41 protein-coding genes and 3 pseudogenes (2 of these 44 cut by a window edge) are annotated in these 57,671 nt (G+C 60.8%); 18 read left to right on the forward strand and 26 right to left on the reverse strand.

Annotated elements, in window-relative coordinates; all coding sequences use genetic code 11:
- Both JNK74_11640 and clpB read left to right on the forward strand, forming a co-directional pair.
- Positions 1-985, forward strand: the 3' end of a protein-coding gene (locus JNK74_11640; protein MBL7646832.1) for an ATP-binding protein. It extends 2,138 nt beyond the left edge of the window; 985 of the gene's 3,123 nt are visible here — the last part of the coding sequence; its start codon lies off the left edge, out of view; the stop codon is at positions 983-985.
- A gap of 533 nt (positions 986-1,518) precedes the next feature.
- On the forward strand, positions 1,519-4,116 hold the full coding sequence (gene clpB, locus JNK74_11645; protein ID MBL7646833.1) for an ATP-dependent chaperone ClpB: 2,598 nt from the start codon (positions 1,519-1,521) through the stop codon (positions 4,114-4,116).
- A gap of 93 nt (positions 4,117-4,209) precedes the next feature.
- Here clpB and JNK74_11650 read toward each other — a convergent pair whose 3' ends face one another.
- The 3 genes from JNK74_11650 to JNK74_11660 all read right to left on the reverse strand — a co-directional run bounded on the left by JNK74_11650 (position 4,210) and on the right by JNK74_11660 (position 7,629).
- The gene (locus JNK74_11650) at positions 4,210-5,358 is read right to left on the reverse strand and encodes a hypothetical protein (GenBank protein ID MBL7646834.1); all 1,149 of its coding nucleotides are present in this window, start codon (positions 5,356-5,358) and stop codon (positions 4,210-4,212) included.
- Positions 5,359-5,433: 75 nt separating this feature from the next.
- Complete coding sequence (locus JNK74_11655; GenBank protein ID MBL7646835.1) at positions 5,434-6,306, reverse strand: aldose 1-epimerase family protein; 873 nt, start codon at positions 6,304-6,306, stop codon at positions 5,434-5,436.
- Between the two features lie 117 nt (positions 6,307-6,423).
- Positions 6,424-7,629 carry a VCBS repeat-containing protein gene (locus tag JNK74_11660; GenBank protein MBL7646836.1) on the reverse strand — a complete coding sequence of 402 codons (1,206 nt, stop codon included), beginning with the start codon at positions 7,627-7,629 and terminating at the stop codon, positions 6,424-6,426.
- 451 nt (positions 7,630-8,080) lie between these two features.
- On the opposite strand from JNK74_11660, the gene JNK74_11665 reads away from it, so the two are divergent.
- Positions 8,081-13,498 carry a hypothetical protein gene (locus tag JNK74_11665; GenBank protein ID MBL7646837.1) on the forward strand — a complete coding sequence of 1,806 codons (5,418 nt, stop codon included), beginning with the start codon at positions 8,081-8,083 and terminating at the stop codon, positions 13,496-13,498.
- Positions 13,499-13,573: 75 nt separating this feature from the next.
- Here JNK74_11665 and JNK74_11670 read toward each other — a convergent pair whose 3' ends face one another.
- Entirely contained in the window at positions 13,574-13,792 is a 219-nt protein-coding gene (locus JNK74_11670) for a hypothetical protein (protein MBL7646838.1), read from the reverse strand.
- A 424-nt stretch (positions 13,793-14,216) separates the two neighbouring features.
- Here JNK74_11670 and JNK74_11675 point away from each other — a divergent pair, with 424 nt between their 5' ends.
- The 8 genes and pseudogenes from JNK74_11675 to JNK74_11710 all read left to right on the forward strand — a co-directional run bounded on the left by JNK74_11675 (position 14,217) and on the right by JNK74_11710 (position 22,041).
- Positions 14,217-16,340, forward strand: coding sequence for a hypothetical protein (locus JNK74_11675; GenBank protein ID MBL7646839.1), 2,124 nt, complete (start codon positions 14,217-14,219; stop codon positions 16,338-16,340).
- A gap of 50 nt (positions 16,341-16,390) precedes the next feature.
- Entirely contained in the window at positions 16,391-17,218 is an 828-nt protein-coding gene (locus JNK74_11680; protein MBL7646840.1) for a DNRLRE domain-containing protein, read from the forward strand.
- Between the two features lie 121 nt (positions 17,219-17,339).
- Positions 17,340-17,792, forward strand: a complete 453-nt coding sequence (locus JNK74_11685; protein MBL7646841.1) for a hypothetical protein — start codon at positions 17,340-17,342, stop codon at positions 17,790-17,792.
- Between the two features lie 50 nt (positions 17,793-17,842).
- Positions 17,843-18,889 carry a TPM domain-containing protein gene (locus JNK74_11690; GenBank protein ID MBL7646842.1) on the forward strand — a complete coding sequence of 349 codons (1,047 nt, stop codon included), beginning with the start codon at positions 17,843-17,845 and terminating at the stop codon, positions 18,887-18,889.
- A 43-nt stretch (positions 18,890-18,932) separates the two neighbouring features.
- Entirely contained in the window at positions 18,933-19,874 is a 942-nt protein-coding gene (locus JNK74_11695; GenBank protein ID MBL7646843.1) for a TPM domain-containing protein, read from the forward strand.
- 10 nt (positions 19,875-19,884) lie between these two features.
- Positions 19,885-20,559, forward strand: a complete 675-nt coding sequence (locus JNK74_11700) for a hypothetical protein (protein ID MBL7646844.1) — start codon at positions 19,885-19,887, stop codon at positions 20,557-20,559.
- Between the two features lie 360 nt (positions 20,560-20,919).
- A pseudogene (locus tag JNK74_11705) lies at positions 20,920-21,228 on the forward strand (type II secretion system protein).
- Positions 21,229-21,546: 318 nt separating this feature from the next.
- Positions 21,547-22,041 carry a hypothetical protein gene (locus JNK74_11710; GenBank protein MBL7646845.1) on the forward strand — a complete coding sequence of 165 codons (495 nt, stop codon included), beginning with the start codon at positions 21,547-21,549 and terminating at the stop codon, positions 22,039-22,041.
- Positions 22,042-22,149: 108 nt separating this feature from the next.
- Here the strand turns inward: JNK74_11710 and JNK74_11715 are convergent, their stop codons facing one another.
- Positions 22,150-23,844: a hypothetical protein gene (locus tag JNK74_11715; protein MBL7646846.1), complete on the reverse strand. Its 1,695-nt coding sequence runs from the start codon at positions 23,842-23,844 to the stop codon at positions 22,150-22,152.
- Positions 23,845-24,157: 313 nt separating this feature from the next.
- A complete protein-coding gene (locus tag JNK74_11720) occupies positions 24,158-26,314 on the reverse strand; it encodes a HAMP domain-containing protein (protein ID MBL7646847.1) in 2,157 nt (718 codons plus the stop codon).
- A 142-nt stretch (positions 26,315-26,456) separates the two neighbouring features.
- Between JNK74_11720 and cobA the strand changes: the two genes are divergently transcribed.
- Positions 26,457-27,968 (forward strand): uroporphyrinogen-III C-methyltransferase, encoded by a 1,512-nt coding sequence (gene cobA, locus JNK74_11725; protein MBL7646848.1) that lies wholly within the window; start codon positions 26,457-26,459, stop codon positions 27,966-27,968.
- 45 nt (positions 27,969-28,013) lie between these two features.
- Here the strand turns inward: cobA and JNK74_11730 are convergent, their stop codons facing one another.
- Positions 28,014-29,192, reverse strand: coding sequence for an exo-alpha-sialidase (locus JNK74_11730; GenBank protein ID MBL7646849.1), 1,179 nt, complete (start codon positions 29,190-29,192; stop codon positions 28,014-28,016).
- Between the two features lie 505 nt (positions 29,193-29,697).
- Between JNK74_11730 and JNK74_11735 the strand changes: the two genes are divergently transcribed.
- A complete protein-coding gene (locus JNK74_11735) occupies positions 29,698-31,464 on the forward strand; it encodes an NADPH-dependent assimilatory sulfite reductase hemoprotein subunit (GenBank protein MBL7646850.1) in 1,767 nt (588 codons plus the stop codon).
- 464 nt (positions 31,465-31,928) lie between these two features.
- On the forward strand, positions 31,929-32,666 hold the full coding sequence (locus tag JNK74_11740) for a phosphoadenylyl-sulfate reductase (GenBank protein MBL7646851.1): 738 nt from the start codon (positions 31,929-31,931) through the stop codon (positions 32,664-32,666).
- 87 nt (positions 32,667-32,753) lie between these two features.
- Here JNK74_11740 and JNK74_11745 read toward each other — a convergent pair whose 3' ends face one another.
- The 5 genes and pseudogenes from JNK74_11745 to JNK74_11765 all read right to left on the reverse strand — a co-directional run bounded on the left by JNK74_11745 (position 32,754) and on the right by JNK74_11765 (position 38,921).
- A complete protein-coding gene (locus tag JNK74_11745; protein ID MBL7646852.1) occupies positions 32,754-35,168 on the reverse strand; it encodes a tetratricopeptide repeat protein in 2,415 nt (804 codons plus the stop codon).
- Positions 35,169-35,461: 293 nt separating this feature from the next.
- The gene (locus tag JNK74_11750) at positions 35,462-35,845 is read right to left on the reverse strand and encodes an ankyrin repeat domain-containing protein (GenBank protein MBL7646853.1); all 384 of its coding nucleotides are present in this window, start codon (positions 35,843-35,845) and stop codon (positions 35,462-35,464) included.
- An 839-nt stretch (positions 35,846-36,684) separates the two neighbouring features.
- Positions 36,685-37,032: pseudogene (locus JNK74_11755) on the reverse strand (prepilin-type N-terminal cleavage/methylation domain-containing protein).
- 194 nt (positions 37,033-37,226) lie between these two features.
- A pseudogene (locus JNK74_11760) lies at positions 37,227-37,574 on the reverse strand (group II intron reverse transcriptase/maturase).
- 375 nt (positions 37,575-37,949) lie between these two features.
- Positions 37,950-38,921, reverse strand: a complete 972-nt coding sequence (locus tag JNK74_11765) for a DUF1559 domain-containing protein (protein MBL7646854.1) — start codon at positions 38,919-38,921, stop codon at positions 37,950-37,952.
- 448 nt (positions 38,922-39,369) lie between these two features.
- Between JNK74_11765 and JNK74_11770 the strand changes: the two genes are divergently transcribed.
- Positions 39,370-39,846, forward strand: a complete 477-nt coding sequence (locus tag JNK74_11770) for a hypothetical protein (protein ID MBL7646855.1) — start codon at positions 39,370-39,372, stop codon at positions 39,844-39,846.
- 89 nt (positions 39,847-39,935) lie between these two features.
- Here the strand turns inward: JNK74_11770 and slyD are convergent, their stop codons facing one another.
- The 8 genes from slyD to JNK74_11810 form a co-directional block, all read right to left on the reverse strand.
- The gene (slyD, locus tag JNK74_11775) at positions 39,936-40,451 is read right to left on the reverse strand and encodes a peptidylprolyl isomerase (protein ID MBL7646856.1); all 516 of its coding nucleotides are present in this window, start codon (positions 40,449-40,451) and stop codon (positions 39,936-39,938) included.
- Between the two features lie 493 nt (positions 40,452-40,944).
- Positions 40,945-42,579 (reverse strand): hypothetical protein, encoded by a 1,635-nt coding sequence (locus JNK74_11780; GenBank protein ID MBL7646857.1) that lies wholly within the window; start codon positions 42,577-42,579, stop codon positions 40,945-40,947.
- Positions 42,580-42,775: 196 nt separating this feature from the next.
- Positions 42,776-44,188: a hypothetical protein gene (locus JNK74_11785; GenBank protein MBL7646858.1), complete on the reverse strand. Its 1,413-nt coding sequence runs from the start codon at positions 44,186-44,188 to the stop codon at positions 42,776-42,778.
- A 45-nt stretch (positions 44,189-44,233) separates the two neighbouring features.
- Positions 44,234-44,872, reverse strand: coding sequence for a TetR/AcrR family transcriptional regulator (locus tag JNK74_11790; protein MBL7646859.1), 639 nt, complete (start codon positions 44,870-44,872; stop codon positions 44,234-44,236).
- Positions 44,873-44,966: 94 nt separating this feature from the next.
- Positions 44,967-45,560 (reverse strand): pyridoxamine 5'-phosphate oxidase, encoded by a 594-nt coding sequence (gene pdxH, locus JNK74_11795; GenBank protein ID MBL7646860.1) that lies wholly within the window; start codon positions 45,558-45,560, stop codon positions 44,967-44,969.
- A 158-nt stretch (positions 45,561-45,718) separates the two neighbouring features.
- Positions 45,719-46,531: a sugar phosphate isomerase/epimerase gene (locus JNK74_11800; protein ID MBL7646861.1), complete on the reverse strand. Its 813-nt coding sequence runs from the start codon at positions 46,529-46,531 to the stop codon at positions 45,719-45,721.
- 12 nt (positions 46,532-46,543) lie between these two features.
- On the reverse strand, positions 46,544-47,899 hold the full coding sequence (locus JNK74_11805; protein MBL7646862.1) for a diguanylate cyclase: 1,356 nt from the start codon (positions 47,897-47,899) through the stop codon (positions 46,544-46,546).
- A 79-nt stretch (positions 47,900-47,978) separates the two neighbouring features.
- On the reverse strand, positions 47,979-48,206 hold the full coding sequence (locus JNK74_11810) for a hypothetical protein (GenBank protein MBL7646863.1): 228 nt from the start codon (positions 48,204-48,206) through the stop codon (positions 47,979-47,981).
- A 199-nt stretch (positions 48,207-48,405) separates the two neighbouring features.
- Here JNK74_11810 and JNK74_11815 point away from each other — a divergent pair, with 199 nt between their 5' ends.
- The 3 genes from JNK74_11815 to JNK74_11825 all read left to right on the forward strand — a co-directional run bounded on the left by JNK74_11815 (position 48,406) and on the right by JNK74_11825 (position 50,868).
- On the forward strand, positions 48,406-48,789 hold the full coding sequence (locus JNK74_11815) for a helix-turn-helix domain-containing protein (protein ID MBL7646864.1): 384 nt from the start codon (positions 48,406-48,408) through the stop codon (positions 48,787-48,789).
- A 321-nt stretch (positions 48,790-49,110) separates the two neighbouring features.
- On the forward strand, positions 49,111-49,962 hold the full coding sequence (locus JNK74_11820) for a hypothetical protein (protein MBL7646865.1): 852 nt from the start codon (positions 49,111-49,113) through the stop codon (positions 49,960-49,962).
- Between the two features lie 366 nt (positions 49,963-50,328).
- Positions 50,329-50,868, forward strand: coding sequence for a hypothetical protein (locus JNK74_11825; GenBank protein ID MBL7646866.1), 540 nt, complete (start codon positions 50,329-50,331; stop codon positions 50,866-50,868).
- 87 nt (positions 50,869-50,955) lie between these two features.
- On the opposite strand, the gene JNK74_11830 is transcribed toward JNK74_11825, so the two are convergent.
- The 6 genes from JNK74_11830 to JNK74_11855 form a co-directional block, all read right to left on the reverse strand.
- A complete protein-coding gene (locus JNK74_11830) occupies positions 50,956-51,519 on the reverse strand; it encodes a hypothetical protein (GenBank protein MBL7646867.1) in 564 nt (187 codons plus the stop codon).
- Positions 51,516-53,258 (reverse strand): hypothetical protein, encoded by a 1,743-nt coding sequence (locus JNK74_11835; GenBank protein MBL7646868.1) that lies wholly within the window; start codon positions 53,256-53,258, stop codon positions 51,516-51,518. The genes JNK74_11830 and JNK74_11835 overlap by 4 nt, the downstream gene beginning before the upstream one ends.
- Before the next feature lie 2 nt (positions 53,259-53,260).
- Positions 53,261-53,887: a prepilin-type N-terminal cleavage/methylation domain-containing protein gene (locus tag JNK74_11840; GenBank protein MBL7646869.1), complete on the reverse strand. Its 627-nt coding sequence runs from the start codon at positions 53,885-53,887 to the stop codon at positions 53,261-53,263.
- Between the two features lies 1 nt (position 53,888).
- Positions 53,889-54,347, reverse strand: coding sequence for a hypothetical protein (locus JNK74_11845; GenBank protein MBL7646870.1), 459 nt, complete (start codon positions 54,345-54,347; stop codon positions 53,889-53,891).
- Between the two features lie 236 nt (positions 54,348-54,583).
- On the reverse strand, positions 54,584-56,278 hold the full coding sequence (locus tag JNK74_11850; protein ID MBL7646871.1) for an alkaline phosphatase family protein: 1,695 nt from the start codon (positions 56,276-56,278) through the stop codon (positions 54,584-54,586).
- Positions 56,279-56,586: 308 nt separating this feature from the next.
- A protein-coding gene (locus tag JNK74_11855; protein ID MBL7646872.1) for a hypothetical protein crosses the window boundary here: on the reverse strand, positions 56,587-57,671 show its 3' end. It continues 1,702 nt past the right edge of the window; the window shows 1,085 of its 2,787 coding nt (coding positions 1,703-2,787); its start codon lies beyond the right edge, outside the window; it ends in the stop codon at positions 56,587-56,589.

Consider the following 57,671-nt stretch of genomic DNA (forward strand, 5'->3'; position numbering starts at 1 on the left):
TGGGGACCCATATTTGGTCGACATTCGAGGCGACCTCAAACCAGTAATTACACCCTCCCGAACGCCTCCCGAAAGCTCTCTAGGATATAGAGAAGATCCCACTTGGGCCCGTGTCGGCGACATTCTTCGGCATTCGCATGCGAAAGCTTGGTGTCCCGTTCTAGAAGCGACCCAGCAGGGTCTCTTGCATCTCGACTTTTGGCGCTTGTCCCTAATACATCAGATACCTATTCATATAATGCCTGCAGACTTGCTTTGGAAGCATATCCAACTCCCAGCGATTGTTAGCGAGCTCGATAAAACGTCAGAATGGATTCCACTATCAGATATTGGCACCTTAGAAGATGGATCCTATGGAGAGAAGGACAAGCGGAGAATAGTGTTTTCCGTAAAGGACGGTAGACGGATCGAGTTTGGGGATGATGTGGAATCGTGGAACGTAGGGAGGTCCAGCAGCTTAGATTTGAAGCTTATGAGATTGCTCCTGCGCTTCACGCAAATAAGTCTCGAAGGGAATGAAGTATTCCTCTCAGTTTCAAAGCTGCAATCGCCGGGTTCGTCGGATGCGGAGTTGGTCCTTGCCGATGGGTTCAGGTCACATATATTCGCAATAGAGTATACGGGCGATGCAAGTAGCTTACTATCGGTGCAACGTGAGTTTTCAAATGTCAATCGGAATCATCCAATAGTTCGATACGTTCAGCAATTTCGACATATCCCGTATCGTGAACGCACAGACTTGCAGCAGTACTGTGCAAGCGTCTTGTGGGTACTTGCGAATGACGAGAACATGCCCGCCCTTGGAATGAGAAACGTGAATGAAGGTAGACAGTACAGACGGCTAGGAACGATCTTCAGGGCGATTGATAGCTCCCGATACCGCGATCTGGCTCCGCCATATAGTATTTGGACTAAGGATGGCGGAATCGTTGAAATTACCCACGATGATTTAATTCGTTGGTCCGAATTTCCCCCAGATGACTAAGCATATTGCCTGCATGCGTCATTATGTCCGTCCCAAAGCACCATATCGCGCTTTTTGAGTAGTTCTACAGACATCGATCTACAGATCGCACATCAAACGCCTATCAGTCTTGGAAATCGAGCGAATTCCTGAGGTACAGCGGCGTCCCAGACTTAGTGCGCGTGCCACACGATTCGGTACTCCAATTCGTGTGCCCTTTGGGAAGAGTTCCTGGTTCCCGCAAGACGTACCCGCGCGAGCGTTTTGAAGCAAAGTGCACGTCGCTCGCCGCAGGTAAACGTCATGGCCTACCATCCCCTTTCGTCCAGGCACACGAATGCCTCCTGCGTCGGCAATCGTGTGGCACGTTTGTTGGGTTGAGGCCACCCTGATCGTCCCTCCCGCTCCAATCCGAAACACCCCCGCTTCACCCTGCAACGCCCCTCCCCTCCCACGCATCCATAAGTCCTTTATTTCCAGTCCCGTAAACTTGGCACGACTCTTCCTCCATGTAAACGACAACACCCTATTATAGGGGGAGAGGAGTTACCACCATGAGACTCGACAAACTTACCATCAAAACCCAGGAAGCCCTGTCCGAAGCGGTTGGACTGGCTTCCGACGCGAAGCATACCGAAGTCGCACCTGCCCACCTGCTTCAGGCCTTTCTGGCGCAGGAACAGGGCGCTGTTGGCGCAATTTTGCAGCGGATCGGCGTGAATGCGGGACAACTGTCCGGATTGCTTGCTGAAATCACCGCGAAACTGCCCGCCGTGACCAGCGGCGTAGTGCAGCCCCATCTCGGCTCGGCGGCTCAGTCGGCCCTGGAGGCCGGTTGGAAGGCCGCGCAGCAACTGAAAGACGAATACCTCAGCACGGAGCACGTGCTGCTCGGCATCATCGAGCAGAAGCGCGATGCCGCCGCGCAAGCCTTGCTGCGTCTGGGCGTCACGGCGGATGCCGTCATGAAGGCCCTCAAGGACCTGCGCGGCAACCAGCGCGTGACGGATCCGAACGCGGAAGCGACCTATGACGCGCTGGAGAAGTACAGCCGCGATCTGACGCAACTCGCCCGCGCGGGCAAACTCGACCCGGTCATTGGGCGCGATGAAGAAGTGCGCCGGGTGATCCAGGTGCTGTCGCGCCGCACGAAGAATAACCCCGTGCTCATTGGCGAGCCCGGCGTGGGCAAGACCGCCATCGCAGAGGGTCTGGCCCAGCGCATCGTGGCGGGCGACGTGCCCGAGGGCCTGAAGCGCAAGCGCGTGGCCACGCTGGATATTGCCTCCATGATTGCGGGCGCGAAGTTTCGCGGTGAATTCGAGGAGCGCCTGAAGGCGGTGCTGGCGGAGGTGCAGAAAGCCGAGGGCGACATCATCCTCTTCATCGACGAAATGCACACCCTCGTGGGTGCGGGCAAGGCGGACGGCGCGATGGACGCGTCGAACATGCTGAAGCCCGCCCTGGCGCGGGGCGAACTGCACTGCATCGGCGCGACCACGCTGGACGAGTACAAGAAGCACATCGAGAAGGACCCGGCACTGGAGCGCCGCTTCCAGCCCGTCTTCGTGGGCGAGCCCGATGTGGAAAATACGATTGCGATTCTGCGCGGCTTGAAGGAGCGTTATGAACTCCACCACGGCGTGCGGATCCAGGACAGCGCCCTCGTGGCGGCGGCCACCTTGAGCCACCGCTATATCGCGGACCGCTTCCTGCCGGACAAGGCCATCGACCTGATGGACGAGGCGGCGTCTCGGCTACGCATCGAAATCGACAGCATGCCCTATGAAATCGACGTGCTCGACCGGAGCATTCGTCGGCTGGAGATCGAGCACCTGGCCCTCAAAAAGGAAAAGGACACGGGAAGCCGCGAACGCCGCGACGCCATCGGGCGCGAGATCGCCGAGCTGAAGGAATCGCTCAGCGGTAAAAAGGCCCAGTGGCAGGCGGAGAAAGATGTGATTGCCGCCATACGCGCCGTCAACGCGGAAATCGAGGCCGCACGTGTGGAAGAAGCAACGGCGGAGCGCAATGGCGATCTGGCCAAGGTGGCCAAGATTCGCTACGGCACGCTGAATGAATTGCAGCAGAAACTGGAGGCGGAAAATGCGCGTCTGGCCGAAGTACAGGCCAATGGCAGCTTCCTCAGCGAGGACGTGACCGAGGAGCACATCTCCAAGATTGTGTCGAACTGGACCGGCGTGCCGGTGGACAAGTTGCTGGAGACCGAAATGGGCCGCCTGCTCAAGCTCGAAGAGCACCTGGGCAAGCGCGTCATCGGCCAGGAGGAAGGCGTTCGCGCCGTGGCCGATGCGGTGCGCCGCGCCCGGGCGGGTTTGAAAGAACCAGAGCGGCCGATTGGCTCCTTCATCTTCCTGGGTCCCACGGGCGTAGGCAAGACGGAGCTGGCCAAGAGCCTGGCGGATTGTCTCTTCGACAGCGAAGAGGCCATGGTGCGGATCGACATGTCGGAATACATGGAGAAACACGCCGTGGCGCGGATGATCGGCGCCCCTCCGGGATACGTGGGTTACGAAGAAGGCGGCCAGTTGACCGAAGCGGTCCGGCGCCGGCCCTACAGCGTAATCCTGCTGGACGAGGTGGAGAAGGCGCATCCGGATGTCTTCAACATCCTGTTGCAGTTGCTGGATGACGGACGCCTGACCGACAGCCAGGGCCGCACGGTGGACTTCCGGAACACGGTGGTGATTATGACGTCGAACGTCGGCAGCGCGATTTTCAATGCGCCCGGCGGTAGCGAGACGGACAAGGAAGAAGCGGTGCTGGCGGCATTGCGCGGCCACTTCCGCCCCGAGTTCCTGAACCGCATCGACGACATCGTGGTCTTCCACCCACTGACGAAGGCGGAGATCAGAAAAGTGGTGGAGGTGCAGTTGGGCCGGCTGGCAAAGCGGCTGGCCGACCGGCATCTGAAGCTGGACCTGAGTCCGGCGGCGCTGGACCTGCTCGCGGAGCAGGGCTACGATCCGGCCTACGGCGCGCGGCCCCTGAAGCGGGCCATCCAGCGGATGATACTCGACCCCCTGGCCATAAGGCTGATCGAGGGAAAGATCCTCGACGGCGAGCTGGTTACCATAGATGTGGAAGGCGACGGACTCGTCTTCCGCCCGCAACACCCCGCCGCGGCATAACGCCTTGGCGGTTACCGCGGGGCCCGACCTTCGGGCCCCGCCCTACGAAAAAAGGCCCCCGGCACGCGCCGGGGGCCTCGAAATTTCAGTGGATTATTTCACCTGCTCCAGGATCGCGAAGTCGCCCGGATTCCACGCCTGCGCGATGATGTAGAACTTGTCCTCTTTTTCCACCATGACCGCATTGTGAATGTGGACAAACTTCTCCAGGCCCAAATCATCTTTGATCGTGATGGTCGAGATAACGGCGCCATCCTTCACGATGTAGATCGGCGCGCCCTTCGCCTTGTCCGGCCCTTCCAGACAACCCACGATGGTCAGGCCGCTCTGGTAGTCGATATCGCAGGGCAGCGAACCCTTGGGCAGGGGCAGCGCACCCAGGTGCTTGCCTTTATTTGTGAAGGATTCGATTTCGCTGTTGGGGCGGTCCGCCACGGTGATGGTCTTGCCATCGGGTGCGACCGTGATACCGTGGCCCGTGCCAAACTGGCCGGGGCCATCGCCCTTACCGCCAAAAGCGAAGGGATTCCAGGCGCTGCTGAATTCATCCTTGGACTTCACATCGGCCGTAAGCACGTAGTCGAGCTTCGAATAGCCGGTGGCCACATAGAAGCGATTGTCCAGCACTTCCACGTCGGTCGGCACGAACTTGTTCTCCGCCACGTCAAAGTACGCGGAAACGGTCGCGTCGTCAAAGGGCGTATCCGCCGTCGGGGCCTCCAGAATATTCACCAGCGCACCCTGATCCGTCGTGGTCCACACCCGGGCGGAATCGGTTCCGGGAAAGGTGAGGTAGGCCTGACCATTGTCGCCAACCCAGAACTTGGAATTGTGCATGTTCTTCGTGGCCATCTCGGCGTCCGTCGGAAGGATTTCGATGGTGTTCAGATCATTGGCGATGCGGATGATGCCGACCTGGGGCAGCGCAAAGTAGATTTCGCCCTTGCCCTCGCGCCGGTCCACGGCGAAACCGCCGTGGGCGGCGTTAAGCCCGTCCAGCGCCTTCGCAGGGAGCGAGGCCGACGTGTGGAGTAACTTGAACTGCAGATCGCCCTGGCCCGACACCTTGGTCAGATCGCTCGGAAGCGGCGTGGCAGGGACCGCCTCCGCCACCTTGACCGACTCATTGCCCGTGCTCCAGAGGTGGGTGTGGTGCCCGCCCGGGTGGGCCATCACCGGCCCGGCCGCCAACAGCGCGGCGCCCGCCGCCATCACGCCAAAGCCCAATTTCTTCTTCGTCATTGTAAATCTCCCATAAGGTTAATAAATGGACGGAGCGGCCCTGTCGGCCTCATTGTCCGGTTAATCCCACTGCACTCACGTAAAAGCCAGACCATACTCGCAACAGAAATTCAGCCCGGACTCAAGGCGCATGATACCTTCTTTCCGCGTCAATTCGCCATTGTGCCCCACATGGTCCGCAATCCCAAACCAGGGTTCCAGGCACATGAAGGGCGCGCCCCCGGGTTTGCTCCAGATACCCAGGTACGGCCACCCGTCGAAATCCAGCGTAACCGCGTGCTTGTTCTTGAAACTCCGTATGGAAACCTCGCTGGAAGCGAGCTTCTTGAAGATGAGCGCGTCCTCGCTGAAGCGATCCAGCGTGTACGGCACCACCGCCGTGTCCATCAGATAATTCTCTTCCGACCGCGCGATGTGACCATTCTCATTGGCGTACCAGCGGGCACAGGTCTCCTTCTTTTCAAACTCGATGTAGTAATCGCTGAACGACTCCCCTTCCAGCAGCGGACAGCAGAAGGCCGGGTGACCGCCGATAGAGAAATAAAGCGTCTCCGCGCCGGGATTCGTCACCGTATGGGCCACCCGCACCCGGTTGCCCCGCAGGGAATAGTCCAATTGAAGTTTGAAGGCAAAGGGGTAGTTCGCCCGCGTCTCGGGCGAGTCCGCCAATTCATACGAAACCGATGTGGAGGTCTCGCGCTTGAGCCGGAAGGTGCAATCCCGCGCAAAGCCATGTTGCGGCAGCGAGTACGACCGGCCGCGATACTGGTACGTGTTGTCCAGCAGTCGCCCCACGAAGGGAAACAGAACCGGCGCGTGCCGGTTCCATACCGCTGGATCCGCCTGCCACAGGCGCTCCAGATTGTTCGCCTTGTCAAAGATGCTGGTCAGCTCCGCCCCCTCAGGCTTGACCGTTACGCGCAGGAATTCATTTTCAAGCGTACTCATTTCTCCCACCCTTCTATGTTTCACCCCGAACGGTACCAGCATAAGAAAAGTGAACCCGGCATTGCGAATGAGACGTCGGGTGCCATCCGCCGCAGGAGGATGGCACCCGGGGACACTTTACGGTTTTCCAACGTTCTCATAGTATTTTATGTTGTGCGTCGCCCGGCCGAAGGCCACAATGTCCGGCCAGCCGTCGCTGTTCATGTCGTGAGCGCGGGCATCTTCCGTGGCCATGCCGCCGTCGTCGATGATGTACTTCTCGGCGGTGACTTTGTTCTCCGCATCGATGTGGAGATCGTAGATATTCAATCCGGGTAATTCCTTCGGACCGGCCTTCTCGCGAAAGCCGACCAGAAGTTCGCTCTCCCCATCGTGGTCGAAGTCGTCAAACCATAGGGCGTGCCCGGCTTTGAGTTGATCATCGAGGAGAAATCGCTGAAACTCGCCATGCTCCGTGGCGGGGCTGTATACCACGGCCTGGTGACCATGCCACGGTTCAATGGTAGCCATGAGCTGAACTTGCGTACCCGAGGGACCGCTCGATTTCGAAATGACTGACTTGATTTCTCCCGCGCCTTCGACCGTATTGGATCCGGAAACTCTCGCGATCTGGTAGTCATGTTTCCCCAAGACAAGACGTGAGATTCCTTCCATCGAAACCATAAGCAGTATCTGTCCCGCGTGCTCGGTGCTGGGCCAAGGCCACAGGTTGTGAAGCACATGCAAATTGGTATTCAAGATTCGAGAGCGCCACGGCGTCTCGAGCGGCGAGTCTCCCGGATACAATACGCGCAAAGTCACCCCCACATCCATGAAATCCGGTCCCGCGGAATTCGTGCCTTTGAGCGGCGCAACGACCAACTCCTTCTTGCCATCCCCATCCAGATCCGCCCATTGAATCCGGTGCAAGGTCGGCTCTTCCTCCACCAGCGTCGTCACTTTCCACGGCTGCTTCACGTCTTCTCCGTGACTTAACAGAAACAGTGCGCCGCCCGAGGTCGTGTTGTTTGGCTGCCAGTCCGCGCCCAGGGCGAACTCCGGGATGCCATCGCCGTCCAAATCTTCCGCGGCGATGCATACATTCGAGTTGCGAATCGTGCCCGCGATGAGGTGCCGCTCCCAGGTGGGATTCTCGTACCACGCCACATCATCGGCACTTACCCCCACAATATCAGGCTTGCCGTCCTTGTTCACGTCCGCCACGGTGATGGCGAGCCCCGTGCCCGCCTCCGCGTTGATGACGTGCTCCTTGAACTCGGGAAACTCGGCCATGGCCTGTGCCGCAATAACCGACGCCAGAATGGAAATTGCCTTGGTGAACATGGTGCTGCTCCTTTGCCTGTCTGGAGTATACGACGCTCAGGGACAGCGGCGCCACGTGGTGGCACGGATGGAAGTGCAGGTTGTTCGTTGCCATCAGGGCGCATACCCCCCTGGCCCCCCGCAAGCGGGGGAAACCCTTCATGTCAAAGTGAACCTCTTGGTCCCCCCCGCTTGCGGGGGGGTAGGGGGGGTTGGAATCTGCATCGACTTTCATCTTCTACCGGTGACGCGACGTGACTCCCGTAGAGGATAAAAAACTTGGTTGCCACGCAACCAAACACCGCCGAGACGGCTGTGCCACATTCGCTGCGAAAGTGACGTTCCGGGTCAACGGCAAGTGCGAGAGGCATGTTGCATTTTCCCCTTCCCATGGTATGGTAGAGGGATGTTTCCGCGAAACTGCGGGATCACGCTATTACCGGGCACTCAGACCATCTTGGAAGTGACTATAATGCGATTCTCACTCTATTCCAGGCCGCTTGCCATTGCCGTTCTCGTTGTTCTTCTCGGCGCGGTGTCGGTTCCGGCCCAGCCGAAGCAGGCGACCAGCGAAAATGCCCTGAGTGGTTCCTACTTTGCCCACGACCTCTTTGAGATCAACGACGACTCCCAGCACCTCGGACGGGGCTTTCGCGTGTTTACGGCCAATGGCGTCATGAGCCGCCTTTCCACGTACCCGAGTTCCACGTCGCTGGACTTCGAAATTAAGACCGACGCCACCTTCCGCCTTTTCACCACATCTTTCAACAGCGGCTTCAATGGCACCGTAGGCCTCGGTGGCGATCTGGCCGTATTCACCTATGAGGCCGCTCCCAACGCCGACGCGCAGGTGCGCGATGGCTACGCCAGTCTCCAGATCTCCGTGAAGCAGTCCTCGGGTCTGGACGACGACGTATTTGAGAGCCATTACAGTTATCACGCGCTCCTTCGCACAAGCAACGACGCCTACCGAACGAGTTTCGGCGGGGCCACTGCGGATGGCTCTGGCCAGGTGCTCGTCGTCCGGGAATCCGAAACGGCGCGCATTTTTAACTACAACGTAACCTCCGACGGCCGGGTCGCCCTGATGGGGCAGGACAGCGGCAATGCGGCAATTGTCGACAGCGGAGCGCTGATCGTGAATACGGCCGACGTTGCCGCCGGGGACGACGGGGAGATCAACGGCGGCTACACCGGGCTGGCCCTCTATGTGCGCCGTTTCCCCGCCAACGACGGCGCCACCACCGATGATTTTCGCGGCACGTATCGCGTTCACCGGATCCGCGCCAATGGCAGCGCCACCCCCGCCTCCGACGTGGGCACCGTGATCGCCGGGGGCAACGGAATCTTTATTGGCGAACTCGGCGGGCAGGACTACGGCGGCCAGATCGACCTGAACGCCAGCGGCACCTTCACTTTGGTGGGCAGCAACGCATTCCAGGGCACCCTCGGCGCCGGAGGCGACCTTGCGGTCATCACCACCATCGGCGGATCCAATCCCTTTCTGGAAATCTGGGTGCGCACGGCCGGCGGCGCGGGCAACGCCCTCGACAGCGACGGCGACGGCCTGACCGATGATGAAGAAGGTGAACTCGATACCGATCCGGATGACGCCGACAGCGACAACGACGGTCTCCTCGACAATGCCGATGAACGTCCGAACACGGCGGACAACGTGGTGGATGCGACCCTCAGCCGCAACAATATCATCGTCGACGAGGGCGCGTCGGCCATTACCAATGTGACCCTCACGCTGGATTCTGATGACTTCCCCTTCTTCGAGTGGGAGGTTTCCTCCGCCGCGGACTGGATCAGCTTCGACCCGGATTCCGGGATTGGCGACGAGACCATCAGTCTCGAAATAGACATCCCCGCACTGGAGGCTTCCCCGACGCCCTACGAAGCCTTGATCAATATCGATGCCCTCGAAATGCGCGACGTGCCACCCCTGACCCTCTCGGTCACGGTCAACGCTACCCAGGTCGATCTCGCCCTCAATCCCGAAGCCCTCAACTTCACCGTGGAGGAAGGAGGCGCCAAGGCTTCGGGCACGGTTCGACTTTCCAGTCCCGATGCCAATGTCTTCGCCTGGACCGCCGCGACGGAGTACCCCTGGATCACCGTCACCCCCCGTCTCGGCGGCGCCGCCACCGACGTCACGATCGAAGTAAACCCCGAGTCTCTCCTCGCCGAAAACTCTCCCTATATCGGGACGGTCATTTTCCGCCCCGGCGGCGCCGGCCCCAAGCAGAAGGCGCTCACCGTCACGGCGAATGTTGTCCCAGAGCGCGATATCGACGTGCCCTTCTATGTCGCCGAGTCCAACGTCGCCCAGTCGCGCCCAGCCGCCGCCTTTGATGAAAGCACGAGCATCTGGACCATCGCCTGGGTGGAAGACCAGCAGATCCATGCCGCCCTCTTCGACGAGAACCTCGTTCCCCTTACCCAGCCCGCCCAAGTTTCCCTGACGGCCTTTGGCATAGCAACCAACCCCACCGTGGTTGCGGTTTCTGAAGAGGGCGAGTCCTGGGTCATCTGGGAGCAATACGCCACAGGAAGCACCTCGGCGCTTCTCCAGGCCAAGGCCTACAATCTGGATTCGCGGAGTCCCGGCAATGTCTTTGGCTTCTCCGCGAGCCCCGGCAGCAAGACCATGCCACAGGCGGTCTACAACATCGCCGCCAACGAAGTTGCCATCGCCTTTGGCCAGGAAGTGGAAAACGATGCCTTCGCCGGCCTGATCCGCGTGAACGCCGCCTCCCGGGGCGTCCTTTCCAGCGGATTCGCCGCGCCCAGCAACGATCCCCAGAGTGTTCCCGCCATCGCGTGGCTCGAAGACGTAAACGAATATCTCATCGCCTGGCGTGAGGACATCCCGGTCGACGACACGACGAGCACCCAGGTGCGCGCGGCACGACTCGCGGGGAATACGGGTGCGGTGCTCGGTGAGGTCATCGTGATTGACGAGGACGCACCCAGCGCTGCCAATATCGCCGTGGCAGCGTCCACCGGGCTGAATCGCTGGATCGTGGCATGGGCGGAAGAGCCGTCCACGCTGAATACCGTGGCGGTAGACGCCGCCGGCACGGCATCTTCCCCCGCCCCTTTCGACGGAGTACAGCAGTCCGAAACACCCGTCGCGCTGGGTTACAATGGCAACTCGAAACAGGCCATTCTTCTCTGGAGCCGCGATCCGGCCGCAGGCGATCCTGTGGCCGTGTATCGGACCGCCGCGGGCAACGGCCGGGCCCTGGGCGAAATCGTTCCCCTGCCCGATGGCCCAGCGACAGTCAACAGCGTTGCCGCCAGCGCCAATGCCGCCGCCAACGAGTTCCTCCTGATCTGGGAGGACCCCGAAACAATCCCGCGCCAGCTTCGCGCCCTCCGCGTCGCAGGCGGCTCGGATGATGTGGATGAAGACGGCCTTCCGAATGACTGGGAACTGGAGTATGGCCTTGATCCGGCCAGCGCCGAGGGCGATGACGGCCCGGCGGGTGATCCCGATCGCGATGGGCTCAACAATCTGGCCGAATTTACCCTCGGCACCGACCCCACCAATCCAGATTCGGATGGGGACGGCCTCTTCGATGGCCAGGAAGATCGCGACAGCGATGGGACCATCGGCGACGGCGAGACCAGCCCGCTGAATACGGATTCCGACGGCGATGGCGCCACCGACGACGTGGAATGGTTCCTCGGCAGCGACGGCTCCGACGAATCAAGTCATCCCGACTCAGGCATCTATCGTGTAAGCTATGGCGCCTGGACTCCCGGACAGACGGGCGAATTGTCCGTCTCGTTTTACATCGCCGAGGCGGGCGATTACGCCCTGACGGCAAACGCGGAAGGCGGCGCACCGGACGGATGGACCGTGACTTCCGAAGTCGATGGCGAAGCCCACGCCTATGCCGTCGGCGCACACACCATCGTCTATGCGATCACTCCGGCCGCGGAACTCACCCCCGCAACGGCCTATGCCCCGTTCGCATTCCGATTGAGCGGCGACGGCGTGAGCAGCGAAAGAACCAGCGTGCTCGTGGCCGATTTGCTCGAGACCCTGCGGGAGACAACATCGGTTTCGGCTGAAACGCTGGCCCAGACTTACGCCCCCGTGCTGCGACTCCACCGTGACGCCATCTTCAGCCCCATGCCCGTCGAGGTCTCACTGGGCACGGCCACGCTGGATCTGGGCAACACCATGACCCTCGTCGCCCAGCCCCGCGACTTCGATCTGGGCCAATCGACCCACCGCGAGGCTTTCATCGATCTTCCCGGAACGAACACGGAGGCCCTCTTCGACGCCTATCCGCCGGCGGAATCGCTACCCGAGCCCCGGCTCTATTACACCGTAACTACGCTGGGAGACCGGTCCTCCGAAGCAGGCGCGGATCCGGATCACATTTCCATCCAGTACTACCTGCACTTCTTCGCCGACGTGTGGGGCCTCGATCAGCAAGGCGGGCACCGTCACGAGGGGGACTGGGAAGTCTTCCAGATCCTGCTTGATGAGGATCAGGTCCCTTACCGCGCCGCCACGACTCAACAATGGCAGCTCGCGAACCTCGACGAGACCGTGCCCGGCGGTGAAGGACGCGACTGGGCGGATGTGGAAGTCACGGAGGGCGCACGCCCCGTACTCTATGTGGGCCAGGGCGGCAACTCCCTGTATTTCGAACCCGGCGCCACGCGCTACGAGGCCGGTAGCGAGCTCCACGACGGCATGGGCCACTGGCTCCTCCCCGAGGGCTTGGAAGGCACCGACTACGGCTTGCAAATACCCCTAAACCTTTCCCCCCTGGGTCGTCTCCACGAAGCCGATACGCCCCGATGGCTCCCCTTTGCGGGCGCATGGGGCCAGCCCAATTTCCCCATACCCGACACAGACGACGGCGATCCGGCCATCAACGATGGTCCCCTGGGTCCGGTATTCCTCGGTACCACCCTCGACCCGAACAGCGAAAATGGTGTTGCCCGAATCTGGTCCGACCCCTTCGCCTTTGCAAACCGTATGCCCGCGCTGCCCCAGGGACTCACCACCCAGGTGCGGGGTACCGTCCCCGAGCCCTTCTGGGGCAAGACCCTGCTGCTCCTCGATTCCCGTGGCCGGGTATACTCGGGCGAAATTGTGATGGGCAATGGCGCCTTCGATATTACCGTACCGCTCCAGCCCTTGCTGCTCGCTGTGGTGGACTATGACGATTACCTACGCCCAACGCTCCTCGCGGCATCACGATTTACCGCGGGCAGCCGACAGACGCCCCTCTTCCCCACCGTACCCGATATCACGTCCATCGGTGCGCTGGCACTGACGGATGGTGTACTCACCGGCGAGGCCAATTATCCATTCGTCGATTCCGATGGCGATGGCACGCCCAATGCCGACGACCTCGATATGGATGAAGATGGAATCGACAACGGGAATGATCTGGACGTCCTGGGCGACGGCTGGGATGATGGCTTCCAGGCTCAGGACCCCGATGAGGACGGCATACCAAGCTATCTTGATGGCGACGATGACGGCGATGGTACCGCCGACGCCGAGGATGCCGATCGCGACGGCAGCGGCACGCCTGATGTGGATGAGGCCGCGGATGTGGATGGCGACGGGTTTGTGGATGCGTTGGATCTGGATATAGACAACGACGGCTTCGACAATGCCACCGAGGAGGCGGCCGGGAGCGATCCGCGGCATTATCTCGATACGCCCACGAGCCAGGTGGGCGACTTGGATGAGGACGGCGAAGTGGATGCCGCCGACGGCCAGCAGTTGATCAACCTGGGCCTCGGTCGTAGCGCTTATACGCCCAGAGCCGACTACAACCTTAACGGTTACATCGACGCGGTCGACCTCCAGTCGCTCATCAACGAGATCCTGGCGGGCGGCAAGTAGCGAATACGCTCCATACAAAACGGGCGCCCGATCATCTTCGATCAGGCGCCCGTCATCTTCGGGGTTAACGAGACCTCAGGGTCCCACCACCTCGGGCTCGGGAAGCTTCTTCACCTCGCCCTTGGCCAGTATCTGCTCGGAACGGTCGTACAACACATACTTTGTGCTGCCCTCTTCCCGGGCATCATCCTCCACCACCCCCACCATCGAATCACGCCAGCCCTGCATATCCTCCATCTCCCAACGCGCCTGCTGCTTCTCCGTCAAGGTGTACCGGTAAATTTTTCGTGACATTTCAACGCTCCTAAGCTGGCAGGGCTGACCACCTCGAGGAGACGGACTCAGACCACTGCAAAAAAAAGATGCACAAGTTCCAATGAAACTCGGACTACAAGAGTTACTGCAATCTCAGCGGACGGCAGGTGTGACCTGCCCGTGAGACCTCGCAAACGCCCCGCATACGCGAACTTAGTGGTTGCCCATACCGCAGGGCGATTATAGCAGAGGGGGCTTTTTTTTACAATACCATGCCGCCGCAACCGAAAAAGTTCCCGGTCCGGAAGCACGAAACAGGCGACTTGCACAGCTTTGACCGGGACCATCAACCGGCGGTTTCCATCCAGGAAGGGCTCCGAAGGCGCCGATGGCGAATTGCCGCCGCCGCACCTCCCAAGGTACTATGGACACCCCCTCAAACCACCCTACCCCGGAGGCCCGGATGAACACCTTTCCGATGAATAACCAGACGCTGCGCGGACCCCGTCCCCTGCTCCTGGCCATCGCCGCCACCCTGCTCCTGGTCAACGTCGCGAGCGCTCAGCTCTATCGCCCCGAACGAGCCCGGCGTACGATCAAGGCGGGCCCGTACGAACTCGTCATCCAGAAGAACAGCCAGATTGATCTCCTGACCCCGGAGGGACAGCCCCTCCTGGACAATGCTTTTCCCTCGTTGATTCTGGAAGGCGGCGAAGAGGTACCCCTGAAAATCGACTACCGGAACACCAATCGCTACAGCGTTGACAATCCCATCGGCAAGGGCAACGGCTTTCACTATGCCTCCGCGGAATGCGAATGGCGCATCGCCACCTACCCCTCGGAAAACTTCCTGACCTTTGACCTTACCTACACAAATAACTCAAAGAAGCCGGTCGCCGTTGCTGGACTTTCCCCGCTCGGCGTCGGGAGAAAAGAAAAAGGCGGCATTTATCCAGGTGGAAAACTAAGCCAAGTGCTTATCCTGAAGGCCCCTTCCGCAGGCCAACCCTTCGTGCGGATCGGGCACGAGGCCGGGGAAAGTCGGGGACACATCGCCGCCTGGTCGCCCGCGTCTGGACGGACGCTTGTGGCGGGATTTCTGACCCATCGCTTGAGTCTGGGCAAGATTGAACTGGGCCATAGTGCGCCAATGGGCGATCTGTCTTTTGATGTATTTTTATCGGTTTGTGTCTTTTCGTCGCCGGTTGTCGTCGAACCTGGTGGGCGACTCAACGCGGAAACCCTCTTCTTTTCAATGGGCCAGGAAAACCCAACCCGCAGCCTCGAAACTTTCGTTCGCGCTTCCCAGGCCCTCGAGCCCTTTCCCAGCCGGGCTCAACTCCACGGATGGTTGCCAGTCTCGGCCATCGAGTCCAACGCCGCATCCCTGCTCGACCAGGTGACGGCGGCGCGACCGATGATCCCACTCGGCTGGACCAACCTTAACCTTGGAAGCCACTGGTCGGTCTCGCCGGGAAGTGCGGATGCGGACCCCAGTCGCTTTCCTCAAGGCCTTTCGGCGGTCACTATTGCGGCCCATGCCGCCGACTTGAGCGTTTCGCTTGGCATGGAGCAGCACATTACCGACACTTCAACAATAGAAACCACCCTAAACAAACTAAAAACAACTGGGGCGGACACTATAGCGCTTATTCCGACGCCCGGCATCGGGACCTTTGATATACCCGCTCCTCATCCGCTCACCGTCTTACAGACCATTCATGCATCAACTATGGATCTGCCAAAAGTCGTCTATACCCACCCTGTGGCACAGGGACCCTTCACCTTGAAAGATTGGGCCCTCGATTCGCGAAGTTACTACCTCCCCAGCGTGGGTAATCCCCTGCTGGCCCCTGGAAAGCGGGAACTCGCCCAGGACACCACCCAATTCAACGACACGCAGTTTATCGCCGCCTGCACCCTCGCTGCGATTCAAGGAAAGCCCCTGCGCCCCACGTTGCCCTGGACGCAACTGAGCCCCCTCCGGCAACGCGTTCTCGCGTGCCTCTTGCCTGCTCCGGCCCATGCCGGTCACCCGCTGGACCTTTTTCAGGAAGGCCCGCCGCAACGCTGGTCCCTTCCTCTACGCACGAAGGTCGGCGAGTGGGCGATTGCCGCCCTCTTCAACTGGGAGCCCGGCGCGGGGGTGGAGTTGAACACGCCCCTGACGGATCTCGGCCTCAACAACGACAACCTCTATACCGTCTACGACTTCTGGGCGGGCCAATATCTCGGCTTGATTGAGAAGACCCTTCGGGTCGAGGTTCCCCCGGAAAGCGTCCGGTTGCTGGGACTCCGTCGTTATGAACGGCGGCCTATGTTGGTGGCCAGCAGCCGCCACTACACCCAGGGCGCCTCCGATCATACGGCCCTCGACTGGGCGCACGAGACCCGCACCCTGACGGGCACCTTTGCTGCCGTGCCCGGACAGCCCTGCACCCTGTCCATCCTGGTCCCGGAGCCTTACACCGTGGGGCAGTGCTCATCCACGGCTGAAATCGTCGGACAGAAGCAAACCGATAGCGTGCTGGAGTTGACCATTCGCGCATTGGCCGGGGGCGAGGTACAATGGAAGGTAACTTTCTAAGCGCGGGTATTTCGCCCCACCGAAGGGCCCCAGTCCGTCACAGGGAATTCATGCACTTGCTTTTGTATTCGACTTCGAGCCTCCAGAAGCTCCCCTTTCGAGTGGCGGCGCTCCTGCTTCTGTTCACCTCAGCCGCGCCGGCGGAAACCTATCGATTCGAACAGGGGGCCGATGGCTATGCCGGCTTTCGGGACACGACCCTGTTCCAGGACTTGCCCACCAATGCGGGTGGGGGCATTGACGGTATCTTCTCCGGCACCATCCGCACCAGTTTCCTGCGCCGGGCCCTGATTTCGGCCGATCTATCCTCGATTCCCGCCGATGCGGTGGTCACGTCGGCGCGCCTGGAGATGGTGGTGGAGCGGAGCGGCGGCAACTTCGGGGACATCGTGTATGGCCTGCACCGCGTGCTGCGAAGCTGGGGCGAAGGCGAGGCGGTCATTCCGAACGACCCCGGCGGCCTGGGCGCAACGGCGGCGACCGGCGACGCCACTTGGAACGACGCCTTCCTCACCCAGGAATCATGGTCTACACCCGGTGGCGATTTTGAGGCCACGGCCAGCGCCACCGCCAACGCGGGACAGCAGGGCGCCACGGTGACCTGGGAAAGTCCCGGCCTCACCGCCGACGTCCAGGCCTGGGTCAACAACCCCGCGTCCAACTTCGGGTGGATTATCATTACGCCCGAAGAAGGCATTATTCAGCGCGTAAAGAAGTTCTTTTCCTCCGAGGCGCAGGTAAATCGGCCCGTACTGGTGGTGGAGACCGAGGGTCCACCCTCGACGGAAGAACCGATTCCGCTCCATCTCGTTCTGCTGCTTTTCTTCGTCCTGCGTCTTTGGTGGCGCCATTTCCGCTTTCTCACGTTCCTGACGTAGACCGAGCGTACACTCCGAGGGGCCGTGAATAAGTTGGGCCACCGCGCTGTAGTTGTCGTGCCGGTCCACTTCGGGATAAGCTGATTGAATGGAACGGACATCGGGAAGGGAGCCTCTGTACATGTCAATCACCGCGTTTATCTTCGTTCTCCTGCCATTGGGCGGTTGCTTCATCGTCTTTGGCGCGCTGATCATGCTGCTTGTATTGAACGCGCGCCGCCGCGCAAACGGGCGTTCGGTATCCGTTACGCCGCGTTCACGGAGGATAGAAAGTGCAGCGAATCTGCACGCGGCAACAAAAATGGGCAGCGACCATTCCGGGTATGACGGCTTCACGCCGCTGGGTGTGGGGATGCTCGCTACCCAGATGATGGAGCAACCATCGTCGGCCAGTGGATTAGTACCCCCTTCAACGGAGACTGGCCCGGTGAACAGTGATACTGGCGCGCCCCCTGATTTCGATATGGGGGGCGCTACTCCAGATTCTGGAAACGCCGGATTCGATAGTGGCGGGGGAGGTTTCAGCGACGGAGGGGGTTTCAGCGACGGAGGCGGCGCCACCGGCTCGTGGTAGTACGCGAACTTCGTTCATTTCGGCAGAACCGTACCTGGGAGTTGACTCGATTGAAAGCACAACTACTCAAACTGAGCGTGGTATGCACGCTGCTCAACGTCCTGTGGACGATACCTTCCGTTGCGCGGGCGACCACGTTCGACATCGTGCCTCCCGAAGTCGGCACCCATATTCGGGACCTGGCGGATCTCATTACGGCAGACGATGAAGCAGTAATCAACGAATGGTGCGCGGCGCTGCGGTTGGAGCATACGGTGCCCTTCGCGGTGGTGACTATCGAATCGATGGCCCGTTACGGTGCTGACGACATGCATATAGAGACGTTTGCGCGCTGCCTTTATGAGCAGTGGGGCAACGACCCCGCGTTCAATGCCTCGGACGACTGGCGACGCGGCGTGTTGCTTTTGATTTCCAAAGGCGACCGGAAGGCCCGAATCGAACTGGGGGGCACGTGGCCGCCGGATTACATCGCTCGCTGCGTTGGAATCATGAATGCCGTGATCGTGCCCCAATTCAAGCAGGGCAATTCTTCTCGGGGCGCCGTTGCGGGGGTTGAAGCCCTGGTAAGAATGGTGCGCGGAGAAATGCCCGCGGCGCCGACCGACGATTCCCAAGCCGCAGAGGCAACCGGGGCTGCCGCAACGGAGGAGTCGACAGACAATGCGACGCCGGTCCCCGCCAGCACCACGACCACGCCCCCTTCTCAGGCCACGCAGATTCACGTGCCCTCGAACACCCCCACGCCGATTCGCACGATTCCCTATCCAACTCAACAGGTCTACTACGAACGACCGACATCCCGTCAGCCAATAGCGTTCGGCTGCGCGATCTTCTTCGTGGTCATACTGATGATCGTGAAGGCAATCGGCGGTGGGATGGGCGGGTCCGGCTATCCGGGTGGCTCAGGATATTTTTCCAATCGCCACCATCATCATCACCATTTTCACGGCGGAGGCTATTTGGAATCTCGCCATACGGTTGGCCATTCGACCGGCGGACATCACCATGGTGGAGTCAGTTCCGGGGGACACCATCACGGCGGTGGATCCAGTGGTATCAGCCACGGCGGCGGCGGCGGAGCAACGGGATCCTGGTAACCCGGGGAACACACGAATTCCCTGAAGAAAGGAGAAGCACACAGTGAACCTGAAAATGCGGCGACCTTGGATTTGCCTGGCCACTTCCATTCTCTGGCTGATACCCGGCATGTCAATCGCACAGAATCTCACCATCGACCCGCCGGGAGAACGCGCCTTCGTGCAGGATCTCGCACGGATGGTGCAACCGGACGATGTGATGGCCATCCGCGCCATCGGCGAGAAGCTCCTCACGGAGCAGGCGATTCCGATCATCGTGGTGACGATCGACTCCATGGCCCAACATGGCGGCGCGGGGTGGCGCATCGAAACCTTTGCCCGGGTGCTCTTCGACCAGTGGGGCATCGGCTATGAGACCATCGAAGGCCAGCCCTGGAACCGGGGCGTGCTCCTCCTTGTGTCGAAAGACGACCGCAAGGCGCGCATTGAGCTTGGCAACGACTGGGCGGGCGCCTATGACCCGATTTGCCGGAAGATCATGGACAACCAGATCATCCCCAACTTCAAAAAGGGCAAGTATTCCGAAGGCATCCTCGCGGGCGTGCGGGAGCTCGACAAGATGTGCCGGAGCATTCCCGTACCCGCCGAGATCGCAGGCGGCGGGACGCCGGCGGGCAGCTCGGGAAACAGCGCGCAAGGGCCATCCTCCGCGCACGGCTCCAATCTTAGCCTGGTGAATCGAGACCTCAAACTGTCCCCCCCGGTGCGGCCCGACTGGTACTGGCCTGCCGTGGGTGTGACGGTGTTTCTCGCTATCTTCACCGCCGTCTCCATGATTCGCAGCGGCACCAGTGGCTGGGCCTGGGCCCTGTGGACCGTGGTCTTTGGCGTGCTGGGCGTCATTCTTTTCGTGCTGGGGAGTTCCTCGCGTCGCCACTACGGAAGTAGAGGGGGCGGACTCTTCGGTGGTGGCGGCGGCGGGTTCTCGGGTGGAAGTTTTGGCGGCGGATTCGGTGGTGGCGGCGGCGCAACGGGATCGTGGTAACAAGGAGCACATGATGGTCACTGCAAGTGAGTTTTTGACAAAAGAAGAGCTGGAAAATGTCGGCCAGGCCGTTGCCGCCGCCGAGAAGAAGACGTCCGTGGAAATTGTGCCGGTTATCGCCACGGTTTCGGGCCGCTACGACCGCGCGGAGGACCTGGCGGGCCTGTGGCTCGGCATCGTGCTCATGGTGGCGCTGTGGCTCGCCTGGCCCGTAAAGCCCGTCGAGCCCGGCGACTGGGGCGCCGCCTTCCCCCTCAACTACGCGGGCTGGCTCACCGCGCTCATCGGCGGTTTCATCCTGGGCGCATTCATCTGCGCACGCATTCCCGTCCTGCGCCGCCTCATGACCAGCCGCAAGGAGCTGGCCGCCGAGGTACAGCGGCGGGCCCGGGAGGTCTTCTTCGACCAGCGTATCCACCACACCGGCGGCGGCACGGGTGTGCTGATCTATGTTTCGCTCTTCGAGCGCACCGTGTGCATCCTGGCGGATGAAAACGCGACCAAGGCCTTGCCCGAAGGCGAAGTTGCGCGCCTTTGCGCCGCCCTCACGAAGCAACTGGGCAGCACCCCGGCGCGGGGACTCACGGAATGCATCGGAGCGCTCGGCGATAAACTCGCCGCCCCACTCCCCCGCGACGCTCAAGATCGCGATGAGCTGGCCAATGCCGTGGTGTTGATTGACTAAAGCGGTGATGGGCCTCGTGGGGCCAAGGGGTCGCATCGGTATTATGATAACGACTCCTCTCCCATGAGGCCCATCAGATTTACTCGGCAACCGTCACATTTGCGAGCCGGGGCACTTTGTATCATGTTGCGCCGATCAGGCCATTGCGCGTGGCGACGGCGTAAGCGCATTGGTTTCAATCAGTTGACGGACTTTCGCAGGCACCCTTGTATCTGGCCACCAAACTGGCACGTCCCCTGCTCTCTTCAGCAAGTCTACTCACGCCTGCCGTACACTCGGTGGCCATCCCTCAACAGCAAGAACCCATAAGGAATCAACCGACCGGAACGCCGGAGGCCTCCAGGAATCAGGAGACCTGAAATGAAAAGAACCAACAGAAGAGGCTTCACGCTGATCGAACTGCTCGTCGTGATTGCCATCATCGGCATCCTTGCCGCCATCCTCCTTCCGGCTCTGGCCCGAGCCCGCGAAGCCGCCCGCCGCGCAAGCTGCCAGAACAATCTGAAACAGTTTGGCGTGATCTTCAAGATGTACGCCAACGAGTCCAAAGGCGAGACGTATCCCGCCGGGGCGGATACCTACGACACCGTGCATATCGCAGCAGGCTTTCGCGGACAGGACCTTTATCCGAACTACTTGACCGACCTGAACATTAAAATCTGCCCATCGGCCTCGCGCGCCGCGCAGCCCTCCGGATATAAGACGGATATCAACGAGCAATTCCGGCAGATCACCGATTGTCAGGCGGCCGCGGGCTATGGTGGCGACTTCGAGAGCAAGCAGATTCAATGGGCTTTTCTCTCCAAATCCAACACCTACGCCTACGTGCCCCATGCAACACGGACGGTTTCCCAATTGCTGGACGTGCTCCACATCAACGGTGCATGGTTCTACTATGGCGTGTGGGCCGGTCGTCCAAATGAGACGGACCGCACGCTGATCAACAATGCGGCGCTCTATGATCGTTGCGCCCCGGCGGAGTGGCCCATGGTGCGTCACTTCACGTATCCGGGCCACCGCAACGCGGATATCAACATACCGAATCGCGGTGCGGGCGCTTCCCGCCCCACCCAGGGCTTCTCGGGAGAAGTGCGCTTCGACACCTACTTCCTGGATGACGACGGTTCCCCGTTGCCCAGCACCTATCTTCGTCTGCGCGAGGGGGTGGAGCGTTTCCTGATCACGGACGTAAACAATGCCGGCGCCAGTGCCCTGGCCCAGAGTGACATCACGGTGCTCTTCGACGCCTGGAGTACCGGTAGCCAGGGCGCCGTGCGCGTGGGCCGGATCAATCCGCCCAGCACCTTGAACTTCAACCACCTCCCCGGTGGCTCGAACGTGCTCTATCTCGATGGCCACGTGAGCTTCGTGAAGTACGGCGCAGAGTACCCGGTGAAGTGGCTTCAGCCCGAGAGCAATTACCCGAACGTGATGGGCACCCAGGCCCACAACATCCTGCCCTACGTCGTGGGTATCGGCTGACGGGACGGCGGCCGGAGCGGCGGGTAATCCCGCTCCGGCCGTCGGCTCAGACGGATCAGATCAGTCCGATCAGTCCGATCCGTCCGATCCGTCCGATGGCCTGCGCGCTCAGGGTTCGGTCACAAACTCCACAAACACCGCCTCACCCGGCGGCACGATCACGTCCAGCGCCGGATCGATCTCCACGGATTCGCCAAGGGTCCACCGCCGGGCCTTTACAAAAGGGAACTTCGGCTGCAACCGCACCCCGGCGACCTTTTCCGGCTCCACGATGGCGGGCTGGTCCTTGGTCTTGATCACCCCGTCGTTGTTTATCAACTCGATGACCCATCCCGCGCCATTGCGGTTAATCTGGTACTGGATGGCGTCCCCTTCGACGGCGATCGGGCTGTGCGCGGTCACGAGCCCCGCCAGGCGTTCGTTGGCAACGGCGGCGGACTTGCCCGTGTCGGGGTTGGTCCAGGGCTCCAGTATTTCCACCGTTCCGGTGCCCTGGAGCCTGGCCAGATCCGCGCCCAGGGCCGCCGCGTGGCGCGGATGCAGCAGCAGTGTACCGCCCGCGCGCACCGCGTCGTAGAGCGACTTCACGAAAAGCCCGTCGAACTCGTGGTCACCCGCGAGAAGGATGACCGGATAGTCTGCAAGCGCTTCCGCGTCGGCGGTGGACAGGAGCACATCGAAAAGTTCCCCGTAGGGTGTCGGGCGGAGGAAAGACGCCTCCGGGTTCGCCTTGTCTGTGGGGAAGTGCCAATGGTTGGAGCCGGGGAAGAGCTGGTGCTCCAGCAGGTCGCGAATCTCACCATCGCCCTCGGTTGGCTCGAGGATTCCCCAGGGCTTGCCCATGAAACCGTTGTAACCCGAGAATTCATCGAGCACAATAGCGATGGGCGTGAAGGGTGTGCCCCGATCGTGGGCGCGCATGAATGCAAAGGTCTCCCGTGCCCGCACACCGTGGCTTGTCAAACGCCAGCGCGGTTCGCCGGGCTCAAAGAAGATGGCGAGGCTGTTCTCCGGCGTCACCATGGCCGCGCCCGCGAACCAGCCATACAGCCACATCCGCGTGTAAAAGCTCAGCGAGTGGCCCGCGTCCAGGCCGCGCGCGTCTTTACCCTCCAGGCGCAGGGGACCCGCCATCGTTACGGCCCCAAACATCCAGGGGCTCACCTGGGCCGACCAGGGAATACCCGACTGGCGGGAGGCGCCCCGCGCAAACGCGAACTTGGACTGGGCAAAGGCGATGTTCTCGCCGACCTCCAGACCGATGAGCCGCGCGCCCCAGTCGGCCACGTAGGCTTCATAGTGCGAGTGGCCGGTAACGCTGATGTTGCGTCCGCGCATCGCCCGATTCCGCGTGAGGAAATAGTTCCGGATGATGTCGTGGGCCTCGCGCTTGCTCCCGGGCTTCGCATCGTAGCCGAAGAGGCCTTGAGGCTTCATGCGGTGTTTGTGCGCGTCGAAGTCCGCGCCGTAGAGGCCCCGCCAGTAGCCTTCGTTCATCGACAGGTTGTGGAAGTAGTAGCCCCACTCGCCCAACTGGATTCCCATGAATTCGCCGTGTGCGTCAAAGCGCTTAAATACGGCTTCATCCTCGTCCTTAAGCACGTTGAGCCCGTCTATCACCTGCATGTCCGGTGCGGCCGGATAGGCGATGACGGGCCAGCCCTGCGCGGCAATGTAGTCGAAGGCGTCCGCCGCGGCGGCATAGGCGGGCGGGCCCGGATCGAATCCGTTGCCGAGGCCCTCGGCCTTCATGACATCCACCAGCTCCTTCAGCCCGGCGAGGTCTGGGGGGCAACTGTACATGGTGAAAACGACGCCCTCCTGGCCCGGAAGCAAGACTGGCGTCCACCGGGGAGGCATTTCGGGGGTGGGGGGGCCTGCGAAGGTCGCGAAAGGGCATAGCAGAAGAAGGGCAAGGGGTACTGCAAGTCTGATCATGATACTTCCCGCGGCGGAGCGGCGGAGACTCCGCCCGTTGAATCAGGTGGTGGGTCGCGCGCGGTACGTCATGCGCGCCGGACCCCGTGGAAAGGTGAAACCGCGCCCACATCATCCGCTGTCGGGGGGAGGAATCGCAACCACAAAGTTCGCGACCCGCCGTCTCCCACCCCCGCCATCAGGCGGGAACGGGAAGCCAGAGCAGGATCCGCGCGCCGCCCCCCTCGGCACTCAGGAATTCGATACCGCCCCAGTGCTCTTCCAGGATGGCGTTGGCCAGCGGGAGCCCCAGACCGATCCCCATGGGTTTCGTGCTGAAGAGGGGCTCCAGAATCTGAGAGAGCACTTCCGTTGTAATCCCCGGACCGGTATCGGAAATGCTAATCTCGGCCCGCGCCTTCGAACGGCGGGTCTCCACGGTGATGGTTCCGCCATCGGTCTGAGTTTCCTCAATGGCCTGAACCGCGTTGAGCAGTACGCAATCCACGGCCTGGCGCATGCGCTCGCGATCCACAAGGATCACGAGTTCCGACCGCAACAGCGCGACCACCCGAACCGACGCAGGGAACTCGAACTTCTCCAGGAGGCTCCCCATCCAGGAATCAAGCGGTGTTGGTTGCAGCACGGGAGCCTGGCGATCGGAAAAGGTGAAGAGTTCATTCACAATGCGATCACATCGTTTGATGCTTCGGTCCGCCCGGCTCAGTACCCCCTCGATGCGCTCATCGGTCTTTCCCCGCAATGATGTCCGCAGCACGTACAACGAGGCGGCCACCGTGCCCAGCGGGCTCCGAATTTCCTGGGCGATCTTCTCGGTAAGCTGGCCCAGCGTGGAGAGCTTCTCCTGCCGCATCAATTCGGCCTGGGCCTCTTCCAACTCACGTGTACGCTCGTCGATGCGCTCCTCCAACTGGTCGCGGTAGTGCCGCAACTCCTGCTCCGCGCGGATCCGGTCCCGGACTTCGCGCGTGAGCGATGCGTTGGTCTCGCTAATCTCTCGGGAACGGGCCTCCACCGAGGCAATGAGCTTCTGTAACCGTTCCGCCATGATGGCGAAGTTCTCGGTAAGATCACAGATCTCCCCGCCATAGGGCCGCGGCAGAGGGGTGTCGAGGTGTCCCTGACCCATGGCTTCGGCGGCGGCGCTCAGGCGCTTGAGCGGTGTGGTGACGACGCGCGCCGCCAGAAGGGCGATGCCTATGGAAGCGACCACGGCGATGCCCAGGGCGGTGCGGCCGGAGGCGGCGATGGCGCTGACCGTGGACAGGGCTTCTGCCCGTTCCTGTCGCACGATGGTGATCAACCCCAGGCCGGTAACGGCTTCGGCGACGGCGCCGTCGAGGGCGCTCAGGGCGCCAAAATCGAAATTCTCGCGCGCGAGGCGGGCATGGGCGATGATAGCTTCGGAATCCACATTGACGCCCGAGGGGGCGGAAAGGCCGGTGCTGAGGATGTCACTGACCCCCGACTCCGACTCGCTGCTGACGCCCGGACCGCCGAAGATATCCCCGGCATCGTCGGTCAGGTAGGCATAACCCGTCGTACCGATCTTCACGCTCGAAATGACGCTCAGCACGTCGGTCACATTCAATGTGGAGCGTATTATACCGGTGGGCTCTTTCCCGCCGTTAAACACGGGCACGGCGATCAGCATGGCCGTGATGCCCGCGCTTTCATCGTAGCGGGGCGGCGACATGTAGACGTGGCCCTTGCCGTCGTTCCAGGCCGACTTCCACCAGTCTTCGTCCGCCTGGTAGTAGTCCGTAAGTCGGCCCGTGGCGGCGATGGTCGCGCCCCGGCGATCCGTCAGAAGCAATTCGGTGTGCTCGTCAAAGGATTTCAGGAAGCGGGCCAACTGAAAGGCGGCCAGATTGCTTTCCCGGTCGGGTGTGATCGTCTTCTGAATCAAAGGCGTCATACCGGGCGCCTCCACCCAGGCGCGATCAAGCGCATCGATCTCCGCCTGAATCGCTTCTTCCGTCCCGGTGTACGATTCGCTCTTCGCCATCGCCGGCACGATGATATCGTCCGAAGTGGCCAGCACCCGCAGGTCGCTGATCTTGTCCAGGAGGAAAAAGGCCGTCAGGTTGTTCAGGCTCTGCGCCTGCGCCTGAAGCTGGCGCCCGATCTGGCCCGTAAGCTCGTGCCGCGCCCGCCCCATGCTCACGATCGTCAAGAGCGTCAAGGTCACCGCCGCAAGCCCCACCATGGTCAACGCCAGGTAGACCGCAAACGACCAACGCCGGGGCCGCAGATAGGAGAACTCCGCCGGCGTGCTCCCGGCCGCTGCCTGATTTTCCGCCACAATCCTCGCTCCGATCATGTCAAGCTGCAATTCGCTTCCTTAAAAGTATACACGAATTGGCGACGAAGCATAGCTATTGCAGCGACACAATTTGACGCCTGTCGAATCCCCTCCCGCGCCTGCGCTATGATAGCGCCGCAAAAAGCTCAGCCTCCCTCGGAATTTCCCATCTATGGCAACTGGAATCGTGTATCTGGTCGGCGCCGGCCCCGGCGACCCCGGCCTCCTCACTTTGCGCGGCCTGCGCTCCCTTCAGGCCGCGGGCGTGGTGGTCTATGATGCCCTGGTCAACCCCGCACTGCTGCGGCACGCCCCCCGGGCTGAACACGTCTTTGTGGGGAAGCAGTCCGACCGCCACAGCCTGCCCCAGGAGGAAATTCAGCAACTGCTGATTGCGTATGCCCGGCGCGGCCTGACCGTCGTGCGGCTTAAAGGCGGCGACCCCTTTGTTTTCGGTCGCGGCGGCGAAGAGGCGCTGGCGCTTGCGGAAGCGGGCATTTCCTTTGAGATCGTTCCCGGTGTCACGGCGGGCATCGCGGCCCCGGCCTATGCGGGCATCCCGGTGACCCAGCGCGGCCTGGCCACCAGCGTCACCTTTATCACCGGTCACTTCGCCGGCGAAAGCAAGACGCTCGACATCGACTTTGAGCACTTGAGCCCCCAGGGCACCCTCGTGTTTTACATGGGCCTCGCGGCCTTGCCCGAGATCTGCACGGCGCTGGTCCAGCACGGCTGGCCGGACGACACCCCCTGCGCGGTCGTCGAATGGGCGACCTATGCGCGGCAACGCACCGTCTCCGGCACCCTCCTCGATCTGCCCGAGGCCGTAAACGCGGCGGGTATTGGCGCGCCATCCATCATTGTGGTCGGCCCGGTGGCCGCGTTGCGCGATCAACTCGCCTGGTTCGAAAACCGGCCCCTATTCGGCCTCCGCATCGCCGTTACGCACGCGGAGCAGCGCAAGGGCCCCCTCGAAGAGCGGCTCGCCTCGCTGGGCGCGGGCGTTTTCTCCTTTCCCACCCTCGAAGTGGAGCCGGAAAGGACACCGGGCGTCCTGCTCGACGCCGGGCGACACGACTGGATCGTACTAACCAGCGCCAACGCCGCCGACATGCTCTTCGCCAGCCTGGACCATGAGGGAAAGGACGCGCGCGCCCTGGCGGGGGTCCGCCTCTGCGCCGTGGGCGCGTCCACGATGGACGCGCTGGCCGCGCGCTATCTGAAGGCCGATATCGTGCCCGAAAACTACACAAGTGAAGCCATCGTTACCGCCATGATGCGGGCCGGCAATCTGAAGGGCGCGTCCGTGCTCGTTCCCCGGGCCGATGTAGGGCGCGCTTCCCTCGCACAGGCCCTCGCCGAGGCGGGTGCGGTGGTGGATGAGGCCGTCGCCTATCACACGCGATTGCCCGCGACATCCGGCGCGCTGAAAGAGGAACTCCTGGCCTACCAGCCCCACCTGCTCGTTTTCACCAACGCGGCGGCTGTGCGAAACCTCTGCGAAATTCTCACGCCCGGAGAGCTCGCGACCTTGCGCGAGAGCGCGTCCGCCGCATCCATCGGCCCCGTCACCAGCCGGGCTTTGGACGGCGCGGGATTCCGCATCGCGGTCGAGCCCACACGGCACGATGTGGCGCACCTGGTGGAGGCGATTTGCGATTGGTGGGCAGAGCAGAAGGATTGACCCGCTGCTCCCTGTACCACGCCGGTGAAAGACGTCGCGAGTAACTTAAAATCCCAACTGTCGCTCGGTATCGCCGCTGGTAATTTCCTCGATCTTGTTCGGGTCCCAGATGGTCGCGCCGATGTAGCGTTCGGGTCCCGTCTCCGCTTCGTCGATGTAGTAGGTCGTCACCACCTTGCCATCGGGGCGCACGATGCTGCGCACATAGCCGATATCCCGGTCGGTGCCGTCGCTGCGCAGCAAGATGGTGGGTCCCCAGGTCTTGCCCTTGTCGTCGCTCAGTTTCGCGCGGATGCTGTACGGGTATGCCCGAAAGCCGTAAGTCAGGCAGAGGCGGCCGTCGGGCAGTTGATTCAGCATGGGCGGGTTGCCCTCGCCCAGGTAATCCACCGGGTTTGCTTCCTGCACCCATGTCTTCGCGCCGTCGGTGCTGCGCCACTGCTCCATCCAGCGAAAGGTTCCCTCGCGACAACGGAGCGTCGTCAGGAATTCATTTTCTGACAAGCGCAGCGTGGAGGGCATGATCGCAAAGCCCGCGGGCTCCGGGCCTATCCACGAGACGAAGTCCCACGTCACCCCGCCGTCCTGCGTCCGCGCCACCATGGGGCGCCCCTCCTTCTTGTTCGCCTTCGCCACCGTGATGAAGATGAACATGTCGTGCTTGCCGTTGATAATGTAGTCCGTCCGCGCCGCGGTGCCCACCGTGCCGAAATTCGGCAAAGCGAAGGGTCCCGTCCAGGTCTTACCGCGATCATAGGAATACTCATAGCGCGACAGGCCGCCGTGGTAGTCGTCCATGCGGAACGTCAGGGCGAAATCCGGGTTGGAAAAATCCATCGGCTCCGTCTGGTCAATGATCTCCGGCAGCGCCAGCCCCGGCGTCTCCGTGCCATGAAGCGCCTTTCCCCGAGGGATCAAGTGGCCCTGCTCAGCAGGATGCTCGTGCGTCCACGTCTTCCCGCCGTCCACACTCCGCGCCAGCCAGAACTCCTCCGGTTTCTCCCGGTCGATGTGGTGGGACGTCGGCCCGAGATCCTTATAGGTCCCGCGACTGTAGCCCACCAGGAGCTCGTTGTCCCAGTTCCACATCCCATAATTCGCCGGCCACCCCCCGAACATGCCTTTCTCGTAGTACACCTTCACATGCTCCGCGCCGACGGCTTGAAACATGGGCTCGCCCGGCAGACCGGCCAGGGCGGATATAGCGATTAATATGGACAGCATGGGGTTCTCTCTCTCCTTGACCGTAGTGCGCGGCGATATTGCCGCAGCGTGGTACCACTCTAAACACAGGAAACGCTACGGTTCAATAAACCCACCAAGCGAAAGCCGAACCCCCCAAGGCGTGCCACGCGCTCCGACAACGCCGGTTCGTGTGCCAGTCGAACTGAAAACTCGATACACCAAAGAGTGAACGAGCAAGCGGTTCGTCGAAGTCCCCGGATCGTTTGGTACGACTAGGCTGTTTGTTTGTGTTTATATTCAGATGACGTGCCAAGAGGTATACTCGCGCCCCGCACAAGTCTTTCTGTATAATACCCTTACGTTTAAAACCGCCCCATACTTGACTTAGTTGATAAAGTATGTAATAATTAAACCATGCCGTCTCGCTACGGATGTACCTCATCCACGCGGCCGGGTGCTTCACGACGTACGTGCGCATGCCCCGGAATCAGTAGATTGGCAACAGCACCGGGCCCGTTCCCGGCCACAAGGATTCACGAGCATCATGGTAAATTGGATTGAGAGCAACGGCGACCTGGAACAGCTTTCGGGCGTGGAAACCTTCAAGAATCGCTCGGGCGGCCTGTATGGGCCGGTGGGCGATGAACTGGCCCAGCCGACCGACCATTTCTCGGACGAGAGTGTTCAGATCCTCAAGTTTCACGGCTCTTACCAGCAGGACAACCGGGACACGCGCAAGGCGCGCCAGAAGGCGGGTCTGGACAAAGAGTATTCCATGATGCTCCGGACGAAGTTCCCCGGCGGCGACCTTACGGCGGAGCAGTTCCTTTTCTGCCTTGATATGGCGGCCAAGTATGGCCAGGACGATTTCCGCGTGACCTCGCGCCAGGACTTTCAGTTCCACGGCGTGATCAAGAAAAATTTCCGCCCGCTCATTTCCGATCTGAACAAGCTGGCGAAGATTACTTCCATCGGCGGTTGCGGCGACATTGTGCGCAACACGATGGCGAATCCCGTGGCCGATATTGATCTGCGGTACAAGGATTGCGGCGCGGACCTGGTCAAGATAGCCCACGACATCGCCACGGCGACGCTCCCGACCACGAAAGCCTATTACGACCTGTGGCTGAATGACGAGAAGGCCACGGTACACGAAGACGGCACGGTCTCCTTCGGCGAAGACCTGCGCGAAGAGACGGTGGACCCGCTCTACGGCACCCAGTATCTCCCCCGCAAGTTCAAGATCGGCGTGGCTATCGACTTTGACAACAGCACGGACGTGTACACGCAAGACGTGGGCATCGTCGGTGTAACGGAAAACGGCAAGATCGTCGGCTATGAAATTCTCGCGGGCGGCGGCCTCGGTTTCTCCCACGGGCGCAAGGACACCTACGCGCGCGCGGCCTCGCACCTGGCCTTCGTTCAAGAAGAAGATGTGCTGCCGATCACCCTCGCGATTGTGAAAGTCCAGCGCGACTACGGTGATCGCACGGACCGCAAGCTTGCGCGCCTGAAATACACCATCGACCGCCTGGGTCTGGAAGCCTTCAAGGCGAAGGTGGACGAGTATGCGGGCAAAGTCTTCGATGGACCACGCAATGTTAAGCCCACGGATCAGCCCGACTACCTCGGCTGGCACAAGCAAATCCAACCCGGCCTGAACTATGTGGGCGTGTGGGTGGAAAACGGCCGCGTGAAGGATTTCGAGGGCAGCCACCAGTTCAAGACCGGCCTCCGCGCCGTGGTGGATCGCTTCAAGATGAGCGTCCGCGTCACGGCCCACCACAACCTCGTTCTCGCCAATATCAAGGACGAAGACGTGGACGCGGTGCAGGCGATGCTGGACCAGTACAAGCTGCCCACGGACAAAGGCATCTCCACCATCCGCCGGCTGGAAATGGCCTGCCCGGCCCTCCCCCTCTGCGGCCTGGCCCAGTCGGAAGCCGAGCGTTACCTGCCCACGTTGATGGACGCCATCGAAGCGGGCGGCCACGGTGATTCGGATGTCATCATCCGCATGACGGGCTGCCCCAATGGCTGCGCGCGCTCGTCCAGCTCGGAAATCGGGTTGGTGGGCAAGGGCGTGGGCCGCTACACGCTGATGACGGGCGGCTGCTACAACGGCACCCGCCTCAATGAGCAGTTTATCGCCACCGTAAAGGAAGAAGATCTTGCGGGCATTATGTGCGGTCTGCTCAAGCTGTGGAAGACCCACCGCGCCGAGGGCGAGCGCTTCGGCGACTGGTCGAAAAAGGTCGGAGTTGAAAAGCTGCAGGAACTGCTCGACGCCGAGTTGGGCGCGCAGGTCTAAAGATAGTAGAAGTTTAATCCGACTTGAAGATTTTTTGCTGCGCCTGTCGTATTGACTGCCATGTGATGCGACGGATGAACGCGAGTTGGCTCACAAAAAATGCAGTGCTCTATTGAGCGTAAAAGTTGTAAATGCTTTTAGCCCCGGAGGGGCTGAGGAACTTAGCCCAGGGTGAAGCGAGGCACGAGCGAAACCCTGGGTAGACGCCCGTTGAAATTCGAATAAACCCGCGAAGCGGGTGACGGAAGACTTGGAAATTCAATCTCCGGTTTTCCGTCGCCCCCTTCGGGGCTGTTATCTATAGAACAATAATCCCAGGGTTCCGTTCGTACCTCACTCCACCCTGGGCTAAGTTCCGCGGCCCCTACGGGGCCAAGAGGCACGTTAGCAGCCGTGAAAACGTGTCGAAACTACACAAATCGCGCTCGCCCCTGATGAACTAGAAAGAAGCTGGAGGTCATTCCATGGCCGTTGCGGAAACAGAAGAATTGCTGCTTGATCGCTTGAATGCGATGGAGGCGGAAGAGATCCTCGCCTGGGCCCTGGAGACCCATGGGGATCGCGCCGCCATCATCACCAGCTTTCAGGACACGGGCTGCGTGATGATCGACCTGATGTCGAAGGTCGCGCCGGGCATGCGTGTGCTTACCGTGGACACGCTGCGGCTCCACCCGGAGACCTATGCCCACATGGACGCCATGGAAGCGCGCTACGGGAAAATCGAGCGATTCCAGCCGGACCCCGCGCGGCTCAGGAAGATGGTGAATCAGCACGGCGAGTACCTTTTCTTCGACAGCAAGGCGAAGCAGGAGTATTGCTGCAACATCCGCAAGACGGAGCCGAACCAACGCGCGCTGGACAGCGTGGATGTGTGGTTCACGGGGCTGCGCCGGGACCACTCCGAGTTCCGGGGTAAGACGCCGAAGGCCCAGTACGTGGATCGCGCGGGTCGGCCCCTGCTGAAGATCGCCCCGCTGGCGGATTGGGATCAGGCGCGGATCAATGCGTATCTGGAAGAGAACCAAGTGCCGAAAAACGCCCTCTACGAGCAGGGTTACACCAGCATCGGCTGCATGATCTGCTCCACCCCCACCCTGCCCCACGAGGACAAGCGCGCGGGTCGCTGGCGCTGGTTCAACGCGCTGCCCGACGGTGAAAACAACAAGGAATGCGGTATTCACATCGGCGGCAGCGGTATCTGACCGCCCGAAACACACCAACAACACGATGCCGGGCATCCCAATCGGGGTACCCGGCATTTTTTGTTGTGGTCGCTAAAGTATAGGCGCCTACTGAATTACCGTTCGCTGGATTCCGGTCGGCACGCTGCCCTGGCCCGCGCCCAACTTGTCACGGCGGGCCTTGATCTCTTCGGGAGTCGCGCCGCGCTTCTCCGCTTCGTCCAGTTGGCCCCGCGCACGGGCGAAATCCTCCGCCACGATATTCATGTCCGCCATCTGAAGCCAGGGCAGGGGGCTGTCCGGGTACGCCTTCTGGGCCGCCTCGAAATAGGCCACCGCGCGCTGGGGCTGCTTCACCTGGATAGCGACTTCCGCCAGCCTCAACTCCGGCATGGCGCCCGGCGTCCCCGAGAGTCCGTGGCGCAGGTAGAGTTCAGCCGCCTCCCAGGCGCCCGTCACGGCGCAACGCCCGGACAACTGCTCCCAGGCCGTGGCGTTGCCGGCGCGGCTGGCGCCCCATTCCGCAAGAAAGTTCTCGCTTCCTTTGATGCGCGCGCTGACCATACCCAGCGTCGCCCAGGCTGCATCGCTCGACGGGGCCTGCTCCATCACCACTTGCAGCAGATAGAAGGCGGACATCAGATGTCCCTCGGCCAGCAGCAGGTCGACGCGGGCCAGAAGCCCTTCGATGCCCGCCGGATTCTGGCTCACGGCCGTATCCACACGCTGGCGCATGGTCTGAACCTGTTCCGCCATCTTGGTAAACTGATCGAACGGCGCCTTCAGCGGAGACTCCGCATCATCGCCCATGGCCGCCTTTACGAGGGGCAGGCCGGTTTCAAATTCGCCGAAGCTGGCCGCCAGCATTCCATAGCGCGCTTGCGCATCCACCGGGAGCGCCCCCAGACGCGCGGCCCTGCGGAAAGCCCGCAGCGCCCCGATGAGGAGATCCCGCTCCCCCGAATTGCGACCCACCTGTTCGAGACTGTAGCCCAGGTAGAGCGCCAGCTCCTGATCCTCGGGCAGGCGCGTGCTGGCCGTCTCCAGGAGCGGGCGCGCTTCGTCAAACTTGCCGAGGTTCACGGCCATGATACCCAGATTCTTCTCCGCCTCCGGGTCGCCCGGAATACGCTCCAGAACGGTCTTCCAGGTATTCGAGGCCGCGGTGAAGAGCTTCTCCCGGACCTGAAGGTTGTCGAGGGGAGCGAGTTCGGCCGCCGCCGACTGGAAGCGTCCCAGGGCCTGGAGGGGTTCCACGGATTCCGGGTGGCGTTCCAGCTCCTCGCCCCATAGCACCTCGGGCTGCTTCCACGCTTCGGTGCGTTGAAAGGCGAGGAAACCCAGCGCCAGAATCAACACCGCGACAACGCCGCTGGCCACGCGAAACGCGGACGGCGCCTGGATACGCACCAGGATCCAGGGCAACAGAATGGCCAATCCCGCGAAGGGCAGGTAGAGGTAGCGTGTCGTCTCCACGACCTCGGCCGGCGCGTAGCAGGCCGCGCTGAAGAGCCCCAGCAGCGCGAGCGCGATTGCATGGACAACGGCCCATTGGCGTCCCAGAAGCCCGAAGCCCAGTGCGACAATCAGCAAGAGCAGTCCGGCAATCCCGGCGATGAGGCCCGGCGCGAGGGGCAGAACCGAACTGCGCAGTGGCCATAACGTGGAAAGCAGTAAATTGCCGCTCAAATCGAGGAAAGCGTCCAGTCGCGCGCCCATTCCGTGGCTGATGACCGCCGGAGCAAAAAGTCCACTGGCCTCGCCGACCACCCAAAGCGCTACCGTCGTCAACACCATCGCGGACGTTGACACACGAAGATACGCCTGACTTCCAGAACCCGGGGAGCGCATTTGCAGCAGGGCAATCCCGACAACCGGAAGGAGCAGCGCGGTGGTGTCACTGCCAAAGGCGAGCACAAACGCGACCACCGCCCCCGCGAGACTCGCCAGGCAGAAATTGGCCTGGGCCGCCCCGCGGAGCAGGAGATTAAGCGCGAGCAAACCAAAGAACGTGGACTGGAGCACCGGAAAAGCTACCAGGTAGTTCACTGTTCCGGTAAGCAACGGATGGGCGACGAAAAACATGCCCGCCACCATGGCCACCGCCTCCGGAGTACCCGCGGGCAGCATTCGGCGCGCAAGCAGAAAAACCAGAATCGCGCAGCACAGGTGCAGCAGGATACTGAGTCCGTGGAGACCATCCACATTCCCACCCGTCACCGCATAACCCATGGCGAGCCCAACCACCGAAAGAGGTGAAGTGGGCAACTGTTCCAAGGCGCCCGTGGACGTTACCACCCGGTGAAGGGACTGGGACTCGTGAAACAGCTCCAAGTCGTCGCCTTGAAAGGGAATGCTGAAACTCCCCAGGTAGACTATAAAGCCCAGGGCCGCGATCAGAAAAGCGCTGATCCATACCTGAGCCGTCTCCGTACCCGTGTCCCCCTTCAACACCCCAGTCGCCAGGCGCTTGTCCAGCGCGGCGTTGCCGGAGCTTTCTTCATCCTGTCCTGCGGACTCCATGAACGGGGATTCTAACTGTTTATCCAATGCGCTCTGCTCCATTCTGGTTACCAGACCTCATGCCGAGATTATAGGACAAAGGAGTGGCGCCATGGAAATACTCCGGCCACTCGAGGTTACCAGTCCTGCAAAAAGCAACTGCGCCTGCCCATGGTGGCAGGCGCACAAGTTGCTCCATCCTCTGAATCCGTGATGCTAAGTACATGCAGGGCGACCGGAGGCGACTAGTATACTCTCAGTCGGCCCCTTCTCGGAGGACGTCGGAAAGTGAACCGTCCACTAACCCGTCGTCATCACTCCGTGGCGCCAAGCTGGAGCAGAAGGTCCACGGCTTCCTGCTTGCCTGCATCCTTTGCATAGGCCAGGGGCTTCTTGCCGTGGCTGTCCGCATAATTCACGTCAGCCCCGGCCTGTACCATGAGCGTTATTACATCCACATTCCCGCCCTTTGCCGCGGCGCATAACGGTGTCAACCCTTCATGGCTGGGAACAATTGGATCCCATGAGTAGTCCGAGACATAGAACTGAATGGCCTCCACGTCGCCCGCCTCTGCCGCCTGGAATACATCGTAGGCGGGTTGGAACAGCGGGTCATCCTTAATCTCCGAACCGCAACCCGGCATCATGAACGCCGCAGCAAGACAAACCACCCAGCACAACCCAGAACGTCGTATCATTCTCCACCTTTCCTGTCCAGTCATTCAGGGGCCGTCCCCTTCAATGGCACAAATGCAACGTGTGCGCTTGTGGTTGGCACAAGCGCACACGACGAATCTTCTACCCGCCGCAGCCACCCGGTGACTGCGGCAGGCGTGGAGTGCTATCAGGTGGCGCGGCCGACAACTGCCGTGCGCGGATCGCCAAGCTCGCCCAGCGGAGCCGGGTACTTGACGAATTCTACGTGGCCGTCCATGTGAAGGAGGTTGATGCCGCCGGGAATGTGGGCGAAGCCATTCTTGCTGCGACCACTGACACCGAGACGGTCCCACATCACCGGAACATCGGTCTGGGCGCGGGCGCTCGCACCGGCATTGTTGATGTCCGTGATCAGGAAACGTTCCACACCTTCGCGAAGCACGAGAATGGTGTTGCTGTTCACGCCCGTGCTGCCCTGCGCGATGGACTTGGTCACACCCCAGGGGGTATATTCCGTCGCCTCGCGGGAATCAAAATTGGCCTGCAACTGCGCCTGCGTCGCCCCGGTAATGCTTTGTGAACCAAAGGACTTCCCGGAACCGAAAACGATATCGCCGTCCGAAAGCGCGAGCCAGAGGCCCTTTGTATCGGGCGTCACCGTGCCGGATCCGCCATTGACCTTCGACCTCCAGTCGGCCCAAACCCAGCGCATCGTATCAAGCACATGGGAGTTGGTCGCCATGTAGTTGATGTAGATGTAGTTGCGGTCGTCAAAAAGGGAGGCGTTCAACCCCGCACCCTGTGTGCCGTCCTGAGGGGAGCGGCACCAGCTACCCAACGGGCACAGGAAGCGCTCGGGCTGCTGGTCAGAGTCGGTACCGGACGGGCAGAAATAGATATTCAAGTCCGTAACATATTCCGGATAAACCAAGGTACCGTTCGGTGCGGTCAACATTTTGTGTGGTCCGCAGGCATTACCGACGCCCAGGCCCACATTCTGGCAAGGCAGACGCTCTGGACCGGTCGCCATGCGCGGAAACTTTTCACCCTTCGACTCATTGGAGTACATCTTGTAGACGAGACCCCACTGCTTCAGATTGTTCTGGCAGCTTGCGCGGCGCGCGGCTTCCCGGGCGCGTGCAAGTGCCGGCAGCAGAATCGCCGCCAGGATTCCGATGATGGCGATAACCACCAATAATTCAATAAGTGTAAAGCCCTTCTTTCTCATGCGTTCTCTCCTTGTTAGGATTGCGATTTCAGTCGTTTCACTGCAATAAATCACCGACACATAAGACCAAATCTTAAAGTTCGACCTGCACGGGCTTCTCACGCACTGCCTTAAGATTCGCTCCGAAACCCTAGCACTGTTAGATCCGGACTTATCTCCCTTGATTTCCAAACTAGCATGCCGTGCCTGTTTCGTCAAGACTTTTTTGATAAACCGGCCATCAATGGACCATTCGACGGAGGCCGACCCGGCCGAGGAGACCGTTGCCCCACCCTCTCAATACGGCGCACCCACCGGAAACTATTGCGAGGCAACGACTTTCGTAAACATGGAATACACAGAATACGAGTTCTGCCCTTCCGCGTTACAGGCGGCATCCGGATGTCGTGGTTCACCCGGTCAAAGAACTGCTCCAAGTTCATGTCCACGACCCAACAGCGCCCCGAAGCAACATGAGCGCGTGCAGCGCGCAGCCTGTCATGGGCGCTCCGGCCCGGTTGGAATCCATAGCTCGACTCGGAATAGTCCCGGTCAAAGAGCGGCTCATTGGGGAACCGACAGGAGAAGGCAGGTCGGCAGACCGCCCTGGGCCACCTTCACGATTATGACCGCCGCGTGTACGCCCACACTTTCCGTGCTGCTGCCGGACTTTGGGTATATTGGTCTTCTCATCCGGCGTGGAAGGCTCCTGCGCGATTTTTGTTCGTCGGGCCAGCGCTTGCCCCCGGCTTCCTTCAGATTCCACCTGGCCATGGACTCCCTTGCCGCCCGGCTGACAGTCCCCACTGCCGGGTCCGTAGAGGACTTGCAACTCCAGGTGATTGTGCCCCGCCGGGTAAACACAAAGAACCGCGCCTGCCGGGGAGGCAGGCGCGGCTCATTCAACAGGACCTTACATACTCCGTGTGATACTCAACTCAGGTCGCACGCCCCACGAAGGCGCTCAACTTGTCGACCGGATACTGTTCCGCCGGGTACTTCTTGAACTCGACATGGCCGTCCATGAAGAGAACATTGCAGCCTCCGGGAATGTGGGCGAAGCCGCGAAGCGACGATCCGCTCGTGCCAATACGATCCCACATGTAGGCTACCGTGCTCTGCGCCTTGGCCGACGCACCGGCATTGTTGATGTCGGTGATCAGGAAGCGTTCAACACCTTCACGCAAACGCTGAATGGAGGTGCCGGTTACGCCGCCGTTACCGTGCGCCACGGGAACGGGAAGTCCAATGCTCGTAAAGGAGGCGGCAACTGACGCGAAGTATGCGTTCAACCCGCCAATCTGGGTGCCGCTGAGCGTGATATCCGCATCGGCCAGTGCGGGAGTTGCACCGAGCGGCGTGTCACCAAAGCTGTTGTTTCGCCAGGCGCTCCACAGGGTGCTGGTCGTTATGAAGACCTCGCTGCTGTCGTTCAGCCACGCATTGTAGATGTACGTGCGATCATCGAACCAGGTCGGATTCAGATAGTAACCGCCGTTCGCCGGAAGGGAATATACCCCGCCAGCCTGGGTTCCACTGCACCAGAATCCTCCTGGACACTTGATGAAGTCATCCGCGCGGTTATCGGGCTGCGAAGGACAGAAGTACACATTCATATCGGTAAGATATTCCGGATAAATCTGAATGCCGCTCGGTGCGGAAAGAACCTTATTCGGACCCGGATTCGGATTGCGGTCTACGCCAAGCGCGTTCCGCGGGAACTTCTCCCCCTTGGATTCGCCTGCGTACATCTTGAACACCAAACCCCACTGTTTCAGATTATTCTGGCAACTTGCACGGCGGGCGGCTTCCCGCGCGCGAGACAGAGCCGGAAGCAGGATTGCCGCAAGTATGCCAATGATGGCAATTACAACCAGCAACTCAATCAACGTAAAGCCTTTTTTCCTCATTGCTTTTCTCTCCTTTAAATATTCCCGAAAATTTGACTATCAACACGACGGATTAACATTCACCTTGCTGAAGCTCGACCTTTTAGGACCCTTCCACTGCTCAATCGGTGGCGCTGCTCCTGCTCCACGTTAGGATGACTTGTTGCTCCAACGGCAGTCTAACACCAACGTCATGAATCGTCAACGACAATATTTCGGTCGCGAATGCACGGATTCGAGCTGAATCCCGGTCGATTCTTGCGCCCTATTCCAGCATTTACCTGCCTTGATTCCAAGCGCGCCACCGATGGCGGCTTTCTCAGGGGAGGAGGCTCTCATTCTGGCGCGTGGCGATGAATAATCGAGATTGCAATGGCTGCCAGTCTGCGGCTAGGATTGGGGGGTGGACCCTGAACTGGCTACTTCAGATGGTCAGTCACCTACCGGGAATGGACGGAGAGACCAGTAAATGAACGCACTGAAAACATTTTTGACCTGCCTGACGGTTTCAATACATCTGGCTGGCTGCGGGGGAATTGAAGGTGTTTCACAGAGCAAGGCTCTGGCCCTGTTAGACGACTTTGGCCGTGCGGTCGTCGCGCAGGACTGGGAAGGACTCGCGGCACTGCACGCATCGACGAGTGGTGTGACTGCAGAGGCCTTGGCTGCGGAGTTCGGCGGCTACTCGAATATGATCGGCAGCATCACGGACGTGACCAGTACTGGGATTGACGAGATTGAGGGGGCCGCTAAGTCTGAATTGGTTTCATCTCTGGGATTAGCCAGTTCTGCGGATTCTATTCGGTGCATCGGGCGCGTTATTGTAGGTAACGGTCCGGAATCGAAGTCTCCAGCCTTTGAGGGCGTTAGGGTAGAAGTGATTATTGGCGAGGAAAACGGTCGCTACGTTGTCTTAACCATCTCCAGCGCCTCCGTGATCGACTAGTCTGGCAGTATCGGGACGTATTCCAGCAAGGAGAGCCCGGACCCATCAGTCCAGGCTCTCCAGAAATCCTTTTGTCGACGCGCTTCGGATCAGTGCCCGTGTCCGCAGCCGCAGCCGTGGTCATGGCAATGATCGTCGTCGTCGCCATGGATGTGGCCGTGGGCCAACTCCTCGGCCGTGGCCTCGCGGATGCTGTCGATGGTGACGGAAAAGTGGAGGCGCTCTCCGGCCAGCTCGTGGTTTCCGTCCACCGTGATCACGTCGTCGGAAATTTCCATGACCGTGATGGGGACGATACCGTCTTCCGTGTCGGCGTGGAACTGCATGCCCACCTCCAGGGTGTCGATGCCCTCAAAGGCGCTGCGGGGCACTTCCTGAACAAGCTCGTCATCGTACTCGCCGTAACCGTCCGCCGGCTCGACCACCACCACCTTGGAGTCGCCCACCTTCAGCCCCGCAAGGGCGCTTTCCAGGCCGTGAATGATGTTGCCATGGCCCTGGATGAAGACGAGCGGTGTACCGCCCTCGGAGGAGTCGATGACCTCGCCATCGTCGTTCTTCAGGGTGTAGTGCATGCCCACGACGGCGTTGTGTTGGATTTCCATGGTGACTCCTCTCAGGGTTTGGCAATCGGGTGGGTGAAAAAGTATCCAAGTATAGCACGGGGAGCGGGATGACTGTGAATTGTTGCGCGGAGAGATGCGGCAGTCTGGGGTCTATGGTCTCCGAGTTTTCATTTCGACCTATAGTCCGATTCATCAGACTTCAGACTCTAGACTCGCGATTTAGACCCGCGTTTGTCACGCAATAGATGAGCGGGTAACGGTCAGAGAATCGATTGTTCGGCGCTTTTCGCATCGTCTGCCTTCTCCAGGTCCTCAATGTTGTGTCACAGGGCCGATGGTGTCGTTTCGGACGGATTGGACTGATCCGACTGATCTGACTGATCTGACTGATCTGACTGATCTGATCGGTCTGATCGGTCTGATCGGTCTGATCGGTCTGATCGGTCTGATCGGTCTGATCCGTCTGATCCGTCTGATCCGTCTGATCCGTCTGATCCGTCTGATCCGTCTGATCCGTCCGATTGGTCGCCCATCACTTTGCCGCCAGCGCCGCAATCTCGCCCGCGTCCAGCGCTCTGGCGTGGACCATCAAGTCCTTCATACGGCCATTGAAATAGTCGTGCTGGCCGAGGCCAATCTTGAGCGACGCTTCGTTGTCGATGTTCAGGTTTGCGTGGGACGCCTCGTTGACGTGCTTGCCGTTGACGTACAGGTTCAGCATGCCGCCCTTGCGCTGCGCCGCGAGGTGCACCCAGCCCGAGGGCAGCTCGTAGTCGCGGCTAATGCAGCGGCCCGTTTCGTAGCTCAGCACGCGCCCGGAAGGGAGCACGCCGCAAAACAGCTTGCCCTGAAACACGGCCATGCTCCAGGCCCGGCGATACTGCACGTCGGGCGTCAGGTCCAGGCGGCCCGTATCGGTCCAGGTGGTCCCGCCGTCATAGCGGTAGACGTTGGCCAGGGGCAGGGTACCGGCGTAGAGCTTGCCGTTGTACACCGCCATGCCCATGCTTTCCTTCTCCACGCCCAGCGCGCCCGTGTCGCGCCATTGGCCCGGGGCCTCCAGCACGAAGACATTGCCGATGGGCCAAGTCCCCACGAAGAGCTCCCCCTGATGCTGCATGAAGGAGTAGGTCTGGGTCGTTTCCCGTGGCGTGCCGCAGTCGGTCCAGCCGGGATTGTCGTAGCGATAGACACCAGAGTAGCCCAGATCGAAGCCCGTGCCGTAAAGGTGGCCATTGTGAACGCCGAGGGCCTCTACTCGGCCGCCGGGATTGCCCAGATCGGTCCAGGTGGTGCCGCCGTCGTAGCGGAAGAGGCCCGCCGGGGCATAGAGCGAGGAAGCGTAAAGTTCGCCTTTGAACGAAGCCAGCCCATAGATGGCCTCGATCTCGCCAAGCCGGCCGCAGTCCTCCCATTCCTTCCCCCCTTTGTAGCGATAGACGCGCCCACCGGGCACTTCATTGCCCGAGTCGCCCAGGGCGGAGCCACCGGAGCGGTAATGGGACGCGGCGGCGTAGAGCTGGCCTTTATGAACGGCCAGCGCCGAAATCGCGTTGCTGTTGAAGGGCGCACCGCAGTCTTCCCACTCGGCGCCACCGGCGTAGCGGTACACATGGCCCGTCTCGTCCTTGGCGAACTCAAAGGTGCCCGCATAGAGATTGCCCTCGAACACGCAAAGAGACATGGGATAAACGGCATTGCCCGGCTTGCCCGCGTCTTTCCACCCTTCCGATTCCGCGCCGTTGTCCAGGCCGAAAAACAAGTTGCGATAGTTCGACTGGGCGTTAACGACGCCGTGGTAATTCATAATGCCGAAGTTGAGTCCCTTGCGCGAGGCCGGGTCGTACTTGGTGACCAGATCGCCCAGGGTGTCATCAAGAACCGCTTCGGTGTGGATCCAGGCGCTTATCGTGAAATCGCCCTCCCCCAGATTCAGTCCATCCGCGTGGGGCACTTCGATGTACGACGTGCGGCCGTCGAACTGCGCCCCTTCTTTGGCGTCGAATGTGACGCCGCGCACCGCGCCGTCGTGACCATTGCCGGATGCGTCTCTTCCATCCACCGTGAGCGGCCAGTGGGCGATGGGCCCCTGCGCCTGGTCCTGGGCAAGTGCCGGGCAGGCCATGAGGCCCAGCGCAACAAGGCATTGAATGGGGGTGCGAAGCACGGGGAATCTCCTTCTTGTGGTTCCTTCCCGTCGAGCAACGCGATCGGGAATTTCGTCATGGTTGTCTTGCAAGTCCCCGCACCTCCCTCGATGGATACGCAGGGCAGGGAATATCACGAAATCTGCGCGGTCGGTTCGCAGGCGCCGCGCTCAACCAAATTGGATTGTAGCCGAGTCGCTTTATGCGAATACAACCTCAGGCCCTCGGCGCGAAGCGCGCCACGACCAGCCCGAAGCTGCCCAGCACGAAGAGCGAAATCCCAATCGTCTGGCTCCACCCGCCGGGACGCCGCACCACCGTCAAGGCCACCCCCTGGGGGGCGAAGGGATTCTCTGCCGACAGGGCAAGGACCCATGCGCCGACGCGGACTTCCCTGGTCCCTTCGAGGGCGAAGGTCTGGATCTCCGTCCCCCGTGCATCAATCGCGGCCAGATGATAGCGCGCTTCGGGCGGGACCGGTTCCATCTGATAACGGAGGCGGAAGTCACCCAGGGTCTCGCCCGAGCCTTCGCGTAATGCGATGGCGCCCTCACCCTGGCGCACACGGGCCGCGCGCACCGTATCACCCGGCACGGCGATGGCCTGGGCCATGACCTGCTTCAACACCACGGGAGCCTCAGTCGCCCCATCCCCCGTCATCTCAAATTCCCGGATGGCCCCGCCCCGCTGAAGGAGGCGACCAATGGCCCGGTTCTCACGCCAGGCGTGGAGGTAAAAGACGCGGCCCGTGGCCGCCGGATCTTCGTAGATGAACTGGTCCTCGGGCGTGGCGGCGTTCGCCAGCAACGGCCTGCGTTCGCGGCCGACACTGCGCTGAATCTCCAGTAAAATCCGCCCTTCCTCACGATTAACCTCACCGACGGTAACCTGCGTGCCGTCGCGCAATACAAGACCCGAGCCGGGAACCACGTTCTCAAACCACTGAATCGCCTTGTCCTCCCGGACGCCCCAGCGCACGCCGCGCACCTGGTCGAGGGAGGAGACGAAGGCTTGTCGCGCCTCCTGCTCGCTCCCGTGCCAGAGAAAGCAGAGGGCGAGATCGGGCCGGACGATGCTGATGCCGCCGGATTCGAGAAACACCAGGGGGCGTGACGCGCCGGTATCGGAATCGCCCGCCAACTCAACAGTCGCCATGGGCGCGCCCCGGGGATCGCGCATGAGTCCTTCCCAGGGCCCCACATCCAGAATTTCCAGCAGCTCACCTTCCAGTTCGACTCGCTGGCCGGGCACGATCACTTCCCGGCGGGGCTCCCCCGTACCCTCGATAAAAAGTATATCCTTCGGGGGATATTCCCGGACGATTTCTACGCGATCAAGCCGCAGTGAAAAGGGTAGAACGAGGCCGTCGTATCGTTGCTCGGCCCGCAAGGCCCGGGCGCTTCGCGGATTGTCGAAGAGCAATAGATCCGGCGCCACGGCCCGCTGGGCAACACCTGGACGAAAGGCGCCGCCGGCCGGACTGAAGGCCAGGCTCTCCGCCGCTCCGGGCAGTAGAAAGACGGAGCCGCTGAATCGCTGGACGTAGTGAAACACGCCGCCCGCAATGATAAAGAGCGCGCCCAGGTACAGCGTTGATAGAAGGAGCCGCTTTTTTCCTTTGGAAGCCATGGGACGGATTATGGCAGTGTCACAGGCGCGATGACAATTGCCCCCTCAGGTGGCGTAGGGACTGACCAGACTCACCTCGGGTTTGTCCCGGTACTTTGCGCCATATACAAAAAAGTCCACGAGGGAGGCCGCGAGCTCCGGGGAGAGGTGGGTGTCGAGCCGGTTGGACTTCGCCATCATGTGGAAGTCCATGATCCCCAGGAAAACCAGTGTCAGGCTCTGGCTGCTGCCGCCGGAAAGCTCCTTGTTCTTGAGGCCGTCGCGTATTACATACTCCACCACTTTGAAGCGCTGGCGGATCAGCTTGTCCCGATCCAGGGGCGGACCCTGCAGGGGGGGCGCAAAGAGCACCTGAAGGATCAGCCGCACCGCCTGTACATTTTCTTCGGCCAGAGCAAACGCCGCGCTGATGATGCCTTTGAGTCGGGGCACGCAGTGACCCTCCCCCTGGCTGCCCTGATCGATGCGCTGGATCAAATCGCTGAAGGTGGTCTCGAAAAGGCGGCGGAACAGATCTTCCTTGTTCTCGAAGTAGTAATACAGCACGGGCCGGGTGACCCCCGCGCCTTCGATGATTTCGCGAATACTGGTACCCTCGTACCCCTTTTCGCTGAACAGGGTGAGTGCGCTGCGAAGAAGTTTGGTCTCCGCCTCGTTTACTTGTTGTGCTTCGCCGACCGCCATGGAACCCTCCGCAAGCTACCTACCGTTCGTTACTGAATATGTGCGTATTCCGACGGTCGCACAACGCCTTCACGCCGCGATACCAGCCGGTTGGTCAGGGGTACAGGCGATCATGATGCCACGCACCCTCCACAAGAGTATAGCGCAGTCGGTCGTGAAGCCGGTAGGGTTGTTTCAGCCAGAATTCGATGTGGCTCGGCACCACGCGGAATCCCGACCAGAAGGGCGGGCGGGGCACCTTGCCGATGGCATACTTGGCGCTGTATTTGGCGATGCGCCGCTCAAACTCCAGGCGCTCGGTATAGGGCTGGGACTGCTTGGACGCCCAGGCGCCGATCTGGCTCTGTTTTGGTCGGCTGGCAAAGTATTCATCCGCCTCCGCCTCGGTGACGGGCTCCACCCGACCGCGCACGCGCACCTGTTTGTCCAGCGGCATCCAGTGAAAGTTCAACGCGGCCTTGGGAATCTCCTCCAGCTCTCGGGACTTCGCACTGGTGAGGTTGGTGAAGAAGACAAAGCCCCGGTCGGAGAAGTCTTTCAGCAGCACCACGCGGGAATCGGGCAACAGGTCGCGATCCACCGTGGAGAGGATCATGGCGTCGGGCTCGGTGATGGCGGCGCATTGCTTCGCCTCGTCAAACCAGGCGGCGAATAACGTATAGGGATTGGGTTCTTTGGGGATGGACATGAGAATCCTTGTTGTGGAAGCTTAATTCCGGGTCGCGCGACGATCACGGGCTCGTTCAAATGGTTCCGTTTGATGCACGAGGCGGAATCAAGAAGGGCTTCAGGAGCGCAACGGTTTCATCGTGACGACGCAACACTTGCGGCGCTGGTCCGTTTGCCTCAAACAAATTGCTTCATGTATTCGAGGCTCTTGCGTGCGATGGTCTCGGGGCCGGGATCGAAGTTGAATACTTCCACCGAAACGTACCCGCCGAAGTTTACGTCTTTCAAGGCCTGGAAGATGGGCGCAAAATCGACTTCGCCAAAGCCTGGACCATGGAGGTTCTCGTCGTTGGCGTGATAGTGCTTCATATGGTTCGCGTGGCGGCGGATGAGCGTTGCCCGGTCGTCCTTTTCAAAGGTCATGGCCTTCGTATCCAGGATCAATTGAAAATTGGGATGGCCGACCGCATCAATCAGCGTCACCGCCTCCGCCGCGCTCTGGAGAAAATTGGTCTCCATGTGGGTCAGCGGCTCGATGCAGATGGTCACATCGCGGGCTTCGCAGACCGGCATGGCCGCTTCGAATACCGAGCGGGCATAACCGAAGGCTTCGTCGTAGGTCACGCCTTCCTCAACGTTGCGCTGTTTGGGCGAACCGAAGATGATCACCTTGCCGCCGATGTCGCCGCAGAAATTGACCAGCGCCTTGAGGTAATCCGTGGTGAAGGCCCGCACGGCGGGATCGGGGTGGGTGAGGTGAACACCCTGAGGGCCCACGAAAACCCAATGGATTCCCAGAATATCCAGATCCGCCTCGGCGGCGCGCTTCACGATTTCCCCGCGTGTGGCCGTCGATATGTCCGTAACATATTCTGAAAAGGTAAAGGGAGCGATTTCCAGGCCATCATAACCCGTCTCTTTGACGAAATTAATGGTGCGGCCTATATCGTTCCAGTCTTTGAAAATTTCGCTGCAGATTCCGAACTTCACGTGAACTACTTTCTAATTGTCCGCCGCGACCGCTTCGCTGTCGGGCGCTTCTTCCGGTCGGTAGACGTATACCTGGTTGCCGCCCGACCGCTTCGCATCGTACATCATGGCATCCGCAAATCGGATGAAGGAGCGCAGGGTACTGCCGGGGCGGTACTCCATCAGGCCCACGCTCAGGGTCAGGCGATCAAAACGACGCGCCTCGAAAGAGGAACGGATACGTTCGGCGATCACATGGGCCTGTTTCTCGTCGGCTTCCGGCAGGATGACGGTAAACTCGTCGCCGCCATAGCGGAAACCAATATCCACGTGCTCGCGCGTGCACTCCATGACCACTTCACCCGCGGCCCGGAGCACGCGATCGCCCTCCAGATGGCCGTGGCCGTCGTTGTAGGGCTTGAACTTGTCCACATCGAAGAGCAAGAGCGACAGGGGGTGGCCCTGGCGGGTTGCGCGCTCTATTTCCGCGTCCAATCGATCATAAAAATAGCGCTGATTGTACAGGCAGGTCAGGCTGTCCTTGATGGACATTTCCTTCAGCTCGTTTTCCAGCCGTTTCTGCTGGGTAATGTCCTTGCAGATCGCCAGCGTGGATATGGTCGCGCCGTCCGGATCGTGAACTTGAGACAGCGACATATTAATCGGAATCAGGGAACCGCCCTTATGGGTGATCTCCGTCTCATAGTTCTGCAGGGGCTTGTCGTGGCCGAGCATGCGGAAGATATAAATAAGTTCATCCTGCCCGCCATTGAGCAACTGCTGGAGCGTCATTCCCAGCAGGGTCTCGCGGTCGTAGCCGAACATGTGCACCGCGCCCTGATTCGCGAAAGAAACACGGTAATCGGGGCCCACCGTGACAATGGCGTCCACGGTACTGTTGAAAAGACTTTCGAGGTACTCCTTGGTGGCCAGAAGCTCGCGATTCGTCCGCTCCAGATCCACCGTGGCCTCTTTCACCCGGGACTCGAGCTCGCGCTTGTAGTTCCGATTCTCAATCAGCAGACGGCGGCGATCAAGCGCCTTTTCCACGGCCAGCGAAATCTCAGAGAGATTGAAGGGCTTCAGGAGGTAGTCGTCCGCCCCCGCGCGCATGGCCTCAATCGCGTTGGTGACCTCGAGCAAGGCCGTCACCACGATGACGGCCATTTCCTCATCCGTACGCTTGGCTTGAATGACCACATCGATGCCGTGCAACTCGGGCATTTTCAGATCGGTGATCAACAGATCGAAGCGACGCGCTTTTACCGTTTCGAGTGCCGCCACCGCCGAGGTGAAGAGTTCACACTCATACCCCTCCTCGGTCAGATGCTGCCCCAGGAGCTCAAGAATGCTCGACTCGTCGTCGAGCACCAGAATACGCTGTTTCACGTGTTCGTGCTCCCGTTATTCGTGTGCCTGTTGACCGTTAACCGGGACCCATTCCGCCCGGGAATGTTGGCAGGCATGGTCAGGCATACTTCAGAACGGCGATCATCACGAAAATGGACCCGACCCCCAGACTCATTTCGAGTTTGCTGGGTAGCTTGTCCTTGTCGAACTCCTTGTTGCCCAACTCCCCATCCTTCTTCATCGCCATCTCCTGGCCCTGAGCGTGGACCTCCTCGGTGCACAGTCCCACCCCAAGGCAAGACCCCAGACACAACAACCCCGCAATCGCCAAATATTTCTTAGCCATAGTAGTTGGTCTCCTTGTTGAAGCTTCGCCTGCATTGTAAACAGTTGCGAATAAAAGTGCAATCTATTTGACGCGCCATTCTCCTTCCCGGGCCCCGAAAGGGGGCTCAACTTATTTGTTGTCTGTATTTGCCTGTTTTTGTATAATCACCCCACATGCTTTACACCGATTCGCTTAGCTTCACATAGGGCCCTCCTACATGGAAAAAATTCTCACTGTCAACGACGTTGCCAACGTGCTTCAGGTCAAGGCCATTACCGTCCGGGAAATGTTTCGCGAAAAGCGACTTCGCGGTTTCAAGGTTGGCAAGTCCTGGCGCACAACGGAGGTCATGTTGCAGGAGGATATCAACGCCCTCGCGCGCGGGGAAGCCCCCGCCGAACTTCCCGCCCCCGCTGAAGCACCCGAACGCCCGGCCTCAGCTCCCGTAAAGGTCACCAATACGACCGAAAAACCCGCACCGAAGCCCGCACCCGCCGCGCCAGAGGCTACACCGGCCCCGCGGACTCCCCGCAAGCCTCCCTCAAGCCCGGCAAAAGAGGGCGAAGACTCGGGCGAAGACACCCAGCAGTTGCTCTTTTAACCGACCGGCTCCGGGCTGGAGCCGATCCAGCCTTCGGTCCCAGCCGTTTGCACGTGGGACGGCCCGCTCCCGGTCCGCAGCGGCGGCACGCTACCTTGTCGGGCCACGCCATCTTTTTTCTCGCTCCCGATTGAGAATTGACAAAACTGCGCAAAGCATCTACTATGATGCCCGGTCAACAACGATTCCATCAGGGGTCGAGGCCGCGTTGCGCCCGGCACCAGCCCAGCGACGCCGGCCCTGGGGAGGTTCAAGTCGAGTGCTCCCCCACCGCTGCATTGGTGATTCTTCACCTGCACCACGAAAACGAAAGGGAGTGTAATGCGTATTCTGGAGTTCCTGAAAGATTCCAAGGGCGATGTGGAAGCCTCCGGCCTGATACACGAATGCGGGCTGTTCGCCATGTACCACCGGGTATTCACCCTGGAAGAGCAACAGCGCATTGAGTCCCGCCAGGCGGACTTCCCGTTCACCCGGGGAGAATACATTGCATCGCGCCTCGGCGAGATCGACATGATCAGCGATCTCGCCATTTTTTCCCAGCGTTTCAGCGGTTCCCTGGAAGATCGCTTCATTGCGGTCCGACTGAAATATGTCGGGGCTTGCTTTCTTATTGAGGCGGGCGACTGGTACGCCCTCCACCTCTTCATACAGGAGATTATCCGGGATGCGGACCATCTCCGGATGCAGTTGCCCGCCGCCCGCGCCTTCACCAAAGAGTGCTGCGAGCAGCACATCAAGTATTCGCAGCAGATCCTCCACAGCGTGCCCGCCGGCAACCTTCAGGGCGAGCACCTGGGTTACTGGGTCATGTCTCACCTGCTGGAAGAAGAAACGAACTATGACCGTGCGCTCCACTACGCCGAGCAGGGACTTCACCTCGGCTGGCAGGGCAACTGGGAGGCGCGGATCAAGCACCTTCAGAAACTTGCGCCACCCCGAAGCACCAAATCCACCATCATCAACACGAGCGGTGGTCGCGCGTCGTCGCTGCCAACTCCGCCCCCCCGTTCCCTCCATGGCGCGGCGCCCACGCCCCCGCCCCAGTCGAGCGAGCGGAATGTGATGTGTGGGCAGTGCGGCCAGAAGATGCGAATTCCGGCCACATTTACCAAGGCCTTCGGCGCGTGCGTCAAGTGCGGGAGCCGGGTCGACATTCCCGAGCTCTCGTAACCCGCTCTTTTCCATTGTTCCATTTCAGCGCATTGTTATCAGTATTTTTATCTTGCGCATAGCCATCTTTTCTGATAGTCTGAAATCGCAGCACGTATGATGGTAACCTCAGCGTGCTGGGTAGGGCCGCCGCGCGGTGTATTCACCCACGGCGGCTGAGCTTTTTCAGGGGGATCAATCTGGCCCTCGCCGACTTTCTCCCCGAAACTCGGTTCGACCTTTGCAGGTCCTACTGGCATCAAGGCAACTCGGGCATGCCGGGTAGCCCCTCGAATAAACGGGTACGGTCGACCCTGCGACGTCCCCATGGGGCACCTGCCTGGCATGGACCAAACCCCAACGTATTATCGAGAGGAAAGAGGAATCATGAAGTCTTCGTACACCCACATCGCCGTGGCGGTCGTGATGGCCGCCGGAGCCGTCTTTGCGGGCGGCGCACTGGTCAGCGCCCAGAATTCCGTAGACACGGAGCTGACTACCGCAATCACGAAGCTGAATCCGGAGCAGAAAGCGGCGCTCCTGGTGCTGGTCAACAGTATCGTTCAAGCCGCGACCCCACAGGAGTCCCCGGAAGAAGGGGCGATGAAGACGGTCAAGGCCTATGTGAAGGCCGCCGAAGACGCGGATGTGGAAGGCCTGATGGCCCAGATTTCCGATAACTTCAACCACTATGAAGTCGGCGACAAAGCGGCGCTGCGGGGCTTCGTGGACCAGGTAAAGACCGAAGGGATGCTGGAAGACATCACGGGCAACACCGAAGAAGCCACGACCAAAGTCGAAGGGGATATCGTTACCGTGTATCCCGTGGAGCTTGAGGGCATATTCGGCACGGTTACCTATGAATTCAAGCTGAAGAAAGAGGGCGACACCTGGAAAATTGTCGGTTTTGACATGACCGGGGTCTGACCCGACATCGGGGTTTATCGCCGGAGGGTGGCGCGCCGCCCTCCGGCGTTTTCACAGTCGCCCGGCGGGAGAGGAGACAGTGGGCGCTCATTGATCGAGCGCCTCCATTGCGACGCGATGGCCGTCGCTGCCCTCGGGGAAGACTTCAAGCATGTGGCGATAGAGCTGGCGGAGATCCTGGTGCCTTTCAAGCGCCTCATAACATGAAATCAGCTCGCGGTAGGCGCCAAGTATCCCCTCCCAGTCGGGATAGCGCTCGATCAGGATCTCATAGTAGCCTGCGGCTGCCCGATAGTCGCCCTTTTTCTGCCGGAGTAGATTGCCCAGCGCGCTGAGCCGCGCCGCGGCCTCGTCGGGCTCCAGTTCCTTATCGAGTTGGACCAGATGGTCGGCAATAACGGGATCGGCGTCCGGGGCGGGCGCGGCGACCCCAGGCCCGCGTTTCGCGGCCAGTGCGGCGTCGAGGGCGCTGCGGAGCGCGCGCTGATCACGTTCCTTCTGATCCGTAGCCGCTTCCCCCGCGTCGGTGGGGGTAATCGCGCTGGAAAGCTCGCCGCGCGGCCCCAGGACCAGGGCGATGATGATTGCGAGGGCCAACAGCGCTATCGCGCCGTTCCACGGGTTCCAGGCCCCCGCGAGCGTCCATTTCACAAGTCGCGCTCCCGCCAGGAGATCTGCTTGAGCGCGGTGACCGGAACGTCGCCGACCATGCCTTCGGGGAGGTTGTCTCCGAGCGTCGGAACCTGAAAAACGTCGGGAGCCGTGAGACCCAGATTGAACTGATTGGACACCAGCGTGCCCGCAACCTGGGCCTGCTTCAGGGAAACGACCTGCTTTTCGGCATAGAATGCGCCCATCAGCTTAAGTTTTGAATTAAAGACGAGATCGAGCAGCGACGAACCGATGGTGATGTTCTCCGTCGCCATGATGCCTAGAACATTCTTCACGGGAAAGCTCATGACGCTATCTGCGGGATTGCCCTTGTTGCAGGTCAACAGGTTCGCGTCGAGGCGCACGTTTCCGTCGACCAGGATCGCGCCCCGGCCCGTGTAGTTGATGGTTTTCTCGTTGCCCCGGCCGGTGATCGTCAGGTTGCCGTCGATGGCGATCTGACCGTTGATATCCAGCACGTCGCGCGTCTTGTCGAAGAGGATGTAGTCATCCGTCTTGGGTGGCGCGACCGTAGGCAAAGAACCCTGGCGCTGTTCGCCCGTGGTGGCGTTCCAGTAGAAATGATCGCCGCGCGCATCGATGGTGACGTTGCCCGTGTACTGGCCGTCGTCGGGATCGTCCGCCGCCCCCACAAGGACCTCTCGGAAATACTCACCGTGGGTGTAGGGCGCGCCGGTGTCGGGGTTTTGCTGGGGCTCGCCCCCAATCGGATTGCGCCAGGCCCCGCCCAACAGGGGGAAGACGACGCGGTCGGCCAGATCATACAGCGCGTCCCAGCCGTTGTCGCTGAACACATTCTGCGGATCGCCGCGATCACCGTCGGGCGTTACCGCGTCGCCGATCCAGCCCCCGGTCACGAAGACGCCGTCGAGGGTTTCCTTGACGCCGTTGCCGAAGGCCTGGGCATCGCCGAGCGTCGAACCACCCGCCAGCCCAATGACGCCGTTGCGCGCGCGGAACTCCGCACCCAGCGTCTCCACGGTTTCTCCCGCCACGACGGTCTCGGGCAGATTGGGAATCCGATTGCGCAATTCGTTTGGAATTCCCTGATAATAATTCCGGACCTGGTTTCCGCCGCCCAGTCCGAGGGAGGAGGTCAGGCCGAGCACGCCGCCGAGCAGATTGTCGCCCAGCAGGTGAACCGAGCCCCGGGCGTTAATGCTGCCGTTGATTAGCCCGCCCAACACGCCGGGGCCGGCGAATACGGCGTTTTCCCAGACCCCCACTTTCTTCGCCTGGCACACGACCTCCAGTTCGCGCGTGACGGCGCCGTTGCGCCCGATCGCGTAGACCGTGTACATCCGGGTCTCCGACGGATCGTCCACGGAACCATCGCCGTTGTTGTCGCGCTCGTCCGCCGCCCAATCCACGGAGTACGCGGCATACTCCACGTCTTCCTTGGAGGGCATGGTCCGGGGCGTAACCCCGTCGGCGTCCAGGTCGGGCATGAGGAAATTGTTGTCGTCGTCCCATTGGGGCTTCCACCCGTCCATCCCGATGATGCCATCGCCACCGGACTCCAACTCCACCCAGGCCGCGGCCAGCGCCGCGTCGGCTCCCAGTTGGGCCGCGCTCACGTCGCCATATTGCTCGACAACTTTTCGCTGCTGCATGGCCCGCGACGCGAGGAGCCCCGTGACCAGGAGCGCGATACCGATAAAAAACAACGCCATGAGGAGCGCCATCCCGCGCTCCCTCTTGTTTGTTGGATCCGCCATGCTCAGTTCCTCGGTGCGATGAGTTGGTTGAATTCCTGAAGAATCTCGTGGCCCCGGCGGGAGGTGCTCAGGGTCCGGATGGTCACCCGGATGCCGCCTTCTTCCTCCGCGACCCAGAATCCCGCCGTGTTTTCGGCGGACTGTGCCGTCCCTTTTGCCGATGCCGGAGAGGGTGTTGGTCCCGGGGCCGGTGAGAGGCCGTTGGCCAGTACGCGAATCGACTCGCCGCTGATCATGATCAACTGGGACTGGGACATCCCGTCCTTGTTCTGATCGTGCTTATCGCGCCGGATCTCTACTTCAGGGCCGAGCTCCAGGGCATTCGCGCCGTTCACCGCGAGGCCATTGCCGTCGAGATCCTCCGGCATGCGAAAAGTCAGTATGTCCGTCGGCATCTGCTCCAGATTGATGGTTTCCCGGACGGCCTGGCGGAGGCGGGGCGCGACGGCGAGGAGGCCCCGACGCGCCTCATCGTTTCCCCTGATTTTCAGGTCCTGGATGGCCGCCGTATCGCCAATGCCCAGGGATAGGGAGAAAAGCACCCCCATGAGCACCACAAGAATCGCCACGGCGACCGTGAGTTCGACCAGAGTGAAGCCATTTTCGCGGTCGATGTTGCTGGCCGCCATATCAGTGGGGCACCAGGGTCGTGGCGGTTGACTGAAATACGTGACCGTTTGGCGCGCTCCACAGCAATACCGCCTGCACTTCCAGGGGGTTGGGAAGGTCGGGTAATTCTGCGGCTTCGCCGTCTTCTTGCGGCAGCGGGAGGTTTACCGGGGCGCCCTCGCGATCAAAGCACACGAGCGATATGGCCCGTTTCACGCCCGGCCGCGCCGGGCTGGGTGGCTGATAGACCAGCAAAGTTTCCAAAGGCATGCGACCGACCTTTTCCATGACGCTGGAAAGCTCCGTGTCCGCAAGGGCCCGATCCTCGTTGATTCGCGCAACGAGGGTGATGCTGATGAGGGACCCGAACAGGAGTGAAAGGGCCATGGCGAGAATGCCGGATGCGAAGGTGACTTCCAGGAGGGTCATCCCGTCGTCTGGTCGCAGGAGCGCGCGAAAATGTTGAAAGACACACTTCATCTGCCCAATTCCTGTCAAGATCGTTCACTGTTGCCATTGCTATCGTACCACGCATTCGTAGAAACACCAAAGGCACCCGCAATATTCTCTATTTAGGCAAGAATTTTCTACAGTAATACGAGCGGACAAAAATGACCCAAATGTGACTGAAAGCAGAAGGGCTCCGGGAGGGCCGGAGCCGGAGGGTGAACGTTCTGATCCGAGACGGACCGCACGCCTCAAATGTAAACTTTACCTTACAGGTAGCCCAGGCCTTCGAGGCGCGCCCGCAATTCCTCTTCCTCGTCGTCGGTCAGACCGCCGCCCGTCGTGCTGCTGGAGCCGGTGGTGTCCAGCAGGGTAATGGGATTTGCCGTGAGCACGGCGGGATCGATGATTTCCTCGATCACGCGCCCGTCCATGTCGTCGGGAACGGGCAGACCGAGCAGATACAGGATCGTGGGGGCCATATCGATCAGACAGGCGTGGGTCTCGCCGCCGGGGCGGGCGCCGTTGCCGTTGGCCATGACGATACCCTCCATGAGGTGGTTGCCATAGAGGGTATTGTTCGGATAAACCGGCTCTTTAGACTGGAACCCGAAGAAACACACGGGCATGTGCTTCTTCTCCAGCGGAAGGGGCATGATGTCGGGACCCCAGGGGGTATAGGGGCCTTTGTACATGTCTTTTTTCAGGTGGATCGGATGGGCCACACACTCGCCGGTCACGGGATTCTTCAAGTGCTCCAGACGCGCCACAATGGCGTCGCGCACGGTTTCATATTCCGATTCCGGCACGGAGCCGTGGGGGCGGATGCCCTCCGAGTTAATGAAAATGCCGCTCCAACCAAAGGGCGCATAGGCCCGGGTCTTCGCCCAGTCGACATCGCGGTTCAAGTCGAGCATGCCGGGGATGCGCAGGGAGCCGGAAGACTTCTGTAGCGTGGCTTCGGGGGCGGTGGCCTTGAGCTTCATGGCGAATTTCAGGAAGGGGTAGACCAGGCGGGTGGCGTTCTGCGGCGTGACGCCCAGATCCCACAGCAGCTTCTTGAAGCGGACCTTCGGCGTGTTTTTCAGCACGATAAAGCCTTCTTTAAGCAGCCAACTGTTCAGATCGATGAAATAGTGGGTAGGACCGAATCCGTGATCGGAAATGACGAAGGTGAGGCCGTCCTCCCCCACTTTTTCGGCCAGACGGCCAATGTAGGTATCGCAGAGGGTGTAGTACGCATCAATCCGGGGGCCGAATTTGGCCGCCATGGCCGCGTCGTATTTCGGATGGGTCGGGTCAAACCAGTGCCAGAGCTCATGCTGGAGGCGGTCCGTGCCCCAGATGTGCAGCATGGTGAAGTCGGGCTGGTGCCGATCAAAAAGCTTTTCGCAGACCTCGAACTTGGTGCGGTCCATGAACTCGAGTTCGTCGAGGAACAGGGTGGCGTTTTTCTCCGAGTGCGCACATACAAAGGACATGGTCTCGAAGAAGTGGGGATAGCGGCCATATTCACCCACGAGCTCTTCCACCAGTTCGCGGGGGTGGGCCCAGTCCGTGGCACCGGCGGGCGTGAGGAATCCGCTGATCATGGCACCCTGGATGGGCTTCACGGGGTAGGACGTGGGCACGTTGAGCACCAGCGAGGTCTTACCCGCCTCGGTGAGGTAGTCCCAGATGGTTTTGCCGTCGCGGACCTTGGAATTCACGGGCCGTTCACGCTTCTTCTCGGGATCATAGACTAGGAAGTCGAAGACACCGTGCTTTCCCGGGTTCTTACCGGTCATGAACGAGGGCCAGGCCGCGGGGGTTTCAGGCGGAAAAATGGAATCCAACTCGCCCACGGCACCGCCTTCGCAGAGGCGCTTCAGGTTGGGCATTTGCCCGGCTTCCATGCGGGGGCGCAGGATGTTCCAGGTGGCCCCGTCGAGGCCAATACACATGATTTTTCGGGGAGCGGACACGGGGGAATTCCTCGCTCGTTTAAGAGATGAACGCCCGCGCGCGAAGCGAGGCGGATGACTCGGGTTGGGGCGGAAAGAATACTACATTTGAGGGGGCATGCGCGAATTGGGAACGAAATCAAGATGCAGAAGACGTCGGATCGACGGATTCAAGTGCGATCTGCAATAACCTACACGCGACAAGAAATTCTGTTGCTGCGGTGGTCTGGCAGTCCCGCTTCCGCACGCTGACGCACCAAAAAACACGGACGCGTCCGGTCTCATTGACCCGACGCGTCCTTGACGTCATTGTCACAATTAACCGCCGTCTACCGGCGAGAATTCACCCCACCCTGATTCAGCAACTGGTCCAGGCGGCTGGGTTCAGCCGTTGCGGGCTGCTCCGCGCGTATCGGCTCGCGACCGGCCAGTTCCGTGAGAACCTCCATGGCCTCCTCGGTCATGGGGAATTTGCCGGGATACTCGATCCACTCGATACTGCCGTCCAAGTACGTCACATGGCCGCCACGCAAGTTACCGTGGTTATCCGGCCATTCGATCAACACGGGAATATCCTGTTCGCCAAAAACGACGGGAAAAGGCTCCAGCGTGTCCGAATCATATTCATATGCAACGCCATAGCGAAGCCTGCGCACGGGCTGCCCGTTTGCCTCCAGATCCACCGTAAAGTCTCCGCCAGCCCCAAGCGCCGCGGGATAGGCCGTCGCGAAGCGCTCCAGCGAGGGCTGATCGAAGACCGCATAGCCGAGATACATGTAGCTGTGGTCCGTTGCCGAGGGCTGGTGATACGCCGCCCACGAGCCGGGGCAATTGGTGCGCCGCAAGTCGTCTAGATGATGGGTGATAAACGATTCATTGTCAAACATGAGGTTATTGGGCGTGCCCGACAGCGGTGTGTATCGATACGACGGCGACAAATAGGAATGCAGTCGCAGCATGTTGCTCACGGCATTCAAATTGTTCGAGCACAACACCTGGTTGTACGGGTCATTCTCCATAAAGTAATTCATCTGCTTCCACGAGGTGGTGGGCGTCCACCCGGCGATAGCGCCGAGGGTGGTGATCGTCGCCGTGGTCATCGGAAATTCGCCGGGATAGTCGTGCCATTCCACGTGGCCGTCCATGTAGTAAACGTGTCCGCCGGTACGCCCTTCGTGATTGCCCGGCCACTCGATCATCACCGGTACGTCGTACTCGGTAATCTGCTCCTGGAGAGGCGTACCCGGCGGTATTACAAAGGAATTTACCACGCCCTCGCGGAGGCGCAAGATGGCCTCACCGTAACTGGAAGGCGTTTCAATATCCGCACCGAACCCGATTCCATTCGCCAGCGCGGGATAGGCCGCTGCGAAGGCCTGCACGTCACTGTCGTTCATCAGCGCATAGCCCAGAT

The sequence above is a fragment of the Candidatus Hydrogenedentota bacterium genome (assembly GCA_016791475.1).
In the GTDB taxonomy this organism is placed as follows: Bacteria; Hydrogenedentota; Hydrogenedentia; order Hydrogenedentales; family JAEUWI01; genus JAEUWI01.

What these genes read in the sequence shown, in the direction of transcription:
- JNK74_11685 (MBL7646841.1), top strand. Translation starts at nt 17,340, where the DNA reads ATGTCAATCACCGCGTTTATCTTCGTTCTCCTGCCATTGGGCGGTTGC.
- cobA (MBL7646848.1), top strand. Translation starts at nt 26,457, where the DNA reads ATGGCAACTGGAATCGTGTATCTGGTCGGCGCCGGCCCCGGCGACCCC.
- slyD (MBL7646856.1), bottom strand. Translation starts at nt 40,451, where the DNA reads ATGGAAATCCAACACAACGCCGTCGTGGGCATGCACTACACCCTGAAG.
- JNK74_11815 (MBL7646864.1), top strand. Translation starts at nt 48,406, where the DNA reads ATGGAAAAAATTCTCACTGTCAACGACGTTGCCAACGTGCTTCAGGTC.
- JNK74_11665 (MBL7646837.1), top strand. Translation starts at nt 8,081, where the DNA reads ATGCGATTCTCACTCTATTCCAGGCCGCTTGCCATTGCCGTTCTCGTT.
- JNK74_11845 (MBL7646870.1), bottom strand. Translation starts at nt 54,347, where the DNA reads ATGAAGTGTGTCTTTCAACATTTTCGCGCGCTCCTGCGACCAGACGAC.
- JNK74_11835 (MBL7646868.1), bottom strand. Translation starts at nt 53,258, where the DNA reads ATGGCGGATCCAACAAACAAGAGGGAGCGCGGGATGGCGCTCCTCATG.
- JNK74_11785 (MBL7646858.1), bottom strand. Translation starts at nt 44,188, where the DNA reads ATGGCTTCCAAAGGAAAAAAGCGGCTCCTTCTATCAACGCTGTACCTG.
- JNK74_11770 (MBL7646855.1), top strand. Translation starts at nt 39,370, where the DNA reads ATGAACGCACTGAAAACATTTTTGACCTGCCTGACGGTTTCAATACAT.
- JNK74_11745 (MBL7646852.1), bottom strand. Translation starts at nt 35,168, where the DNA reads ATGGAGTCCGCAGGACAGGATGAAGAAAGCTCCGGCAACGCCGCGCTG.
- JNK74_11715 (MBL7646846.1), bottom strand. Translation starts at nt 23,844, where the DNA reads ATGTACAGTTGCCCCCCAGACCTCGCCGGGCTGAAGGAGCTGGTGGAT.
- JNK74_11675 (MBL7646839.1), top strand. Translation starts at nt 14,217, where the DNA reads ATGAACACCTTTCCGATGAATAACCAGACGCTGCGCGGACCCCGTCCC.
- JNK74_11680 (MBL7646840.1), top strand. Translation starts at nt 16,391, where the DNA reads ATGCACTTGCTTTTGTATTCGACTTCGAGCCTCCAGAAGCTCCCCTTT.
- JNK74_11740 (MBL7646851.1), top strand. Translation starts at nt 31,929, where the DNA reads ATGGCCGTTGCGGAAACAGAAGAATTGCTGCTTGATCGCTTGAATGCG.
- JNK74_11670 (MBL7646838.1), bottom strand. Translation starts at nt 13,792, where the DNA reads ATGTCACGAAAAATTTACCGGTACACCTTGACGGAGAAGCAGCAGGCG.
- JNK74_11765 (MBL7646854.1), bottom strand. Translation starts at nt 38,921, where the DNA reads ATGAGGAAAAAAGGCTTTACGTTGATTGAGTTGCTGGTTGTAATTGCC.
- JNK74_11655 (MBL7646835.1), bottom strand. Translation starts at nt 6,306, where the DNA reads ATGAGTACGCTTGAAAATGAATTCCTGCGCGTAACGGTCAAGCCTGAG.
- JNK74_11750 (MBL7646853.1), bottom strand. Translation starts at nt 35,845, where the DNA reads ATGATACGACGTTCTGGGTTGTGCTGGGTGGTTTGTCTTGCTGCGGCG.
- JNK74_11820 (MBL7646865.1), top strand. Translation starts at nt 49,111, where the DNA reads ATGCGTATTCTGGAGTTCCTGAAAGATTCCAAGGGCGATGTGGAAGCC.
- JNK74_11710 (MBL7646845.1), top strand. Translation starts at nt 21,547, where the DNA reads ATGGTGCGTCACTTCACGTATCCGGGCCACCGCAACGCGGATATCAAC.
- JNK74_11650 (MBL7646834.1), bottom strand. Translation starts at nt 5,358, where the DNA reads ATGACGAAGAAGAAATTGGGCTTTGGCGTGATGGCGGCGGGCGCCGCG.
- pdxH (MBL7646860.1), bottom strand. Translation starts at nt 45,560, where the DNA reads ATGTCCATCCCCAAAGAACCCAATCCCTATACGTTATTCGCCGCCTGG.
- JNK74_11730 (MBL7646849.1), bottom strand. Translation starts at nt 29,192, where the DNA reads ATGCTGTCCATATTAATCGCTATATCCGCCCTGGCCGGTCTGCCGGGC.
- JNK74_11810 (MBL7646863.1), bottom strand. Translation starts at nt 48,206, where the DNA reads ATGGCTAAGAAATATTTGGCGATTGCGGGGTTGTTGTGTCTGGGGTCT.
- JNK74_11660 (MBL7646836.1), bottom strand. Translation starts at nt 7,629, where the DNA reads ATGTTCACCAAGGCAATTTCCATTCTGGCGTCGGTTATTGCGGCACAG.
- clpB (MBL7646833.1), top strand. Translation starts at nt 1,519, where the DNA reads ATGAGACTCGACAAACTTACCATCAAAACCCAGGAAGCCCTGTCCGAA.
- JNK74_11700 (MBL7646844.1), top strand. Translation starts at nt 19,885, where the DNA reads ATGATGGTCACTGCAAGTGAGTTTTTGACAAAAGAAGAGCTGGAAAAT.
- JNK74_11735 (MBL7646850.1), top strand. Translation starts at nt 29,698, where the DNA reads ATGGTAAATTGGATTGAGAGCAACGGCGACCTGGAACAGCTTTCGGGC.
- JNK74_11790 (MBL7646859.1), bottom strand. Translation starts at nt 44,872, where the DNA reads ATGGCGGTCGGCGAAGCACAACAAGTAAACGAGGCGGAGACCAAACTT.
- JNK74_11840 (MBL7646869.1), bottom strand. Translation starts at nt 53,887, where the DNA reads ATGGCGGCCAGCAACATCGACCGCGAAAATGGCTTCACTCTGGTCGAA.
- JNK74_11825 (MBL7646866.1), top strand. Translation starts at nt 50,329, where the DNA reads ATGAAGTCTTCGTACACCCACATCGCCGTGGCGGTCGTGATGGCCGCC.